Origin of the sequence: Myxococcus virescens (assembly GCF_900101905.1) — a bacterium.
Lineage (GTDB): Bacteria > Myxococcota > Myxococcia > Myxococcales > Myxococcaceae > Myxococcus > Myxococcus virescens.
This window is the reverse complement of sequence record NZ_FNAJ01000008.1, coordinates 219,646-276,934: the sequence shown is the minus strand read 5'-3', so window position 1 is coordinate 276,934 and position 57,289 is coordinate 219,646. Positions and strand designations below refer to the sequence as shown.

Annotated in this window: 47 protein-coding genes, 1 tRNA gene and 2 pseudogenes (3 of these 50 only partly in view); 22 read left to right on the top strand and 28 right to left on the bottom strand. The window is 68.1% G+C overall.

Annotated elements, in window-relative coordinates; genetic code table 11:
• Positions 1–56: pseudogene (locus tag BLU09_RS39925) on the top strand (hypothetical protein); its annotated part reaches 310 nt to the left of the window's first position; the annotation flags it as partial.
• A protein-coding gene (locus BLU09_RS39920; protein WP_306440806.1) for an arginase family protein crosses the window boundary here: on the top strand, positions 1–346 show its 3' portion. The gene continues 47 nt to the left of window position 1, outside the view; the window shows 346 of its 393 coding nt (coding positions 48–393); its start codon lies beyond the left edge, outside the window; it ends in the stop codon at positions 344–346. The pseudogene BLU09_RS39925 and the gene BLU09_RS39920, both read left to right, overlap by 103 nt.
• 17 nt (positions 347–363) lie before the next feature.
• Here BLU09_RS39920 and BLU09_RS23690 read toward each other — a convergent pair whose 3' ends face one another.
• The 5 genes from BLU09_RS23690 to BLU09_RS23670 form a co-directional block, all read right to left on the bottom strand.
• Positions 364–1,131, bottom strand: coding sequence for a glutathione S-transferase N-terminal domain-containing protein (locus tag BLU09_RS23690; RefSeq protein WP_090491775.1), 768 nt, complete (start codon positions 1,129–1,131; stop codon positions 364–366).
• Positions 1,131–1,868: an alpha/beta hydrolase gene (locus BLU09_RS23685; protein ID WP_090491774.1), complete on the bottom strand. Its 738-nt coding sequence runs from the start codon at positions 1,866–1,868 to the stop codon at positions 1,131–1,133. The genes BLU09_RS23690 and BLU09_RS23685 overlap by 1 nt, the downstream gene beginning before the upstream one ends.
• A gap of 34 nt (positions 1,869–1,902) precedes the next feature.
• The gene (locus BLU09_RS39485; RefSeq protein WP_244171975.1) at positions 1,903–2,034 is read right to left on the bottom strand and encodes a DUF1684 domain-containing protein; all 132 of its coding nucleotides are present in this window, start codon (positions 2,032–2,034) and stop codon (positions 1,903–1,905) included.
• A gap of 281 nt (positions 2,035–2,315) precedes the next feature.
• A complete protein-coding gene (locus BLU09_RS23675) occupies positions 2,316–2,891 on the bottom strand; it encodes a putative immunity protein (RefSeq protein ID WP_244171974.1) in 576 nt (191 codons plus the stop codon).
• Between the two features lie 163 nt (positions 2,892–3,054).
• Positions 3,055–4,026: an MYXO-CTERM-anchored inactivated metalloprotease gene (locus BLU09_RS23670; RefSeq protein WP_090491772.1), complete on the bottom strand. Its 972-nt coding sequence runs from the start codon at positions 4,024–4,026 to the stop codon at positions 3,055–3,057.
• 102 nt (positions 4,027–4,128) lie between these two features.
• On the opposite strand from BLU09_RS23670, the gene BLU09_RS39065 reads away from it, so the two are divergent.
• Positions 4,129–4,578 (top strand): hypothetical protein, encoded by a 450-nt coding sequence (locus BLU09_RS39065; protein WP_208610771.1) that lies wholly within the window; start codon positions 4,129–4,131, stop codon positions 4,576–4,578.
• Positions 4,579–4,673: 95 nt separating this feature from the next.
• Here the strand turns inward: BLU09_RS39065 and BLU09_RS23660 are convergent, their stop codons facing one another.
• On the bottom strand, positions 4,674–11,054 hold the full coding sequence (locus tag BLU09_RS23660) for an Ig-like domain-containing protein (RefSeq protein ID WP_143043185.1): 6,381 nt from the start codon (positions 11,052–11,054) through the stop codon (positions 4,674–4,676).
• 1,426 nt (positions 11,055–12,480) lie between these two features.
• Here BLU09_RS23660 and BLU09_RS23650 point away from each other — a divergent pair.
• The gene (locus BLU09_RS23650) at positions 12,481–14,013 is read left to right on the top strand and encodes a glycoside hydrolase family 43 protein (protein WP_090491768.1); all 1,533 of its coding nucleotides are present in this window, start codon (positions 12,481–12,483) and stop codon (positions 14,011–14,013) included.
• 549 nt (positions 14,014–14,562) lie between these two features.
• Positions 14,563–15,093, top strand: coding sequence for an RNA polymerase sigma factor (locus BLU09_RS23645; RefSeq protein WP_244171972.1), 531 nt, complete (start codon positions 14,563–14,565; stop codon positions 15,091–15,093).
• A 5-nt stretch (positions 15,094–15,098) separates the two neighbouring features.
• Here the strand turns inward: BLU09_RS23645 and BLU09_RS23640 are convergent, their stop codons facing one another.
• Positions 15,099–15,707 (bottom strand): DUF417 family protein, encoded by a 609-nt coding sequence (locus tag BLU09_RS23640; protein ID WP_090491766.1) that lies wholly within the window; start codon positions 15,705–15,707, stop codon positions 15,099–15,101.
• 262 nt (positions 15,708–15,969) lie between these two features.
• Here BLU09_RS23640 and BLU09_RS23635 point away from each other — a divergent pair, with 262 nt between their 5' ends.
• Positions 15,970–17,022 (top strand): ferritin-like domain-containing protein, encoded by a 1,053-nt coding sequence (locus BLU09_RS23635; RefSeq protein WP_244171971.1) that lies wholly within the window; start codon positions 15,970–15,972, stop codon positions 17,020–17,022.
• A 134-nt stretch (positions 17,023–17,156) separates the two neighbouring features.
• On the opposite strand, the gene BLU09_RS23630 is transcribed toward BLU09_RS23635, so the two are convergent.
• On the bottom strand, positions 17,157–17,768 hold the full coding sequence (locus BLU09_RS23630) for a hypothetical protein (protein WP_244171970.1): 612 nt from the start codon (positions 17,766–17,768) through the stop codon (positions 17,157–17,159).
• A gap of 529 nt (positions 17,769–18,297) precedes the next feature.
• Positions 18,298–18,948: a LysM peptidoglycan-binding domain-containing protein gene (locus tag BLU09_RS23625; protein ID WP_244171969.1), complete on the bottom strand. Its 651-nt coding sequence runs from the start codon at positions 18,946–18,948 to the stop codon at positions 18,298–18,300.
• A gap of 510 nt (positions 18,949–19,458) precedes the next feature.
• On the opposite strand from BLU09_RS23625, the gene BLU09_RS23620 reads away from it, so the two are divergent.
• Positions 19,459–20,133: a hypothetical protein gene (locus tag BLU09_RS23620; RefSeq protein WP_244171968.1), complete on the top strand. Its 675-nt coding sequence runs from the start codon at positions 19,459–19,461 to the stop codon at positions 20,131–20,133.
• Positions 20,134–20,486: 353 nt separating this feature from the next.
• Here BLU09_RS23620 and BLU09_RS23615 read toward each other — a convergent pair whose 3' ends face one another.
• A complete protein-coding gene (locus BLU09_RS23615; protein ID WP_186817917.1) occupies positions 20,487–21,077 on the bottom strand; it encodes a GrpB family protein in 591 nt (196 codons plus the stop codon).
• A 376-nt stretch (positions 21,078–21,453) separates the two neighbouring features.
• Positions 21,454–23,187 carry an FG-GAP-like repeat-containing protein gene (locus BLU09_RS23610; protein ID WP_090491761.1) on the bottom strand — a complete coding sequence of 578 codons (1,734 nt, stop codon included), beginning with the start codon at positions 23,185–23,187 and terminating at the stop codon, positions 21,454–21,456.
• Positions 23,188–23,447: 260 nt separating this feature from the next.
• Here BLU09_RS23610 and BLU09_RS40120 point away from each other — a divergent pair.
• Positions 23,448–23,543 (top strand): annotated as a pseudogene (locus tag BLU09_RS40120) (transposase); the annotation flags it as partial.
• A gap of 33 nt (positions 23,544–23,576) precedes the next feature.
• On the opposite strand, the gene BLU09_RS23605 reads toward BLU09_RS40120, so the two are convergent.
• The 3 genes from BLU09_RS23605 to BLU09_RS23595 form a co-directional block, all read right to left on the bottom strand.
• Positions 23,577–24,476 carry an RluA family pseudouridine synthase gene (locus BLU09_RS23605; protein WP_090491760.1) on the bottom strand — a complete coding sequence of 300 codons (900 nt, stop codon included), beginning with the start codon at positions 24,474–24,476 and terminating at the stop codon, positions 23,577–23,579.
• Positions 24,477–24,611: 135 nt separating this feature from the next.
• Entirely contained in the window at positions 24,612–25,520 is a 909-nt protein-coding gene (locus tag BLU09_RS23600; protein ID WP_090491759.1) for a CPBP family intramembrane glutamic endopeptidase, read from the bottom strand.
• A 217-nt stretch (positions 25,521–25,737) separates the two neighbouring features.
• Positions 25,738–27,009 (bottom strand): DEAD/DEAH box helicase, encoded by a 1,272-nt coding sequence (locus BLU09_RS23595; protein ID WP_090491758.1) that lies wholly within the window; start codon positions 27,007–27,009, stop codon positions 25,738–25,740.
• A gap of 168 nt (positions 27,010–27,177) precedes the next feature.
• Between BLU09_RS23595 and hflX the strand changes: the two genes are divergently transcribed.
• Complete coding sequence (gene hflX, locus BLU09_RS23590; RefSeq protein WP_090491757.1) at positions 27,178–28,608, top strand: GTPase HflX; 1,431 nt, start codon at positions 27,178–27,180, stop codon at positions 28,606–28,608.
• A 120-nt stretch (positions 28,609–28,728) separates the two neighbouring features.
• Here hflX and BLU09_RS23585 read toward each other — a convergent pair whose 3' ends face one another.
• On the bottom strand, positions 28,729–29,472 hold the full coding sequence (locus BLU09_RS23585) for a hypothetical protein (protein WP_244171967.1): 744 nt from the start codon (positions 29,470–29,472) through the stop codon (positions 28,729–28,731).
• A 909-nt stretch (positions 29,473–30,381) separates the two neighbouring features.
• Here BLU09_RS23585 and BLU09_RS23570 point away from each other — a divergent pair.
• From BLU09_RS23570 to BLU09_RS23545, 6 genes are all read left to right on the top strand, one after another.
• On the top strand, positions 30,382–31,083 hold the full coding sequence (locus BLU09_RS23570) for a succinate dehydrogenase cytochrome b subunit (RefSeq protein ID WP_090491755.1): 702 nt from the start codon (positions 30,382–30,384) through the stop codon (positions 31,081–31,083).
• 2 nt (positions 31,084–31,085) lie between these two features.
• On the top strand, positions 31,086–32,999 hold the full coding sequence (locus BLU09_RS23565; RefSeq protein ID WP_090491754.1) for a fumarate reductase/succinate dehydrogenase flavoprotein subunit: 1,914 nt from the start codon (positions 31,086–31,088) through the stop codon (positions 32,997–32,999).
• An 83-nt stretch (positions 33,000–33,082) separates the two neighbouring features.
• Entirely contained in the window at positions 33,083–33,556 is a 474-nt protein-coding gene (locus BLU09_RS23560; protein WP_090491753.1) for a carboxymuconolactone decarboxylase family protein, read from the top strand.
• Positions 33,557–33,634: 78 nt separating this feature from the next.
• The gene (locus tag BLU09_RS23555) at positions 33,635–34,447 is read left to right on the top strand and encodes a succinate dehydrogenase/fumarate reductase iron-sulfur subunit (protein ID WP_090491752.1); all 813 of its coding nucleotides are present in this window, start codon (positions 33,635–33,637) and stop codon (positions 34,445–34,447) included.
• Positions 34,444–34,803 (top strand): cupin domain-containing protein, encoded by a 360-nt coding sequence (locus tag BLU09_RS23550; RefSeq protein WP_244171965.1) that lies wholly within the window; start codon positions 34,444–34,446, stop codon positions 34,801–34,803. The genes BLU09_RS23555 and BLU09_RS23550 overlap by 4 nt, the downstream gene beginning before the upstream one ends.
• 18 nt (positions 34,804–34,821) lie before the next feature.
• A complete protein-coding gene (locus BLU09_RS23545) occupies positions 34,822–36,321 on the top strand; it encodes a DUF488 family protein (protein ID WP_090491750.1) in 1,500 nt (499 codons plus the stop codon).
• Here BLU09_RS23545 and BLU09_RS39060 read toward each other — a convergent pair.
• Entirely contained in the window at positions 36,244–36,771 is a 528-nt protein-coding gene (locus tag BLU09_RS39060; RefSeq protein ID WP_090491749.1) for a transposase, read from the bottom strand. The genes BLU09_RS23545 and BLU09_RS39060 overlap by 78 nt on opposite strands.
• Positions 36,772–36,998: 227 nt before the next feature.
• Between BLU09_RS39060 and BLU09_RS23535 the strand changes: the two genes are divergently transcribed.
• Together BLU09_RS23535 and BLU09_RS23530 are read left to right on the top strand one after the other, a co-directional pair.
• On the top strand, positions 36,999–38,447 hold the full coding sequence (locus BLU09_RS23535) for a hypothetical protein (RefSeq protein ID WP_244171964.1): 1,449 nt from the start codon (positions 36,999–37,001) through the stop codon (positions 38,445–38,447).
• A gap of 206 nt (positions 38,448–38,653) precedes the next feature.
• Positions 38,654–39,571 carry a M14 family metallopeptidase gene (locus BLU09_RS23530; RefSeq protein WP_090491747.1) on the top strand — a complete coding sequence of 306 codons (918 nt, stop codon included), beginning with the start codon at positions 38,654–38,656 and terminating at the stop codon, positions 39,569–39,571.
• A 154-nt stretch (positions 39,572–39,725) separates the two neighbouring features.
• Here BLU09_RS23530 and BLU09_RS23525 read toward each other — a convergent pair whose 3' ends face one another.
• Positions 39,726–40,883, bottom strand: a complete 1,158-nt coding sequence (locus BLU09_RS23525; protein ID WP_090491745.1) for an alpha/beta hydrolase — start codon at positions 40,881–40,883, stop codon at positions 39,726–39,728.
• A gap of 159 nt (positions 40,884–41,042) precedes the next feature.
• Here BLU09_RS23525 and BLU09_RS23520 point away from each other — a divergent pair, with 159 nt between their 5' ends.
• A complete protein-coding gene (locus BLU09_RS23520; protein ID WP_011555180.1) occupies positions 41,043–41,717 on the top strand; it encodes a response regulator transcription factor in 675 nt (224 codons plus the stop codon).
• A complete protein-coding gene (locus tag BLU09_RS23515; protein ID WP_090491743.1) occupies positions 41,714–43,186 on the top strand; it encodes a sensor histidine kinase in 1,473 nt (490 codons plus the stop codon). The genes BLU09_RS23520 and BLU09_RS23515 overlap by 4 nt, the downstream gene beginning before the upstream one ends.
• Positions 43,187–43,298: 112 nt before the next feature.
• Here BLU09_RS23515 and BLU09_RS23510 read toward each other — a convergent pair whose 3' ends face one another.
• From BLU09_RS23510 to rpsU, 9 genes are all read right to left on the bottom strand, one after another.
• Positions 43,299–43,925 (bottom strand): TetR/AcrR family transcriptional regulator, encoded by a 627-nt coding sequence (locus tag BLU09_RS23510; protein ID WP_090491742.1) that lies wholly within the window; start codon positions 43,923–43,925, stop codon positions 43,299–43,301.
• On the bottom strand, positions 43,922–44,239 hold the full coding sequence (locus BLU09_RS23505) for a DMT family transporter (RefSeq protein WP_090491741.1): 318 nt from the start codon (positions 44,237–44,239) through the stop codon (positions 43,922–43,924). Before BLU09_RS23505 ends, BLU09_RS23510 begins: the two co-directional genes overlap by 4 nt.
• A 23-nt stretch (positions 44,240–44,262) precedes the next feature.
• A complete protein-coding gene (locus BLU09_RS23500) occupies positions 44,263–45,003 on the bottom strand; it encodes a 3-oxoacyl-ACP reductase family protein (RefSeq protein WP_279627366.1) in 741 nt (246 codons plus the stop codon).
• Positions 45,004–45,570: 567 nt separating this feature from the next.
• A tRNA-Ile gene (locus BLU09_RS23495) sits at positions 45,571–45,643 on the bottom strand.
• Positions 45,644–45,722: 79 nt separating this feature from the next.
• Entirely contained in the window at positions 45,723–46,109 is a 387-nt protein-coding gene (locus tag BLU09_RS23490) for an MGMT family protein (RefSeq protein WP_090491739.1), read from the bottom strand.
• Positions 46,110–46,190: 81 nt separating this feature from the next.
• A complete protein-coding gene (gene rpoD, locus BLU09_RS23485; protein ID WP_011555174.1) occupies positions 46,191–48,317 on the bottom strand; it encodes an RNA polymerase sigma factor RpoD in 2,127 nt (708 codons plus the stop codon).
• Between the two features lie 92 nt (positions 48,318–48,409).
• Positions 48,410–50,230, bottom strand: a complete 1,821-nt coding sequence (gene dnaG, locus BLU09_RS23480; RefSeq protein ID WP_186817915.1) for a DNA primase — start codon at positions 50,228–50,230, stop codon at positions 48,410–48,412.
• 332 nt (positions 50,231–50,562) lie between these two features.
• The gene (locus BLU09_RS23475; protein ID WP_026114338.1) at positions 50,563–51,021 is read right to left on the bottom strand and encodes a GatB/YqeY domain-containing protein; all 459 of its coding nucleotides are present in this window, start codon (positions 51,019–51,021) and stop codon (positions 50,563–50,565) included.
• A gap of 104 nt (positions 51,022–51,125) precedes the next feature.
• Positions 51,126–51,320, bottom strand: a complete 195-nt coding sequence (rpsU, locus tag BLU09_RS23470) for a 30S ribosomal protein S21 (protein ID WP_002614080.1) — start codon at positions 51,318–51,320, stop codon at positions 51,126–51,128.
• Between the two features lie 111 nt (positions 51,321–51,431).
• Here rpsU and BLU09_RS23465 point away from each other — a divergent pair, with 111 nt between their 5' ends.
• Positions 51,432–53,045, top strand: coding sequence for a HEAT repeat domain-containing protein (locus BLU09_RS23465; protein ID WP_090491736.1), 1,614 nt, complete (start codon positions 51,432–51,434; stop codon positions 53,043–53,045).
• Positions 53,046–53,068: 23 nt separating this feature from the next.
• On the opposite strand, the gene BLU09_RS23460 is transcribed toward BLU09_RS23465, so the two are convergent.
• Together BLU09_RS23460 and BLU09_RS23455 are read right to left on the bottom strand one after the other, a co-directional pair.
• On the bottom strand, positions 53,069–53,980 hold the full coding sequence (locus BLU09_RS23460) for a GGDEF domain-containing protein (protein WP_026114337.1): 912 nt from the start codon (positions 53,978–53,980) through the stop codon (positions 53,069–53,071).
• Positions 53,981–54,040: 60 nt separating this feature from the next.
• A complete protein-coding gene (locus BLU09_RS23455; protein WP_090491821.1) occupies positions 54,041–55,102 on the bottom strand; it encodes an asparaginase in 1,062 nt (353 codons plus the stop codon).
• A gap of 72 nt (positions 55,103–55,174) precedes the next feature.
• On the opposite strand from BLU09_RS23455, the gene BLU09_RS23450 reads away from it, so the two are divergent.
• Together BLU09_RS23450 and BLU09_RS23445 are read left to right on the top strand one after the other, a co-directional pair.
• Complete coding sequence (locus BLU09_RS23450; RefSeq protein WP_090491735.1) at positions 55,175–56,161, top strand: DsbA family protein; 987 nt, start codon at positions 55,175–55,177, stop codon at positions 56,159–56,161.
• A gap of 7 nt (positions 56,162–56,168) precedes the next feature.
• Positions 56,169–57,289, top strand: the 5' portion of a protein-coding gene (locus BLU09_RS23445; RefSeq protein ID WP_186817914.1) for a DUF4388 domain-containing protein. The gene runs 217 nt beyond the window's last position; the window shows 1,121 of its 1,338 coding nt (coding positions 1–1,121); it begins with the start codon at positions 56,169–56,171; the stop codon falls past the right edge of the window.

Sequence of the window (57,289 nt, the reverse complement as noted above, 5' to 3'; positions counted from 1 at the left end):
AGACGGAGTACCCCTACCTCCTCGGCTACGCCGGCGAGGGCTTCACCCACAACTTTCCGCTGCCGCGCGGAACCACCTGGGCGCAGTACAGCGCCGCGCTCGACTCCGCGCTGGACGCCGTGCCCGCTTCGGCCCGGATGCGCTGGTGGTGTCGCTGGGCGTGGACACCCACGTGGGAGACCCCATCAGCACCTTCGCGCTCGAGCGCGAGCACTTCCCTCTCATGGGCCGGCGCCTCGCGCTGCTGCGGCTGCCGACGGTGTTCGTACAGGAGGGCGGCTACGCGGTGGAGGACCTCGGCCTCAACGTGGCCGGCGTGCTCGGGGGCTTCGACGCCGGACGCTGAAGGTGGGCGCAGGCACGCTACTCCCGGATTGGCTCGGCGGGCTGCTCGCTGCGCCGGTGCCGCGCGTAGAGCGCGTCGCGCCAGGCGACGATGTCCGGATAGCGCGTGCAAAGCTGCGGGTGGAAGCCCGCCGCGCGCGTGGCGGGGCCTACCGCGAGGTGCTCGCCGTCCACGGGTGACACGAACTGCAGCGTCACCGCCATCGCGAGGTCCGCGTAGGTGAGGCGGTTCGCGACGAGGTGGCGCTTGCCGCCCGCGAGCGCACGCTGTAGCGCCTCCAGCTCGAATACCAGCGTGGCCTCCGCCGCCGTGCTGTCCGGCATCCCGTACTTCCTGCGCAGGAACGCCATGGCGAAGTCCACCGCGGGCACCGAGAGCTGGCGCACGAAGCCAGGGAAGGCGGGTGGTTGCTGCTCCAGCTTCGCGGCGCGGTCGTTCGCGAGCCGGTCGAGGTAGCGCACCCGCGCCGCGCCGAGCGCGGCCTCGCTGCGGGCGTTCCAGGCGGCGATCTCCTCGGCGTGCTCGGCCGGAAAGAGCGTGGGCGCGCTGCCGTGCGCGTCCGCGTAGCGAGCGATGTGGAAGGAGTCGATGAGCGGACCCTCGGGCGTGAGCAGCATGGGCGTGCTCACGCGCCCCTTCAGTCGCCGCGCCCGCAGCCGCAGCGAGAGTTCACCGATGAGCGGGTAGTGCTCGCGGTACGCATACGCGAGGCGGTGGTGGTCCAGCGCCCAGCGGGCCTTTTCGGACCAGGGAGACGCAGCCTCGCCAATCAGGGTCCACGTCATCACTGCGCCTCCGTGCGCAGCTGCTGCTGCAGGAAGGTGCGCCAGTCTTCAATGAGCTGCGGTGAGAAGTCGTGGCCGAGGTCGGGGTAGACCTTCACATCGATGGCGACACCGGCTGCCTTCAGTGCGTCCACGCGCGCCGCGGTCTGCGGGGCAGTGGTAATGGGGTCGACTTCGCCCTGCAGCACCCACACGCGCCTCGTGGCCGGTGCATCGGGCGTGGGGTCCCCGAGCAAGCGTGAGCCCATGGGCACCGCGACATCCACCTGCTCCGGGTGGCGCAGCGCGAGCGCCCAGGCGAGGTCTCCGCCGTAGGAGAAGCCTGTCACGGCAACGCGGCGGATGCGGGGGTGGGCGGCGCGCAGCTCGCGGATGAGCTCTGCGAGCCGCGCGGCCATCTGCTCTACATCGGCGGTCTTCTCCTCGGTCGCCTTCTGCTCGTGGCCGGCGGCGAACCAGGTGAAGCCCTCCCTGCGCGGGTGTGGGCCGCGCGGCAGCACGATGCGGGTCGGGGTGCGCCAGTCCTCGAGCAGCGGTCTCCAGAACCCGGGTGTGGACCCGGAGTAGTGCAGCGCGACGAGCATCGCCTCGGGCTCGCCTGCTCCGACGGTGTAGGTCTCGTAGGTGAGCGCGGGGGCAGCAACCGGTGCCTCGCGGGGCACCTGGGGCGGGTGGGCACACGCGAGACAGAGCGCAGGCAACATCCGGAGCACGGCGAGGTGCAGGGGCTTCATCATCAGACCTCCGACAGCGGAAGGGGAGACGCGGCGCTCACTGACTCTGCGGGCGTTTCTCGCTTGCCTGCACGCGCAAGGGAAGCCGGTTCTGGCGTGGCGGCAGCGGGCACAGGCTGTAGGCGGAGAAGGTGCAAGTGGGGTTGTATGCCCGGTTGTAGTCCCGCACGACCTGGCCCCCACGGGCGTCTCGGCCTCGCGCACCGCGCCGTTGGTCTCGTTGCGGTGGGCCTCGTCGCCGCCTGCATCGCCGCGAGCCGGTGTTCGAGCCCGCCGCACCGTCAGCCGCTCGCGCGCCACCAACTTGCCCTGGAGGTGGAACACCTCGTCCAGGCGCACGGCCAGCGTCTGGTGGGGGCGCACGTTCTCACCGAGCCGTCCGGCCCCTCGGGCTTCCCGGCGACCACAATCCAGCCCGGCACCGCGAATGCGTGAAGCCTCGGGCCTGCGTCACCCGGTGAAGACGCCCCAGCAGATGTCGTTCCGCGTCCGCTGGTCTTCGAGGACCAGCTCACGGAGGGTGGCGGGGAGCCGTTCCCGCTGCCATCCGAGCTCCTGCAGACGGGCGCCTTCTGCGTTACCCACGGCGACCGACGCGGCGGCGGCCCGGATGGCGTACGCCGCCGCGCCCAAGTAGTGCGCTGCGACGTGGGCGACGGCCACCGCCTGGCCTGCCGCGAGAGCCGCGAACCTGGCCGGGTCAGGCAACCCACGAGCCGCGGCGTTGGCCACGAACGCGGTTTGGTGGGCGTCACGCATCCGCACTTCGCCCCTGATCCACGCCCGTCCCACGGCGATGGCGTCACGTGGGCGCGCGTCCTCAGGGCACGCGCTTTCGAAGAAGGGCAGGACGTGCTCCGCGCAGAGGGCAGCCCACTCCGCGAGCAGGTGGTGGTCCTCGTCGGTCAGGCTCCCGCCACGACGAATCGTGATCAACCTGGGGTCTCGCTCTTTCGGCAGGATCGGCATGGCCAGATTCTCGCCCAGCCTCCTGGTCGACGCGATGGGGTCGGCGATGGGCGGCACGACAGGGACCTCCTGTCGCGCCGTGCTCCCCCAGGCGGGCGAGGAGGCGAGGATGGCGCTTCAGGAGGCGCCGAGGAAGGACAGGACGCGTTGTAGGCCACCGTCCAGCCCTGCCCGAACCCATCCGTCATCTGGAGCGACAACCCCGAGCCCGTGTCCGTGTTCAGCCCCGTGAGCGTTGCCCAGTGCGTCGAGCTCCCAGCAGGAGTATGAGCGCTCCGAGGAGTGGCACCGAGGAGGTGGTGGTGCAGCCAGATTTGGACGGAGCGCCGCCATCGCCGTCAGGGGGGCTGGCACCAGCGTCCGGGACACCCCCGTCAGCCTCCGGCACGCCACCATCGCCGGACGGGACGCCGTCCCCTCCATCCGGGACGCCGCCATCCGTTGAGATGACGCACCCGGGGGTTGGCAGTCCTCGAGGGTAGGTCTCGCAGATGCCTTGGAGCGTGCCAGGGTCGATGATGCGCTTCTGCGTATCGCCCCATGGCAGGACGCGAGACATCGTGGAATCAGTGCGTGTCAGCAGGGCGAACCCCAGCCCCTCGCCGATGGAGCGTGTCACCAGGCTCTGGACATCTCCGATGACGCAGCCGGGCTCGATGACTCCCTCGTCGCAAGGGGGACCGTCCAGCGTCGTGAGCATGCCATTGCTGTTGTTGAGGCTGAGCTCGGTGCCGAGAATCTCACCGGTGGACATCCGGAAATAGCTCGTCTCCTCGACGACGTCCCTTGGCGCGAAGGGCCAACAGTCATACTTGTCGGGACAGGATTCATTCTGCCAGCAGGCATCGTCATCGGGGACGATGTCCGGGCAGTTCACCTGGCGGAAGGTCACCAGCATCTTCCCGTCGAGCGGTCGCGGTGCGGGATGGGGTACATCGTCGCCGGGTGTGAACACCAGGTCCGAGCAACTGGCCACGGCCTGGTTCCAGGTGTTGAACGCGGCGGTAACCGCGGCCCTTTCTTCAGCGGTCGGGTGGCCACCCGAGGTGGTCATCGCATAGGTCACGGTCCTGTCGCCGCGGCACAACTCCAGCCCTTCGTAGCGTGTACGTTCGTATGGCTGTGCCCGCGCGCTGGTCACACCGAAGAGGATGACGGAAGGAATGAGAAGAAAGGCTCTGGAAGGAGGCATGTCCGGATAATCATAGACGGTGCGGTTGACGTGCGGCGCGTTCCGGCCCCGGTCGCACAGATGTTCCGGTGGATGCTGAATGCGGCTTCCAGGTTAGCCGCCGTGGGCCGCGCGGTGGAGGTGGGGGCCTTCGACTTCACCGCGGATGGTGTCGCGTCCCTGCCGCTAGATGGCGTGATGCCGCCGACGCGCCGGACGGAGTTCCCGCTCGAGTGGCGCCTGCCGGCCTATACGGGCAGGGCCGTGGACGCGCACCCGCTCGCGACGCCGTCGATCTCCGCCTTCTACGCCATCCCCGACCCGTTCCACTCTCGGGAGGCACTGCCCAGGGCCCGCGCGGATGCGTTCAGCTCGCTCTTCACCACGCCGTGGTGCGGGCTCGGGGCCCGTGACGCAGGGCCCGTCGTCCCAGGCCCGCTACTTCACCTGCGCGATGCAGTGGCGGGCCTGGCACTTCTGGAACCCCACGTTCACCAGCGCGTGAACCACGAGGTGGTGCGCTCGCCCTTCGGCTTGGGGCTCTCCAGCGTCACCTGCGGCAGATGGGCATAGGCGGGGACTCGCACGTCTTGTACGCGTAGACGCGCTCGACGGCGCGGAGTTGGACCCAGGGCACTACGAGCGTGAGGTACCCAAAGAAGACCTGCCTACCGATAGGCTCCTCGCTTGCGGCGGGAGGCGCACAGGGCCATCACGAACAGCAGGGCCGCCGAGGAGGCTGCGCCGCCCTGGCTGGAGGCGCAGCCGCAGCCGCTGTCCGGCGGCAGGATGAGCGGGAGTTGCTTGTGGATGGTGAGGTCGAGAACGAGATCCGTACTGCCCTCGTCGTCATCCGTCACGCGGATGTGCACGGGAAAGTGGCCCCAAGTGCGGGCCTCGGTCGTCCACGTGTAGAGGCCCTCGGGCGTCACGGTGCCTGGGCCCTCGACGAGGTTCCAGGTCAGAGGGTCCCGTTCGCCCGCCGCGTCCGTGGCCTTCAACTGGAGCGACACTACGTCGCCACCGCGGAGCGTCTGGGCGGGCACTGGCTCGGGGATCGGGGGCCGGTTGGCCACCTGCACTTCGCGCACCTCCTGCGAGAAGGCGCCCGCGTCGTCTGTCACGGTGACCTTCACGGTGTAGAGGCCGTTGTCGGCGTACGTGTGAGTGGCCTCCGGCCCGGAGGCCGGCGCGCTTCCGTCGCCGAAGTCCCAGGTGAAGGTGAGGGTGTCCTGCTCGCCGCTATCGCTCGCCTGGACGTGGAAGGTGAGCGCCTCGCCCTCATCTGCGTGGGCAGGGGCCGCCACCGGCACCAGCACCGGAGCAGCGTTCCGCACTTCCATCACCCAGGACTGCTGCACGGTGTCGATGCCGTCCGTCACGGTGAGCACCGCTTCGTAGGTGCCTTCGTTGGTGTAGGCGTGGATGGGGCTGGCTTCCTCGGAGGTGGCGCCGTCGCCGAAGTCCCACGTGAAGGTGAGGGCGTCGCCATTGGCGTCCGCGGCGGAGGTCTGGAAGTGGAGCGCCTCGCCTTCGAAGGGGCGCTGCGTCTGGAGAGCGACGGCCACCACGGGCGCGCTGTTTCCCACGCGCAGCGTCACCGTGGCCGGTGCCGAGGTGGCGAGGCCGTCCGAGGTTGTGAAGGTGAAGGCCGTGGTGCCGCGGAAGCCCTCTGCCGGGGTGAAGGTCAGCTCGGGCAGGGTGCCGCCGAGCGTGCCGTGCTCGGGCGGTGTGTGGATGGCGAAGGTGAGCGTGTCGCCGTCCACGTCGGTGCCCGCGAGCGTCAGCGCGGTGAGGTTGGGCTCTACCTGCAGCATCTGGTCGAGTGCAATGGGGGCGTCATTCACCGGGCGTACGGTGAGGGACACGGTGGCCGTGGAAGTGGACTCTCCATCGGACACGGTGAATGTGAAACCATCGGCGCCATGGAAGTCCGCGGTCGGGAGGTACGTCACCTCCGGCGGCGTGCCGGTCAGGGTGCCGTGCTTGGGCTGGCTGGCCACCGTGAAGGTGAGTGTCTGTCCATCCGCGTCCGTGCCGGTCAGCGAGAGGGATACGGAGGTGTCCTCGTTCGTCTCGCACGACTGGGCCGCTGCCACGGGGACGTCGCTCGTCGGCCGCACCCTCAGCGACACCGTGGCCGGTTGCGAGGTGGCTCCCTCACTGTCGCGAATGACGAAGGTGAAGCCGTCCTCTCCGTGGAAGTCGGCTGCGGGCGTGTACGTCACCTCGGGAGGGGTGCCGCTCAGCGTGCCGTGCGCGGGCGGAATGGTGATGGTGAAGGTGAGCGTGTCCCCGTCCACATCCGAGCCACGCAGCACCAGGTCCAGCCCCGTGTCCTCGTCCACCGATGCGCTCTGCACGAGAGCCACCGGCGCGTCATTCACGGGTGAGACGGTGAGGGTCACCGTGGCCGGAGCGGACTCGGCGCCCGATTCATCCGAGACGGTGAACGTGAAGCCGTCCTCTCCGTGGAAGTCGGCTGCGGGCGTGTACCGTAGAGCTGGAGGTGTTCCCGTTAGCACACCGTGGAGCGGCTGCGTCCGCACGGTATAGCCGACCGCTTCGCGTTCTGCGTCCTGCCCCTCAAGCACGAAGTCCGTCCACCCGTCCTCATCCACTTGGACGATCTTCGCCTGAGCCACTGGAGTGTCGTTCACCGGCGTCACCGTCACCGATACCCGCGCGGACACGGAGCTGGTGCCCGCGGCGTCCGTCACCTGGAACGTGAAGCCGTCCTCCCCGTGGAAGTCCTCGTGAGGCGTGTACGTCACGTCCGGCGGCGTGCCGCTGAGCGTGCCGTGCTCCGGCAGCGTCGACACCGTGAAGGTGAGCGCATCCCCGTCTACGTCGGAGCCCGCGAGGGTGAGGAGGATCGCCACGTCCTCCTCCGTCTCCGCCGCCTGCGCCTGCGCGACGGGCGCGTCGTTGTCGGCCGTCACGGTGAGGTCCACGGTGGCGGGCGAGGAGGCCACGCCCGACGCATCCCTCACGATGAAGCTGAAGCTGTCACTCCCGTGGAAGTTCGCTGCGGGCGTGTACGTGACCTCCGGATGCGTGCCGCTCAGGGCGCCATGGGCGGGCCCGGTGACGATGGCGTACGTCAGCGCGTCGCCATCCGCGTCGCTCCCGGAGAGCGTGAGCGGCAGGACCGAGTCTTCGCGCAGCGTGGCCGACTGCGCATGGGCCACGGGGGCCACGTTGACGGCCCTTACGGAGAGACTCACCGTGGCGCTCTCCGAACTCCACTCCCCATCCCGCACCCGGAAGGTGAAGGTGTCCGGGCCACGGTAACCCGGGGCCGGCGTGTACCGCACGTTGGGCGCCGTGCCGCTCAGGGTGCCGTGTGCGGGAGCCCTGTCGATGTGGAAGGTGAGCGGGTCCCCGTCCACGTCCAAGCCTTCCAGCATGAGGTCCACGCTCGTGTCCTGGTCCAGCGAGGCGCTCTGCGCGAGCGCTAGGGGAACGTCATTCCAGGGCCGCACGGTGATGGACACCAGGATGGGGTCGGACGCGAGCCCCGAGGCATCCGTCACGATGAACGTGAAGCTGTCCGTGCCGTGGTAGTTCGGCGCGGGCGTGTACCGGAGGTTCGGGGGCGTCCCCGTCAGCGTGCCGTGCTCGGGCAGGGTCTGCACGCTGATGGTGATGGCCTCGCCATCCGGATCGACCCCCACAAGCGGCTGTAGGTCCACCGGCGTGTCCTCGTCTAGCTGGAGGGTGACCGGCACGCCGATGGGCGGGTCGTTCACCGGCGTTATCGTCAGCGACACGGTGACGACCGCGGAGCTCTCTCCCGAGGTATCCGTCGCGCGGTAGGTGAAGCTGTCGGCGCCGTTGAAATTGGGGAAGGGCGTGTACGTGAGAATGGGCATTGTTCCGGAGAGCAGGCCCTGTGACGGAGGCGTGACGGTGGTGAAGGTGACGGCATCACCGTCCGCATCCGTCGCCGCCAGGGGGACGGGGATGGGCACGTCCTCGGTGGTGGTCAGCGTCAGCGCCTCGGCCACCGGCGCACGGTTGAAGGTGACGGTCCGCGCCCGGATGCGCTCGGCTAGCGAGGTGGCTGCCGGGTCGGTGCGCTGGTACATCAGCAGGAATTGGGACGGCGCATGCGAGGCTGCGGCGGGCAGCACCTCGTTTTGCGGCGACGCGGCGATGGGGAAGGGGGCATCAAGGAGCGCCCCTGTGGCGCCGGACACCCGCGCGCCGTGGATGTCCTGGTTGCTGCTGGTGGTCTGCTCCTCCCAGGCGACGAAGTAGTTTGCTCCGTCCGAGGCCACGGTGGGATTGCGCTGGGCGGTGGACGTCGTGGCAATGGCCAACCCAGACGGCTCCATCACTGCGCCCGCGGCGGAGACGCGCGTGCCGTAGATGTCCTGCCCGGCGCTCCGCTCGTCGTGCCAGACGACGAGCCAGTCCCTCCCCGCGGAGGCCACCGCCGGTGCCGCCTGGCTGCCCGAGGCATTGCTGAGCACGAAGCCCCCCACCGCGCTCACCGTGCCTGTGCGGGACACGCGCGCGGCATAGATGTCGTAGCGGGTGGTGGAGCTATTCCGGTAGTCCGTCCAGGCAACTAGATAATCCGTGCCGTTGAAGGCGATGGCGGGGTCCGTCTGCCCTCCTGAGACGCTCGGGGTGAGGTTCGTTCCGTAGGTCGGTGTGATGGTGCCCGCCGCGGTCACCCTCGCGCCGAAGATGTCCCACGAGGCTGCGCCATTGAGCGCGTTCCGTTCGTCCTCCCAGACGACGTACCAGTCCGTGCCGTCGGAGGCCAACGCCGGCTTGCGTATGGCATAGGGAAGCATACTGATGCTCCAGCCCGTGCGGATTTCGCCCGCCCGGGACACGCGCACGCCATGGATGATTTCGTCGTCGTCGTCGCTGCGGTTGTCGTCCCAGGCCACCATCCAGTCCGTGCCGTTGGAGGCGACCGTCGGGTTGTCCTGCTCGCCCCTTACCGTGCACAGGGGCAGGCCCGACGGATCCAGGACCACGCCCTGGCTCGTCACCCGGACGCCGTAGATGTCCGACTCGCCCGCGCGGTTATCCCGCCAGACGACGAGGTAGTCGGTGCCGGTGCGAGCCACCGCGGGGGCGTACTGGTCATTGGGTGAGGTGCTCAGGAGGAGGCTGGTGGTGTCCCTGACCATGTCCTGTGTCGTCACGCGCGCGCCATGGACGTCGTAGCCGCCGGTGTGGGCCTCGTACCATACGACGAGCAGGTCCCCGCCGCTGGACGCCACAGACGGCAGGTACTCGGCCCGAGCCTCCGTAGACACCGCGACGGGGCCCCGGTAGGACGGCGTTCCGTCCCAGCCCACCCCCGTGCCGTAGATGTCCGGGTAGCTGGACCGGGCATCCTCCCAGACGACAAACCATCCGTACCCCCGGGCGGCGACGTCCGGGTAGCTCTGGCTCCCGCTGAGCGGCGCGAGGACCTGTCCATTGGGGGAGAGCACCGAGCCCGTGCCCGACACGACGGTGCCGTAGATGTCCCCTTCAAAGGAGGCGGCGCGCCGGTCCTCCCAGACGACGAGCCACGCGCCGCTGTTGGCGGCGACGGCGGGGTGCCGCTGGTCTCCGTCCATCGCCGAGATAGTCAAGGGTGTCGTGTCCCGCAGCGTGCCCGCCGAGGAGACGCGCGCGCCGCGGATGTTCAAGGCCTGCGTGCTGGTGGTTTCCTGCCAGACGACGAGATAGTCCACGCCGTTGAAGGCGACGTCCGGGGTGGTGGCCCAGCCCGTCGAGGAGCTGATGCGCACCGGGTTTGCCACCGGCTGCCCCGTGGTGGACAGCCGGGTGCCGTAGATGGCCGAAACCCAGTTGTGGCTCTCGCGCCAGACCACGAAGTACTCCGAGCCCGACGAGGCGACGACCGGCTCGGCCGGGGCGGTGGTCGTCGCGGCGATGAGGATGCCGGAGGGGTCCAGCACCTGTCCTCCGAGGCTCACCCTCGTGCCATGGATGCCCGAAGCGTACTCCCAGACGACGAACCACTCGTTCGCCCCCGCGGTGATGGACATGCCGGCGGAGGAACTCGCTGCACGGGGGAGGGTGAAGCCATTGACGTCCAGTACCTGACCCGAACTGGAGACGCGCGTGCCGGTGACCTGCATGGTCGTCGGTGCGTAGTCATGCCAGACGACGAGCCAGGACGAGCCATGGGCCGACACCGCCGGGGTCCGTTGGTCTCTGACCTGCGGGCCGATGACGGGCGTGTCCATGCCAAATTCGGGGGAGATGCGCGGGTTGAGCACCGCCGGGTAGGCGGATGCGTCCAGCACTCCGGCCGGGACGCGAAGTTGGATGTGGCCCTCGGAGAAGCGAGCCTCCACCGGGATGCGATGGCCGCGCCCATCCACCCAGGTGCCGTGCCCGTAGCGGAAGCCCAGGCCCGTGCGGGCGTCGGCGAAGTGAAGGCCCGTGTCGGTGGCGCCCTGGAACGTGAGGCCCTTCACTGGAACCTCCACGATGAGGTCGCCGGAGCCCGCGGGTGCGTGCTCGAAAGCCCAGGATTGCTCCACTCCGTCCTCGGCGTTGCGCAGGTGTTCGGTGACGTCGCCGCGCGTGAGGACGAGGTGGCCGTCCTGCTCGACGCGTCCCTGGGCGGGGGCGTCGCCGAGGGGCCGCGCTCCACGCTTCAGGCCGGGCGTGCCCAGGGTGAGGGGCGCGCCTGCGAGCGGTGCGACGGGAGCGCTTGCATTCGTCACCTCGCCGGGCCCGGGGGGCACGTCCTGCTTCCGGATGTGGTGATAGGGCGTGAGGGTGAGGCCCTCCGCGCCAGAACGGACCGTGTACGTGGAGTGGCCGCCGCTCCACGTACCGTTCTCCGGGCGCCAGGCGAAGTGCACCTGCCGGATGATGGCGCCCACGTCGAAAGGAGCACTCTCCGACTGTGGGGCGCGGGCCTCCGGGGCGGCGTCCGACGGGGTCGCCGTCGCGGCGGAAGTCGGCGCGTCGCGGGTGCAGGCCAGTGCAAGGGACAGCGCTAGCAGGCAGCCGATACGGAAGGACGCTGGGAGCGGAGACGGGGCGGGAGCGCGCATGAGGCTTCTCGGGGAGCGAAGGCAGGGTGGACCGCGGGTTTCCGGAAGCAACGGAGCCGCGCCGTCCAGACAGACGACAGTTGTGTCCCAAGGGCCGTGAGGACTCGCTGCACATCGCATGACTGTAGGGTCCAGGGGAAGGGGGCCTTCCCTGGCAAGACTGTCCAAAAACTCGTCTTCCCTGGATGCTCGGAAAGGCATACGTCCAGGGCGGGTCAGGTCCACCCCAATCCTAGACGTCCGTCCCCGCCTGCGTCAGGCTCGGGCGCGCGGCTCCAGCTCGATGGTGGCCGGCATCTGCTCGATGACGCTCCACCTGACATCAATTCACCTGCAAATGCTTGCGGACGGCGGGCGACTGGCTGGGGGCTTGCCCGCGACGAAGAAGGCGTAGTCGTCGGTGAAGCCTTGGGAGCGCAATTTCAGCCGTACCAGCAATGGATGAGGACCCAAGCCCCCCAGTGTGTCGATGTCTGAAATCAGCTCTCCTTCCTCTCCCGGCGGAAGCTTCCAGTCCGCCCCGCTGTCTGGACGACGATACTGCCTGGTGAGCATCTCAATCCCTCTGCCTCGGTAGGGATGACCATCGACCGTTAGGCAGTCCAGGAGTACCAGCGCGTCATCCGCTCTTCGAGCGGAGCCGCACTCTCATTGCGCACTCACCGTCGCAGGGGATAGGAGGGCGTGCTGCGAGTCGACAATCCGACCTCGCGCCGGGCACAGTGGGCCTCCTTCGAGCAGTCGCCCCAGGCGGCGAGCAGGGCTGCCTGACCTCGCAGTAGCGGGATGGGGGCCCGGGTTGGAAGCCGTGTCGACTTTCGCGCGGACGCGGGGATCCGCCCAGCCCAATAAAGCGGCCACTTCCCGGATGCGCGTCTCTTCCTTCGGGGCGTCGTTCATCAGGGGTGCGAAGTCGTTGTCCTCAAGCGTGGGAGGCCGAGAAGGGGTTCTCGTCAACGCCATCCACGTTGACGCAAGCACCGGCGTGGCTGCCTGCTCGAATCCACACCGATTCAACGTGTCGATACGAAGCTCGTCGCCAGTGTGGCCGTGTCCGCTGTGGGAGTTGGCGTGGCTGCGAGCGCAGGAAGGGAAGTACGCGGAAGCAGAGCCCTTGGCGAAGGTGGGGCGACGCTTCGCACCCGAGAATCCCCATGCGCTCGAGACCTCAGCCCTGGTGGCCTTCCACCAGGGCCATTGCCGGGAAGCGGTCGCGGACCCACAGCAAGCGGTGGCGAAGTTCCCCAAGGAATGGCCCGAGGAAGAGCGAGCGCGGTTCAAGCGGGCGCTGGAGGCGTATCAGCGTGGGTGCTCGTCCAAGGCGGCTCCGGCGGCCCCATTGAATGGATAGCGCGCCAGCCGTGCGTGTCCCGGTGCTCATGCGGGTGGAGGTTCAAGTGCTGTTGTCGCTGGTCGACTGAAGGACATTGGCCGGGGCGTAGAGGGCTTGCATTTCTTGTTTTGCATATATTTCGTGTTAGTTCGTGCCCCTCCATCTGGAGGTGGTTCCATGAGGAAGTTCCCTCGCATCCTGGCGCTCACAGTGGTGTGCGCCGTCTCTGCCTTTGCATCCGGCTGTGGCGACGAGCACATCGACACGCCGCTCGCGGAGGATGCCCCGGTAGGCACCGCCGGTGCGTCGCTCGCATGCAGCACGCGCATCACCTACGGCGAAAGGTGGATTCGCCCCTCGGGGCACACCGCGCAGTACGACATCGCGAGCGGTTTGGTGACGTGGGATGGCACCTGCATCAACGAGGGCAGCAACTCGTATGCGGTGCTCTCGAACGGCTGGCGGCCGTACTTCACCGGCAGCAACGCGTGTGTCATGGCGCTCGACACGGACTGTGCAGGGGCCACCGCGTGCTCGACGCGCGTCACCTATGCCGCGTCGTGGCTGCACCCGTCGGGACACCCCGCTCAGTACGACGACGTGAGCGGGCGCGTGTTCTGGGACCGGGCCTGCACGAACGAGGGCAGCAACTCGTACGCGCTGCTCTCCAACGGGTGGAGGCCGTACTTCAGTGGAACTGGCGCGTGCGGCATGTCCTTCCGCTACACGGGGTGCGGCGGCCTGTACCGGAACCCGGTGGTCCCCGTGGATTGCGCGGACCCAGGCGTCATCCATGATGGGACGCGGTACGTCGCCGCGTGCACGTCCGGCGGCGCGGCGAATGCGTTCCCCCTGCGCACGTCGAAGGACCTGGTGACGTGGACGAGCGCGGGCTCCATCTTCCCGTCGGCGTCGAAGCCCACCTGGGCGACGGGCGACTTCTGGGCGCCGGAAATCCACAAGGTGGGGACGCGCTACGTCGCTTACTTCACCGCGCGGCACTCGAACGGGAAGCTGTCCATCGGCGCGGCGACGTCGGCGAGCGCGCTCGGGCCCTTCACGGACATTGGCCGGCCGCTCGTGCATGACACAGCGATGGGGATGATTGACGCCACCTTCTTCACGAGCACCACCGGGGCGCCCTACCTGGTGTGGAAGGCGGACGGCAATGCGGTGGGGCGGCCGACGCCCATCTACGGGCAGGCGCTGTCCGCGGATGGCCTGTCGCTGGTGGGCTCGCGCCAGACGCTCATCAGCAACAACCTGTCGTGGGAGGGCGGCGTCGTCGAGGCGCCATGGGTCGTCGCTCGGGGCGGCTACTACTACCTCTTCTATAGCGGTAACGCGTACTACAACAGCACCTACGCCGTGGGCGTCGCGCGGGCGACGAGCCCGCTGGGCCCGTACACCAAGCTGGGCTCGCCGATTCTCAAGACGGGTGGTGGCTGGGTGGGGCCGGGACACAACTCCGTCGTCACCGGGCCGCGCGGTGACATGTACATGGTCTACCACGCGTGGAACAGCGCCCACACGGCGCGGGTGATGCTCGTGGATGCAATCACGTGGCCCAATGGCTGGCCCGCGGTTCCGTCCGCGCCGTCGGCGAGCTCACGGCCCATGCCGTAGCGGCTTCGCTGTGACGACTGCCTCCGCGCCGCGGCCTCATGCGCCACGGCGCGGAGGTGCGCGGCGGCGGGGGAGGGCGGTTTGCCCGCCGAAGGCAATCGACAGCTCCGCATGGCTCGAGGCGCCTCGCAGCGCCCGGAAGACGACTCCCTTCGGCCGGAGCATCCGGGCGGACATCGGCGTCATCGTGAACCAGAGTCTCTCTTCCACCACCCGAAGGGCCCACAGCTCGGCCGTCCCCTTCGGCGGCCCTCCTCGTTCCGCTGCTCCAGCCAGCCACCCTCAACAGGGTTGATATCCGTCCCATGCTCTCGACGAAGGTCACGTTGGCCGAACAATTGGCCACGTTCGCTCTCGGCGCGGTTGCGGTTGCGGTTGCTAGCGGCCTTGTCGACGCAGCCGCGGAAGTCGTCGCCATCAGGAAGTTGGGTGGAATGCGCATCGGCGCATCGGCTACGTTGCGCCCTTTCGACGTAACGAAAGGCGGGCAGGAAGCTTCGCGAGGCGGCGACGGTTGCTTGCCGGATCTGCCGCTGGAAGGAGCTGGAGATGGAGCGCAACGACGAGAAGGGGTTCTTTTCCTGGGTCACCAGCCTGGTGCGCGACCATCGCGGCGCGCTCGCGGCGGTGGCTCGAAACGAGGGCCTGCTCGCCGACGATGCGCTCGACGCCGTCCAGGACGCCTTCGCGACCTTCCTCGGCCTGCCCCACGCGCGGAAGCTCGCGTACGAGGAGGACGACAGCCGCAACCTCCTCGCGATCCTCGTGCGAAACCACTCGCGGAACAAGAGGCGGCGCCACGAACTCGCGCGGCCGCATCTCAGCGACAGTGAAGTGGTCGAGAGCCTGGCTGATGATCGGGAGAGCGTCGATTCGCTCATCGCGCATGCCGAGGCGCATGTGCTCGCCTTCCAATGCGTGGAGAAGCTCGCCGCGGTGCAGCGCCAGGTGGTGACGCTGCGCCTGCTCGAGGATCAGCCGGGTGTCCGTGTGGCGGATCTCCTTGGCACCACACCTGGCAACGTCGCCGTGCTCCTGCACCGCGCGAAGCGTGAACTCCGCGCGTGCATGGAGGAGTAGCGCTCTCAGGCGGCGGCGCGGTGGAGCCGCTCGGCCGGCTGCGGCTTGCGCTGCGCCAGCCAGACCCGCGCGGAATCGGCCATGGTGACGATGGCGGCGCCAATCATGATTGCATCCTTGACCACCAGCCGCCCGCGGCCGCTCAGCCACGGAAAGCCGTGGTGGGCGTCGCCGAGCGCCGGCACCCAGCTCTCAGGTGTCGTGACGAGAAAAGAGAGCGTCACTACCGACATGCCGATCACGAGGGCGCTGCCGATCGCGCCGAGCTCCGGGCGCCACCAATGGGCGGCGATGAGCAGGCCGAAGAGCACGATCACGCCGCCGAGCAGGTAGGAGAACCCATAGGTCCCGTTCGCCTCGTGCCACGCGCGGTTGGCGGGAACGAGCGCGCCTTCGGCATTCATATGCTGCCGGTATTCGGGGGCGTCGTACGCATAGACGAAGCTCATGACCGGGCTGTTGGCCACGAAGGGGACGATGCCGTCGGCTTCGTATTCGGCGACCTTGAGCGAGCCAATCCAGACGAGGACGACGATCAGGCCGACGCGAAGGACGTTCATTCCGATGCGGTCGGCACGGGCGGCGAGGCGGAGGAGCGACTCGATACGGGACAAGGATGGATCTCCTGCTGTGGGAAGCGCCCGAGCCCACGGTTTCGGACTCGAACGCTCGCGCTATGCAGTCATGAGGTTTCGTCCCGCCCGGGCATTACACGGCGCATGCGAAAGGCGAGCGCGGCTCCTTGTGGCGCGCGAGCTGCTCGAGCGGCGCGAGCACCTGCGGTGGGCGCCGCCTCCCGCGGAGGTGCCATGCCAGCGTCATGTTGAGCCCGCTTGGCTGCCGCTGCCGCGCGACCTGCGCAATCCGGGACACCCAGTGCATCAGGTTTCTGAGGCGGAGCTCGAGGCCCTCTCCTCCGAGGAGGGGTTTCGCTCCAGCTGCGAGCCGGATTGCTACGCGTACTACCTCGTGACGACGCGAGGGGATGCGGTGGAGGCCCACACCTCTCAAGAGGCGCTCCAGGCCTTCCTGGGCGACATCGACACCCCTCAGGAGGCGCTGCTCCAGGTCTTCGCGGGGCGCTACAACCTGAGCTGCACCGAGTTGGAGAAAGGCGCGGTGAAGGCCAACGCGGACGGGACCTTCAACGTCGTCGCCACGAAGGGGGTTGCATGTGGAGAGGGCTCCAAACTGACGCAGTACCTGCTGGAGGTGACACCCTCGGGCGAGGTGCACGTGAAGCAGACCCACATCCTGGAGCGGGGCACGAAGGGGTGCACCGTGGGGCGCAGGCCCGCGGGGCTCCGCTCGGATGGCTCGATTGCATGCGCGGATGAGCTGGGGCAGCACTTCGCGCTCATCGCCCACCTGGAGGAGGCCTCCATCACGGCCTTCTTGAGGCTGCGGGACGAGCTGGCGCTGCATGGCGCGGCGGTCGAGCTTCAGCAGGCGGCGCTGCGCAGCGCACTCGATGAGGTGGCTCATACGGAGGTGTGTGGACGACTGGCGCGTCGTCATGGCGCGACGCCTGCGCGCGCGGTGGTGGCGCAGCTCCCGCCCAGGCCGCTGCTCGAGGTGGCGCTGGACAACGCGGTGGAGGGCTGCGTGCGCGAGACATACGGCGCGTTGCTGGCTCACCATCAGGCCCTGCACGCGGAGGACGACGAGGTGCGCGAGGCGATGGTCCGTATCGCCGAGGACGAGACCCGGCACGCGGACCTGTCCTGGGCCATCGACCGTTGGGCGGTAGAACAACTGCCGTCCGCAGAGCAGGAGGCGGTGCGCGCGGCACGTCAGCGCGCGGTGGAGGCGCTGCGTGCGGAGGTCTCCGCGCCGACCGATGCGGCGCTCCTGCGGGCGCTGGGGCTGCCGGAACCGGAGGTCGCCGTCGCGATGGTGGACCTGCTCTCGCGCGAGCTCTGGAATTGAGACCCGGGCCTGCTCCTGATGAGGCCTCGGAGTCGAGGCTCGGGTATGGAGCAGGCCGATCCTTGAGGCGGGAGTCCTCGAACGAGGTTGCTCCCGCCCCAAACCTCATGTGGCCCGAGGTGCGAGGCGAGGCCTCACGGGAACGCAATGATCGTCGGTGGCGTGGTGCTGGTGAAGAAGTCCGGATATCTCGCGGTGTAGTGGCTCCCGCTGCCGCTCTCTCCCGAGATGACGCCGGTCTTCGAGCCCGAGACGGTCACCGTGGTGCCGTCCGCGGCAATCGCCACGTTCTCCGACACGATGTTGCCCATCCCCATGAAGACGCCCAAGCCGCTGCTCCGGATGACGGTCAGTGTGGCCGGGTCCACGTGGTGCACGCTGAGGGTGATGGGCGCGCTGCCGCTGAGGCTCGACTTCTTGGTATAGCTCGCGGCGATTCCCAGCGCGTTCCCCGCCACGGACCGCGTCGGCTCATAGACGACGGACGTGCCCAGGGTCACGCTGCCATAACCATACACACACGTCGGAATGGGCTGGCGGAAGAGCTTGACGTCATAGACAGTCGGCGTCACGTTTGGCTGCGGGTACGCGGAGATGCTGTAGATGCATCCGTCAAGCGACACGGATGACACCGCTGACTCCTGCTGCGCCAGTGCGTCGTCCTGCCCGGTCATCCCATCCTCTCCGCCGCAGGCAGGGAAGAGAACGGCGGCACAAAGATAGACAGCCATCTTGAAGAATCGCATCGTGCAATGACTCCTTGGCTCGCGGGGGAAGCGCGGGAAGGGTAACAGCAAAGCCATTCTCTTCGTGGGCAATCTGTACGCATCCACTGGTTCCTTGATGACCCCAGCGGTGGAGAGATGCCACTCAGCGAGCTGCGCCTGGGTCGCGTGGGCATCACCTCGAAGGCGATGTTCAATGACGCGTGCGCGGGAACCCGATGCCTCACACCCAGCGCGGAGGCCCTCTGGATGGAGGGTGTTTGGGGACTCGCCCGCATTCACAGCTCACCCCCGCGGCATGAAGCGTGGTGCCTTCCTCCGTCTGGCCTGGTGTAGCCTGACACCCCCCTCAAATGAGGTGGTGGGACGCGCGAACCCATGGCACTGCGGTTTCGGTTCAGCGACGGGCTCGAAGGCGAGGCGAGCCTCAAGCCCTGCCTCTTCGAATGGGACGCAGCGCGTCCCGCGTTTTCCCTCCGCTGGAAACGACGAAGCCCCCGACCCTCAACAGGGCCAGGGGCTTCATGGGATGCCATCTGCGCGGCAGGCACTATGCGATGGGCATGAAGACCTTGAAGCCCGTGCGCCCGCTGTTGGTCGTGTTGCGCTCGATGAAGTCGCTCGCGGACGAGTGACCATCACCCAGGGTGACGGCCGTGTGGCCGTAGATGCTGCCCAGGCGCGTGGAGGTGCTCTCCCAGGTGAGGACGAGGCCCGGAATCTTCAGCGCCTCCTCCAGCGACATGTTGACCTGCTTGAACTTGTCGCGCGGCAGGTTGTTGTCAATCTGGTTGCCGTTGCCCGACACGCCAATGCCCAGGGCGTTGCGGATGGCCCGGCTGACGCCCGTGGCGCACAGGCCCTGGCTGTTGTAGCCGCCCATGCCCATGGCCGCCGAGCGGGCCGCATCCGCCAGTCGACGCATCGCGGCAGACGCGTTGCTGGGCCCCGCGCCCGTCGGGCCGCCCACGTCCGCTCCACCGCTCACGCCACCCGAGGAACCTCCACCGCGAACGCCCTGAGGGCTGCCACCAGCGTCGAAGCTGTCGCGACCGGAGTGCCCGATGCGCAGCGTGTTCCCAGCGTAGATGAGGTCGGGGTTCGTGATGTTGTTGTCACGGGCCAGCTTCTCCACGGTGGTGCCGAAACGGGCCGCCAGGCCGGAGAGGGTATCGTTGGGACGGATGCGGTAGATGGACATGTAAGCTCCTGCCCTCATTCTCGCGGCTTCCCCGGCGGAGTTGCTTCACCCTTCCAAGATTCTTGGATTGTTTGGGGCGCCTCCAGGTTTCACCCAGAGCGACACTCGCGTCTCTCCATGTGTGGGCGTACCCGTGGCGTGCCAGGAGCCGGACATTCGGAGAAGGTCCCTGCCGAGTCCGCTCCCGTGGAGCGGTCATCGTGCCGCACGTCTACGACTGCCCCCGCTGCGCCTGATGCGGCGACTGGTCAGCGACGTCAATGACTGGAGCGACGGCTCTCTGGCGCGGAGCTCGGCCAACTGTACAGCACCGTGACGTTCATCCTGCCAGGACGCCGTGTGGTGCCGTCACGACTCCGTCACAGCCACCATGCTCTCATCGCATGGTGGCGAGGGCGGACGGTGGGGGAGCCTGCTCCGACGTACCCGCATTCCTTTCATGAAGGCCATCTCCCCCCCAGGGTGCGCGAAGCGAAGTCCTTCGTTTCCTCGTTGCGCGGAGGTATTGGGATGATGACTCGTCTGATGCGCGTCCTGGTCATGGGGCTGGTGTGGGTGCCGCTGCTGGCGCGAGGACAGGGGCTTTCCAAGGAGGAAGTCCGCGAGCCTCCCGTGGACATGGCGTCACAGTCCTCCACTGAGTCACCGTCCACAGCCTCGCCGACGCAGGGCTCCGGGGAGGCGCTGGATGATGACTACTCACTTGGAGGGCACCTGGTCGTTGGGACGCTCCTGGGCGGCGTTGGGCTCGTCACTGGCACGCTGGTGGGAGGATTGGTCGGTGCAGCGCTGGATAACAACTGTTCGCTGACGCGCTGCGGAGACTCATTTACGTTTGCCATTCCAATGAGCCTGGGGACCACGCTCGGAACGTCGCTGGCCATCTACCTCGCGGGGAACAAGTTCAACGGGAGGGGCAACTTCGGCCCCACCTTCCTGGGCGCCGCACTGGGAGCGGTTCCATTCGCCTTGCTCACGACCAGCCGCCACGATCGCGTGGCGAGGATTGGCACCGTCGGGATGCTGGTCACTCCTCTCATCGGTTCGTTCACGGGCTACTGGCTTGCGCGATCATCGAGCCCTTCGCACGGGACAGCGCGCGCTGAGCTGCCGGAAGCCCAGGCTGCTCCGGTGCTCGGCCTGACTCAAGGCGGTGCGCTCGTTGGGGTGATGGGACGCTTCTGAGCCTCCGCGATGCGGATGAGACGCAGTTCCTCTGCGGCGGTTGATGAGCGGCTTCATTTCCTTCGGCGTAGCGATGGGCGGGTGTCTGTGGATGCGCCCAGGGGGAAGGGCTGGGCGTCGACGGAAGCCCGGTTCGGCGGACGCAGCGGGAGCGGGAGCGCCACGTATGCGCACGGACGCTACGATGCCGGCGGGACGGGCTACATCTTCGCGGTGGAGCGCCGGGCACCTCTGGCGCTGGCACGCCGGCACGAGCAGGGCTTCCGGTCCGTCTCGCCGGGCCAGGATCATGGGGGGGCGGTTCAATCCGGCGGAGCCTGGCGAACACCACGACGACCGGTGCGCGCCGCGCCTCAGCGAATCCAGCCCGCCGCGCGAAAGATCCGCGCGTAGAGGTCGCGGATCACCGGCTCCTTTCGGCGGTTGTATTCCATCACATCGTCCAGGCCTTCGGCGGAGGTGTACTTGACCGCCGCGTAGCGCTGCCGGTCGTCGTCGTGCTCGCGCAGCCAGTCGCGGAACATGACGTGGCGAATCACCTCGGGGCAGTCCGGGCCGAACACATGCAGGTTCACGCGTGGCGCGGCGAGCCGCAGGCAGCGGTGCTGATGCCAGGACGGCTCGCGGATGATGAGGTCGTAGCCCAGGCTCTCGAGGGCAGGCACATAGTCGTCCTCACGCGTGGAGTCGGCGACGATGAGATCGATGTCGATGACGGGCTTGGCGGGAAGGCCCGGCACGGCAGTCGAGCCGACGTGCTCGACCTGCATGGCCGATGCGCCCATTACACCCTGGATGGCCACGGCTAGCTCCGCGTAGCGCGTCGGCCATCCGGCATCATAGGGAACGACTGCGACTTTCTCAGGAGCGGGTTTTCCTTTGACCCAGGGGTTCTCGTCTGGGTCGGCATCGTAATGACGCATGATGTCTTCGGGGCGTGGCATGCCGGGCATTCTCGTTCATGACGTGAACTCCGGCGACCGCGTCTACCCGCAGGCAACTGCCATCGTCCAACCAGGACGCCACGAACCGGATGCCCCTCACCTCCGCGCCAGGCCACGAAGCCAGCGGCGAAGCACGGAGCCGCGTCCTCGCGCCTGATGTCGAAGGATGGCTTCAACACCCCATGGGCGCGGGTGAGCGCCCTGCTCGAGGCCATGCGACGCCGACTCCATGGCGGAGTTGCTCGCCCACCGGCACCTCGCCCGGCCGCGGGAGCTGGACCAGGAGTCCGCGGGTGCGCACATGGGCTGAGGCCCGCTCCCGCGCATCCCCCGCTTCGGTGCCACCACCGAAGCGGGGGCCGTACCCGAGGACGCTTCAGGGCAGGCAGCTCGTCGTCAGCATCGTGAGGGAGGTGCTGCCTTCCTGGCTCACCATCAGCTCGAGCTTGTCACCGCCGCTGAAGTTCCCAGCCGCGAGCCCCAGCGGCGCGCCGTCCAGGACCACGTCTTGTCTCGCCGAGAGCGAACCATCGCCCATGCCGCGCAGGAAGCTGACCGTGTTCTTGGCCGTATTCGTCACGGCGACGTCCAACCAACCGTCCTGGTCGAAGTCCGCCACGGCCAGCTCACCCACCTCTCCCAGCACGTCGAAGTCCTTCGCGGCCTCGAACGTGCCGTCGCCGCGTCCCAGTCTCACGCTCACCGCGGGCTCGTTGAAGGAATCTCCCTTGCTGGTCACCAACAGGTCCGCCCTGCCATCGTTGTTGAAGTCCGCCGCGGCCACATGCCTGGGGGCGTTCTGGGCGGAATACCGGAACGCCGCGCGGAACGAGCCATCACCCGCGCCAAAGTAGACATAGAACTCGGAGACGAGCGAGGCGGGCATCACCACGTCCAGGTGACCGTCCCCATCGAAGTCCGCGGTGGTGACGGTGAGCGCGGCGAAGGACAGGGGGAAATCCAGCCGGGTGAGCGAGCCCATCCCGTTGCCTTTCATCCAGCTCAGCGTCGAGGACCCCGTCGCGAGGCTCGTATTGACGGTGAAGACATCCCGGTTCCCATCTCCATCGAAGTCCGCCGTCGTCATCGCCCAGGGGCCCGCGCCCGTGAGGGTGGTGCGTCCCGCCCCGAAGTCGCCATTCCCCAGGCCGGTTAGCACGCTCACCGACTGACTCCGGGTGTTGAGCACCACCAGGTCCAGCAGCGTGTCGCCGTCGAAGTCCCCCGTGAGGACGCTCTTCGGGTCCGCGCCCACCGCGAACTCCCCATGCCTGCGGAGGCTCCCATCCCCCTGCCCGAGAAAGGTGGCGACGGTCCTCTCGGCCATCCGCGTCCCGGCGAGGTCCAGCTTCCCGTCCTTGTCGAAGTCCCCCGCCACCAATCCCCGGAGCTCGGCCTCCACGGAGACCTGGGGGAGCTTCGTCAGTCCGACATTGTCACAGCGTGTCTTCGACAGTCGCGGCGCCGAGGGGGGCCCCATTCCCACTGCATTCACCGCCCGGACCACGACCTGGTACTCCGTATCCGGTCTCAGCCCCGTGAACTCCACGCGCGTGTCCATCGCGGACAGGGAGCGCTGGAACGTCCCCGAGAGGAGTTCGACGGAATAGGCGTGAACCGTCGCCCGTCCGTCCGAGGTCGGAGGCTCCCAGCTCACCTGCAGCGCCGTGTTGAGGGAGACGACATCGATGATTCGTGGGGCGCTCGGGAGGTCGTGAGTCGTCACGGCGACCGAAGCGCCTGACTCAGGACCCTCTCCAGCCGCGTTGGTGGCGCGAACCTGGAAGGTATAGCTCGTGCCGTCGGAGAGGCCGGACACCACCACCTGCGTGGCGCCTGTCGTCGTGGCGGTGGTGCCCCCGGAGCCCGTCACCGTGTACTTCACGATGGCGCCGCCGCCGTTCGAGGTGGGCGCCTGCCAACTCACCTGCGCGGACCGGATGCCTGGCGTGGCCTGGACGTCCCTTGGTGCCCCTGGAGTCGTCACCTCGGGCTCCGGCCTCGGCGGAGGGTCCTTGTCCCCACCCTCCGAGCTGGAACCGGAGCACGCCGCGAGGAGTCCCATCAACAGTGCGGCAATGAGGCCGCGCTCATGCACCTGAAGCATCATCCATCCCTGGTCAGTTGGCTCCGGCCGGCCATGCGTGGCCTGTAAAGGCAAACCACATGCCCCAGGCGGCGTGAGGCACAGCTCGGAAGTCCGCCCGCGTGGCGTGCAGCGCGTGACACAGGGACTGTGAAGGTCAAGGCACGACTGCCCATTCCCTGCACAAAGGCAAAAGCCCCTGCTCGTGCCACTGTGGTCTGCCCCCCGATTTTCGGACCCGTTGAAGCGTGAGAGAGTCCTCGCGGCCAGGAGGTCGGTTGGTCGTGAGGAAGAACAGGTTTACCGAGGAGCAGATGGTCCGCATCCTGCGGGAGGCGGAGGCGCCTGGGGCCAGCGTGGTGGATGTGGCCGGCGCGCACGCGTGGCCCGAGGGATGAGTCCGGGCGCGACCGTCAGGTGTCCTGGACGCGGAGCTCGAGTGGGGGTGGCGCCTGAAGCTGAACGTGCTCGCCCGAGCGCGGATGCAGGAAGGTGAGCGACTCCGCGTGCAGCAGATAGCCGCCGTCTCCGGGCAGGCCGGGGTGCTCCGCCAGCGGCAGGCCGCCCACGCCGAAGAGCGGGTCCCCTACGAGCGGGTGGCCGATGAAGGCGAGGTGGATGCGGATCTGCTCGGAGCGCCCCGTGTGGATGTCCACCTCGAAGAGGGTGTGCTCGGTGCGCCGCTCCAGCACCCGGGCCGTGCTGTGTGAGGGCTTTCCCCGCGCACTGGCACCATGGACTTCGCCCAGCCGCGGATGGGGTACCAACCCAATGGGCGCGCGGATGTCGTAGGCCTCCTGGGCGGCGAGTCCCTGGGAGAGTGCGCGGTAGCGCTTGTGCACGCGGCCCTCGCGCCAATCGCTCGCCAGGCGCGCGGCAGCGTCGCGGGTGCGGGTGAAGAGCACGAGGCCCGACGTCGCGCGTCCCAGGCGGTGCATGGGAACCGCCTCCGGCCATCGTGCCTGGACGAAGGAGAGCAGGGTGTTCTTCAGGAAGCCTCCCGAGGGCAGGGTCGGCAGTCCGCTCGGCTTCACCACGACGACCAACTCCGCGTCCTCGTACACGAGCTCGAAGGACTGCGGAGTGTCCGCCTCCTCCCATGGCGGGCGGTGCCAGCACAGCCACTGTCCCGGCCTCAGCGGCTCCGAGCCGTCGGCCGTGACGTCGTCGAGTCGCACCTCGCCCCGAGCGAAGCGTGCCCGCCACTCCTCCTCCGAGGAGTGACGATACTTGTCCGTTAGATGGGCGAGCGCGCTGCTGCCCGGTCGGCGCCCGAGCTTCTCGCGATACACATAGCCGTCGTTGAGCAGCACTCGCGTACCCTACACCGCGTGGGCTCGCGGTGGGAGGCACTCCGCCTCCCGTCGCCGTACTCCGCGTCTGACTTCCCTCCAACGAAGGGGGCACCACGGGGACTCACCCGGGATGACACCGGGGCCGGGCTACCGTCAAAGCGGTGGCAGCTTGTCCAGGAAGCCTGACTTCGACAGCCACATCACCAGCGCGAAGCTGATGGTGTTGAAGGCCGCGTGCGCGACAACCAGGGGCAGCAGGCGTCCCCGGAACCAGAAGACGAACCCGAACCATGCTCCCATCACGAAGGTCTGGAAGACGGCGAGCGTGCCTTCGTAGAAGTGGCCCACGGAGAACAGCACGGCCGCGACCAGCACCGCGGGCACCCAGCGGCCCAGCACCACGCGCAGGCGGGGCACGAGGAAGCCCCGGAAGACGAACTCCTCGAAGCCTGTCACCAGCACCATGATGGCCGCGAAGGCGGGCACGTCCAGGCCGGTGTCCATGAGCGCGGCGGCCAAGCCCTTGCGCGCCAGCATCTCCTTGTCGGCCAGCTTCAACGCCACGGCGACGGCCGCCATGGGCACCGACGCGGCGATGTGCACCGCGTAGGTGGCGACGAGCACCGGTACGCCGAGCAGCAGCTCCTTCGCCCAGCCCTCGCGCGCCAGCCCTACCTGCGCGGGCCCCTGGCCGTCGCGCCACACCAGCACCGCCACCAGCAGGATCATCCCCACTGCGCGGATGCACAGGGGCGCCATGGACAGGGAGAAGCCCTTCTCCTGCTCCGCCGCGGTGGCGACCCAGGCGCCCGCGCCCGTGCCGCCCAGCGCCACCAGGAGCCCCAGGACGCCCAGCCAGGCGCCCGCGCGCGTGGCCTCCCAGGGGCGCAGCAGGGCCAGTCCCCAGGCGAGCAGCGCGACCGCGAGCACGGCCAGGACGACCCGACCCGCGGGGCCCGCCGACGAGGGCCCGAGGACGGCGAGGAACACGAACGCCGCTTCTGACAGGGCCCGGCGCCGCGGCGGGGCGTTCTCCAGCAGCACGGCGACATCACGACGCACGGGGCGTTCCTCCTCCGGTCCAGGGCCACGGGACTGGGGCCTCGAGGGATTCCGGACAGGCTACCGGCTTCGCCCTCAGGTTTCTGATCCCTCCTCGGTTTTCCGTTCATGCGGCGCACGTGTTCAAAGGGGAGCACCCGGGGAGGGAAGGGTGGCGTCCTCATTGACGGCCGCGAAATCGCACGGGGCCTTGCTGGACACGCGGGAGCAGGAGCCGCTACGGCCCCTGCTTCGGAGGGCGAGTGGCGGCGGCAGCGGCGGCTTCGCGCAGCTTGTCCTTCTTGCTCTTGCGCCGCCCCTTCACGCCGCCGTTCGGATCCAGGGGCGGCGTGAGCGTCGAGACCTCTTCCGTCGGCTCGAAGCCCGGCACCTGCTCGCGTGGGAGGTCGAGCTGGTGGCGTTTCTCGATGAGTCGGAAGTGGGCTTCGGTGCCCGCGCTGACGAAGCTGATCGCCACGCCCTTGTCGCCCGCGCGCCCCGTGCGGCCGATGCGATGCACGTAGTCCGCGGTCGAGCGGGGCAGGTCGTAGTTCACGACCGCCGGCAACTGCGCGATGTCCAGGCCGCGAGCGGCGACGTCCGTGGCCACGAGCACGCGCACGCGCTTCGCCTTGAAGTCCGCGAGCGCCTGCGTGCGCGCGCCCTGGCTGAGTTCCCCATGCAATGACGTCGCGACGATGCCGGCCCGGTTCAGCTTCAGCGCGACATGGTCCGCCGCGTAGCGACTGGCCACGAACGTGAGCACATGGCTCCACGCATGTGTTTCCAACAGGTGCCGCAGCAGCATCGTGCGCCGGGGCACATCCACCAGGAGGGCCCGCTGGAGGATGAACTCCGTCGAGGGCAGCTCCCCCTCATCGACGTCGATGCGCGTGGGCTCGTGCAGCAACTGCTCCGCGAACTTCCGCACCGCAGGAGGGAAGGTGGCGGAGAACAACAGGTTCTGGCGGCGCGTGGGCAGCAGCGCCAGCAGGCTGTTGAGCTCATCGGCGAAGCCCAGCGAGAACAGCCGGTCGGCCTCGTCGAGCACCAGCGTCTCCACCTGGTCCAGCCGGAGCGCGTTCTGATGCACCAGGTCCAGCGCGCGGCCGGGCGTGGCCACGACGATGTCCGCGCCGCCCCGCAGCGCCAGCATCTGCGGGTTGGCGGAGACGCCACCGACCGCGATGCAGGTCTTCAGCGGCTTCTTCAGGTGTTGGCCGTACCGCTGGATGGAATCGACGATCTGCGCGGCGAGCTCCCGCGTGGGCACCAGGATGAAGGCCCGCACCGGTCGGACCGACCCTCCGGGACGCGCCCGCAGGGCTTCCAGGATGGGCAGCAGGAACGCGGCGGTCTTCCCCGAGCCCGTCTTCGCCGAAGCCCAGACGTCGCCACCTCGCAGGACCACGGGGATGGTCGCGCGCTGCACCGGCGTGGGTTCGTCGTATCCGAGTCCGGCCACGGCGCGGGTGAGCGCGTCCGACAGGCCGAGCGAAGCGAATGTCATGGGATGGAAGCCTTGGGTGGCGCGAGGATGCGGAAGCCTACCCTGCCCGGGAGGTCCGCCCCCGGTATTCCTGCCCCCTCCCCATCCAGGCAAGGTGTCGCCCGGACCCAGTGGGGGGCGGGGGGCGTGGACTCGCCCCGTCGCGGGACGGCCCGACGTGTTACGAGGATGCGCATGGCGATATCTACCCTCCCTGAACGTCTGCGTGCCGTCCTCGTCGGTGTCCAGCTTCCGGGCGTCTCGGACGAAGAGCACGCCGCGGACTTCGCGGAGCTGCGCCGGCTGGTGCACACGCTGGGGTATGACACGGTGGCGACCGTGTCCCAGAAGCGGGCGCGGCTGGCCACGGGCACGGTGCTCGGGACGGGCAAGCTCAAGGAGCTGGCGGCCCTCACCGGAGGCTCGGGCGTGATTACGTCCGGGGCGAGCGACCGGACGTCGAAGGCCCGCGAGAAGTGGGAGGCCGCCGCCAACACGGAGCTCGGTCCCGAGGGCGAGGCCGTCGAAGAGGACGCCGACGACGTGGAGCCGGGGGACGCGTTGCTGCCTCCGTCTTTGGAAGAAGACGACAAGGCGGGGCCCCGGCCTACCGTGGTGGTCGTGGACCACGAGCTGTCGCCCGGCCAGTTGCGCAACCTGGAGAAGGCCACGGGCGCGATGGTGCTGGACCGCGCGGGCGTGATTGTCGACATCTTCCACCGGCACGCGAAGAGCCACGAAGCACGGATGCAGGTGGAGATCGCCCGGCTCAACTACCTGGCCCCCCGGCTGCGCGAATCCACCGGAGGCCGCGAGCGGCAGCAGGGGCGTGGCGCGGGTGACTCGGCGCTGGAGCTGGACCGCCGCAAGATTCGCGACCGGCTGGCGGAGCTGCGCGAGGGACTGGCGGCCATCCAGAAGGACCAGGACCACCGCCGCTATGCGCGAAGGGACCTGCTGCGGGTGGCTTTGGTGGGCTACACGAACGCGGGCAAGTCTTCGCTGATGCGTGCGTTGACGGGCAGCACGGTGCTGGTCGCGGACCAGCTCTTCGCCACGCTCGACACCACGGTGCGCGCGATGCAGCCGGAGACCCGTCCGCGCATCCTGGTCTCTGACACGGTGGGCTTCATCCAGAAGCTGCCACATGATCTGGTCGCGTCCTTCCGCTCCACGCTGGACGAGGCCCTGGAAGCGTCACTGCTGCTCTACGTGGTGGATGCGTCGGACCCCACGTGGGCCGCGCAGCTGGAGGTCACCCGCACGGTGCTCCGGGATATCGGCGCGGACGCCGTACCGAGCAAGCTGCTCTTCAACAAGGCGGACCGGCTGGACGCGGCGGCGAAGGAAGCGCTGCTCGCAATGCACCCGGATGCCCTGATGCTCTCCGCGCACCTGCCGGACGACGTGGCGATGCTGCGCAAGAACATCATCGCCTTCTTCGAGTCCTCGATGGTGGAGGCGGACCTGGTGATTCCCTACTCCCGGCAGGGGCGCATCAGCGAGGTGTACGAGCACACCACGGTGGTGTCCCAGGCCTACGACGAGAGCGGCAGCCGGCTGCGCGTGCGGGGCCTTCCAGGGGCCATCGCGAAGCTCACCCAGGCGTTCCAGGAGTAGGCCTTCCCCGGCGCCACCCCAGCCAAGGGCGTCCACTCCGCCTGCCTCACGGGCTGGGAAACCGGAGGCCGCTGACGCCCGCGCTCCGGCACGGCACCGGAGGCGGGCTGTTCCAGCGGACTACTCGGCGCGGCAGACGGCCGGCGCGGAGAGGTTGGGGCGAATCATCTTGAACGGCTGAATCAGGTCCGGGACGCGGAGCAGCGCGTCACGGCAGCCCGCCTCGTCGTTGCCGGACATCTCCACCTTGAAGCTGCAGTCCTGCGCGCCCTCGCAGACCGTCTTGGCCAGCCGCGCATAGCAGTCTACGGCGCGGGCGCAGGTGCCCTCGCCCAGGTCCACCGACGCGGAGGAGGACGTCGTCGAGGCAGAAGCCGTGTTCGTGTTCGTCGACACCGACGCGCCAGCGGACAGGGCGTCCTGCGAGTTCTCGCCCGGGGCGTTCAGGTTGATGGTGACGTTCGTCTGCGCGGGCGCGTGGGTAGGGGCGGCGACGTAGCGCGGCTTGATGCGGTCCTGGGCGCAGAGGTACAGCTCTTCGCCCTTCTTGCGCACCGTGGCGAGCTTCGCCTCCAGTTCCTCCGGAGGAACCTGCTTGTCGTCCACGGAGACATGGAAGGTGTACGCGTCCATCCCATTGTAACGGAAGTACATCATGGAGGTCGCATCGTAGGTGACGGCGATGGCCGTGTTGTCCATGGACTGCGACTCGAGACCGCTCTCCAGGGCGCAGACGCCGATGGACGTCTTGGTCGTCGAGGCGTCATGCGAGTCGACGGGCAGCGTGTAGTACTTGTTGGCACCACAAGCCGCCAGAGAGAGACATAGAGACGTCAGGGACAGCCCCTGGATGAGCCGCTTCATGAGGTTTGCTCCTAGGAAGAGGAATGGGTCCGCGCTGGTGAAGTCCGGCGGAGTGGCGCATCGACGCGTGCACCGGTTGCTCATTCAATCCTGACACGAAAAGGCCCACCCTCGGAAGTCTCGGGACGGGCCTGTCGCGCGCGTTTCTCGAAGCCTGGGACTGTTTCTCCCCCAAGCAGGAGGTGTGGAGGCAGGTTTGAGGGGGCTGGCGAACGTGAAGGAGGCGGGAGGGGGCGAGCGATTCTGGAGCACCTGGGACTGCCCACGACGAGTGTAAGGCTGGCCCCGGCGCGAGGACCACCCCAGGCCGCGTGGTGTTGAGGCTCAAGCCATCGCCAACAAGCCCAGGCCCCTGCCGCGCCCCTCGTGGGAGGGCGGCCTGGACAGGCGTGTATCCCAAGGGGGCTGCTCGGCCTCTCCACCGGCCCGGCACACAGCACGGACGCCCCCGTCAGCTGCCCTCCTCGGCCCCTCTGCTTCTGCCCTCCACCCTCAACTGAGTCCCAATTCGTCTTGATGCGCGCCTGATGTACTGGGCGGATCCCCGCAGCGGCCGTTGGCGCACGTCCCACCTTCAAGGAAAGGCCGTGCATGCAACGCATGAAGCAGGGGACGCGGTGGGCATCGTCGCCTGAGCGCTCTCGCAGCGCTCGCGCGACCTCTTCTGTGACGTTCAAATCGCGCTCGATGAGGCGCTACGCCACACCTACGTCGCAGACTCGACATGGGCGTTGTGCACTCGCGGGACATCCGGGGCGTTGGGCTTGCAGTGAGTGGCCTGCGTGCCCAACTCACCTCTTTGCCAGGGGCGCGGACCAACGCCTGCGGAAGGTGCCGGATGATTGATGTTCGCCAGTCGCTGGAGCCGCCCGCGCGACACGGGCCGCCGAGCCTTGCGAAGGGGAGCGCATGCAGTCCATTGGTGAGTTCAATGAAGACCGCCCGCATGACGCCTCGCGACGCTTGCATCCGTGGCGGTCCACGGTCGGGCTGAAGGTGCTCATGGCAGCGACTGGCATCGTGCTGGTCGTGTTCCTCGTCTTCCACCTGCTCGGCAATCTCCTCGTTTACCGAGGGCGGGATGCCCTCAACGAATACTCCGCGTTTCTCGTTCGGGAGCCCCCGCTCCTGTGGGCCGCTCGCGCGGTGCTCCTGGCCTCCGCCGTCATCCACATCGGCGCGGCGGCGCTGCTCTGGAATCGTGACCGCTTCGCGCGCCCGGTGGCCTACCGCCGACTCAGGCCACGCTCCACGACCGTGCCCGCTCGGACGATGCGCCTCACGGGCGTCGTGCTCGCGGGGTTCATCGTCTTCCACATTCTCCATCTGACCACTGGGACCATCGCGCCGGTGCCGTTCGAGAAGCATGACGTCTACCACAACGTGGTGGAGGGCTTCCGCGTCCCCTGGGTGGTGGCCATCTATCTCGGCGCGCTGGCCATCGTCGGGATGCATGTCTGGCACGGTGCATGGGCCTCGCTGCGGAGCCTCGGGAGGTCGCGACCCTCGCCTCGGCCGAAACGGCGACCGGTTGCGTGGATCCTCGCCCTGGTGCTCTGGGGCGGCTTCAGCAGCATTCCGCTCGCGATCTGGCTCGGAGGTGGGCGCTAGCCATGGATCTCGGCGCGAGGATTCCGAGCGGGCCGCTCGAGCAAAAGTGGGAGCGCCGACTGCGCGAAGGACGCCTGGTCGGGCCGAGCAACCGGCGCAAGTACACACTGCTCGTGGTGGGCTCCGGGCTGGCGGGGGCTTCCGCCGCGGCGACGCTCGCCGAGCTTGGCTACCGTGTGCACTGCTTCTCCTTCCACGACTCGCCGAGGCGCGCGCACAGCATCGCCGCGCAGGGCGGCATCAATGCCGCGAAGAATTACCGCAACGACGGCGACAGCGTGTGGAGGCTGTTCTACGACACGCTGAAAGGCGGCGACTTCCGCTCCCGCGAGGCGAATGTCTACAGGCTTGCGCAGGTGAGCAACCGCATCATCGACCAATGCGTGGCCCAGGGAGTCCCTTTCGCCCGCGAATATGGAGGGCTCCTCGCCACCCGCTCCTTCGGGGGCGCGCTCGTCTCGCGCACCTTCTATGCGCGTGGACAGACCGGGCAGCAGCTCCTCCTCGGCGCCTACCAGGCGCTCGAGCGGCAAATCAGCGCGGGCCAGGTTCGCATGCATCCGAGGACCGAAATGCTCGATCTCGTCAGGGTCGACGGACGGGCGCGGGGAATCATCGCGCGCGACCTCCGGACGGGCGAGCTGGGGTCGTTCGCCGGCGATGCCGTGATCCTCGCAACAGGAGGCTACGGCAACATCTACCATCTCTCGACCAACGCGCGAGGCTCGAACGCGACCGCGATCTGGCGCGCGTACCGAAGGGGCGCCGGCTTCGCCAACCCTTGCTTCACGCAGATCCATCCGACCTGCATCCCGGTCAGCGGGCCCCATCAGTCGAAGCTCACCCTGATGAGCGAGTCCTTGCGCAATGACGGGCGTGTCTGGGTGCCGAAGCTCAAGGGGGACCCGCGGACACCGCGCGATATCCCGGAGAGCGAACGGGACTACTTCCTCGAGCGGCGGTACCCAACCTACGGCAACCTCGCGCCGCGTGACATCGCCTCGCGCGCGGCCAAGGAAATCTGTGACCAGGGCAGGGGCGTCGGCCCCGGCGGGCGCGGCGTGTATCTGGACCTCGGTGATGCCATTGAGCGTCTCGGGGCCGGTACCATTCGCGAACGCTACGGGAACGTCCTCGAGATGTATGAGCGCATCACGGGCGAGCACCCGTACCGGGCGCCGATGCGGATCTACCCCGCCGTCCACTACGCCATGGGTGGGCTCTGGGTGGACTACGACCTGCGCAGCACCCTGCCGGGCCTCTACGTGATCGGCGAGGCGAACTTCTCCGACCACGGCGCGAACCGCCTCGGCGCGAGCGCCCTCATGCAGGGGCTCGCCGACGGCTACTTCATCGTCCCGAACACCATCGCTGACGAGCTGGCGCGTTTCGGGCCAGGGCCGGTCGACCTTGACCATCCCGCGTTTCGAGACGCCGAGCACAACGTGCAGCTCAAGCTCGAGCGCCTGCTCGCCTCGCGAGGCACGCGAACCGTCGAGGACCACTTCCGCGCGCTGGGTAGCCTCCTCTGGGAACAATGCGGCATGGCGCGCAGCGAGCGCGGGCTGTCCTCCGCGCTCGAGAGCATCCAGGCGCTTCAGGGCGAGTTCGAGCGAGATCTCCGGCTGCCGGACACCGGCATCGAGCTGAACGACTCGCTCGAGCGAGCAGGGCGGCTCGCCGATTACTACGAGCTCGCGGAGCTGATGTGCCGCGACGCGCTCGAGCGGCGCGAATCGTGTGGAGCGCACTTCCGCGAGGAGTTTCAAACGGCGGAAGGTGAGGCGCGCCGAGATGACGAGCACTTCTGCCATGTGTCGGTATGGGAATACCGCGGCAAGGATCGACCTCCCGCGCTCCACAAGGAGCCACTCTTCTTCGAGTCGGTCGCGGCCGAGACCAGGAGCTACAAATGAGCACGAACCGAAAGGTGGTCCGGACCTGGGTGCGCAGCCGCCCGCGTACGCTCTGCCACCGTTACCGATAGGAGACCTTCGGCATGGAACAGCGACTCGATTTCCTCCAGAAATCATCCAACGCCTATCAGGCGATGCTCGGCCTGGAACGCTTCGTCCGCAACTGTGGGCTCGAGCACCCCCTGCTCGATCTGGTCAAGACTCGTGCGTCGCAGCTCAACGGCTGCGCCTATTGCATCGACATGCACACGAAGGATGCCCGTGTCGCCGGGGAAACCGAGCAGCGGCTCTACGCGCTGTCGGCCTGGCGCGAGACACCGTTCTACACCGAACGCGAGCGCGCCGCGCTCGAATGGACGGAAGCTCTGACGCTCATCTCGCAGAACGATGTCACGGATGAGCTGTACGACCGCGTGCGCCAACACTTCAGCGAAGAAGCGCTCGTCAGCCTCACGATGGCGGTCATCACCATCAATGGCTGGAACCGGATCGCCATCCCGTTCCGCTCCGTGCCCGGCAGCTACCAACCGCCGGCCCGCGCGGCGGCGCATCCGTGATGGGCAATCTGCTGAACATCCGCGCGACGAGTACCTCCATCCCGAGGCGCTCGTGGGCGAAGGGGGAGGGAGAACAGCGTGCGCTTCGTTCTGCAGATCTGGAGACAGGAGAGGCCGCAATCCCAGGGCGCCTTCCGCCGCTACGAGGTCTCTGACATCACCGCCGACATGTCCTTTCTCGAGATGCTCGATGTCCTGAACGAGCAACTCGCCGCCAAAGGCGAGGCCCCGGTCGCGTTCGAGAGCGACTGTCGCGAGGGCATCTGCGGGACGTGCGGGGTGACGATCAATGGCGCGGCGCATGGTCCCCTCGGCGGCGCGGCGGTGTGTCAGCTCCACATGCGCCGCTTTCCGGACGGCGCGCTGCTCGTGATCGAGCCCTGGCGCGCGCGGGCATTTCCTGTGCTCAAGGATCTCATCGTCGATCGCAGCGCGCTCGACCGCATCATCGGTGCTGGCGGGTTCATCTCGGTGCCAACGGGGGCCGCGCCCGAGGCGAGCACGCGGGCCATCTCGAAACAGCACGCTGACGGGGCGATGGACGCCGCGGCTTGCATCGGCTGTGGGGCCTGCGTCGCCGCCTGCCCGAACGCCTCGGCCGCGCTCTTCACCGGCGCGAAGGTCTCTCACCTGGCGCTCCTGCCTCAGGGGCGGCCGGAGCGGGAGCGGCGGGTGCTCTCCATGGTCGCGCGCATGGATGAGGAGGGCTTTGGCAACTGCACCTGGCACGGCGAGTGCCAGGCGGCGTGCCCGAAGTCGATCAGCATCGATGCCATCGCGCTCATGAACCATGAATGGCTCCGGGCATCGCTCGCATCCCAACGCGAAGTGTGGCGCGAGCCTGAGGCGGACGCCCAGAGGCAAGACCCAGAAAGAGGAGGAACGGCATGACCCAACCGACACATCTCGGGGGCGGGACCACGTTCGACCTGGCGGCAATCGAGCGTGAAATGCGGCGAGAAGACGTTTACCTGCGGGAGGGCCACACGGCGCGGACTCTGGTGCGCGAGCCCGACCTGCGCATCGTCCTCATCGCAATGAAGGCCGGCGCACGGATGGCGGAGCATCGCGCCAGCGAAACCGTCTCGGTCCACGCGCTCTCCGGGCACGTGCGGCTGCGCCTGCCCGAAAAGACGGTGGAGCTGCCGTTCGGGCGGTTGCTCGTCCTCGAGAAAGGCCTGCGCCATGACGTGGAGGCGATCGAGGAGAGCGCGTTCCTGCTCACGCTCGGATGGAAGAGCCCATGAGAGAGGGGTAGAAAGTCGATGCGCGGGGCAAAGAGCTGGCAAGGCCTCCAACTCTATACCGTCGGCCACTCGACGCGAACGCTCGACGAGCTCATCGCGCTCCTTCGACCGTTCGGCGTCTCCACCGTGGCTGACATCAGGACCATCCCGCGCTCGCGCCACAATCCGCAATTCGAACGCGAGGCGCTTCGCTCCGCGCTTCGCCGGCATCACCTCCGTTACGTCCATCTCCCCGCGCTCGGAGGGCTGCGGCACGCGCGCGGTGACTCACCGAACGCGGGGTGGCGCAATGCGAGCTTCCGCGGGTACGCGGACTACATGCTGACGGGCGAGTTCGAGTCTGGGCTGGCCGAGCTGCGTGAGCTGGTCGTGGAAGGCACGGTCGCGTTGATGTGCGCCGAAGCCGTGCCATGGCGTTGCCATCGCTCCCTGGTCGCAGACGCCCTGACAGTTCGCGGTGCGCAGGTCGAGCACATCACCAGCCGAACCCGGTCGACGCCGCACCGGATGACCGACTTCGCTCATGTCGATGGCACGCGGCTCACGTATCCGGCGGGCCTCGGCTCATCCCTTGATACGCGCGCGCCGTTTCACCTCGAGGCGACCGTGCGCGTGCTGCAGCGGCGGCCGACGAACCTCGTCGACGTCTGGGAGGACGGACGGTACCTGCGAGCGCTCACGGTCTCCGATGGCCTCGTGCTGGTCGAGGTCTCGAATCAGGGGACGATGGACGCGCCGCAGGTCCGGTTCCGCGTGCTCGCTGGGGATGACTCGCGCGGCGCGCATGCCGAGATCGCTCGGGTGTTGCGGCGGGGGCTCGGACTCGATGTGGATCCGGAGCCGCTCGATCGGCTGCTCCAAGCCGAGCGCAAGCTCGGCCCCATTGCGCGCGCGCTGCGCGGTATGCGGCCGCCACGGTTCCCCAGCCTCTTCGAGACGTTCGCGAACGTCATCCCGTTCCAGCAGGTCAGCCTGGACGCCGGGGTCGCAGTCGTTCGCCGTTTGGTAGCGCGCTTCGGCCGGTCCTTGCCGCATGAGGGGCAAGAACGGTACGCATTTCCGACTGCTGCTGCGATCGCCGAGGCGCGGCTCGATGCGATTCGCTCCTGTGGCTTGAGCGCGAGGAAGGCCGAGGCGCTCCGCGCGGCGGCCGCCGCCATTCAAGCGGGCGATGTGACAGAGGCCATGCTCTCGCAAATGAGCAGCGCCGAGGCGATGCGGATGCTCACTGGGCTTCGCGGTATTGGACCCTGGAGCGCGGCCTTGGTTCTCCTGCGCGGCTTCGGCCGGCTGGACGTGTTCCCGGAGGGCGATGTCGGGGTCATTCGCGGGCTCTCGGGATTGATGGATGTCGAGCCGGGACCTGCTCTCGAGCGCCTGATCCGCCGCTTCGGCGAGCTGCGTGGATATTTGTATTTCTGCTCGCTCGGTAGCGCGCTCTTAGCCCGAGGCCTCATTCATGCCGCCGACGCTGGGCCACGGCGAAGCCTTATGAGCGCGCTGGAGGCGCACGATTGACAGTGCCTGACAAATGTCAGGGCCGAGGCGGCGAAAGCGCATGAGGCAACAACCGAGGACGAGGAATCCGAAGTGGACGTCGTCCCTGCGTTCGTAGCGGCCTCGAAGGCGGCGAAGCGGGTTCTTCCAAGCCAGTGTGCGCTCCACCACCCACCGGTAGCGCCCAAGCCGTTCCTTGGACTCGACGCCTGGACGTGCGATTCGATGGGCGATGCCGCGGAGGCGGAGCCCCCGCCGGTTCTTCCGGGAGGCGTAGGCCTTGTCGCCAAGCGGCTTTCTGGGCCGGTGTCGCCGCTGGCCCGAAGGCATCCTCACCGCAGCCACGGAGTCGACCAGCGGGAAGAGTTCGTGCGTGCCGTGTACGTTGGCAGCCGTCACCGACTCGGTGAGCGGCAGGCCTTGGGGCTCGGCTTCTTCTTGGGACGCGGTGGCGGCAGCCAGGGGCCACACGCCGCCAGAAGGCGTCCGGGACGCGTTCGCGAACCATGCCTCTCAACATTAAAAAGAGTCATGTCTCCGGATGATTCAGTGAGTCAAGTCAGGAGTTCGACTGGCGATGTGCGCCGCATGAACGGACTGGCGCCTTCTCGACACACCGGGATGCCTTTAGTACGCGTGTCCGGGTGCGTTCGTCGAATCTCTCTACTCCCCGTTTCCACCTGCCCTGGTGGCCCCTGGTGCTCATCGCTTCAGGGGCGTGGCTGCTGCGCATCGCGGGCTTCTTCCACCGGGGAGGCGCTTTCGGGCATCCCGTGGACTACGACGAGGGCGTCTACTTCAGTGCCGCCGCACTTCTCGCCCACGGTGTGTTGCCCTACCGTGACTACTTCTTCGTCCACCCTCCTGGGATTGCCATGTTGCTGGCGCCAGTGGCCGCGCTCGCACGTGGCTTCGACGCAGCGCTGGCATTCGCAGTGGTCCGTTGGCTCGTCCCCGGGATTGGGGCACTGAGCACGCTCCTGTGCGGACGCATTGCTCAGGAGCAATGGGGCGTCAGGGCAGGCGTCGTGGCCGCGCTCGCCTATGCCGTCTTCCCAGAAGCGGCCGCCACCGAGCGCGGGCCCTTCCTGGAGCCACTGCTCAACCTCACCTGTCTTGGCATGGCATGGGTTTGGCTGCGGCATGGGGTTGATGCCTCACGGTGGAAGGGGGATCTGCTGGCCGGAGCCCTTCTTGCCACCGCGTGCGCCATCAAGCTGACAGCCGGCGCCTGGGTCATCGCCGCGGTGTGGGCTCGCGGCATGGAGGGCCAGGGACGGCGTGCCCTACGAGTCGTGCTTGTCGCGGCAGCCGTGGGGCTGGTCTGGCTGGGCCCCTTCTTCGCGCTCGCCCCCGCCGCGATGCTCGATGGCCTTCTTCGGTTCCAGTTGCTCCGCCCACCCGATGGCGAGTCAGATGTCTGGCGCCGACTTCTCATGGTCCTGGGAGACGGGCGCATGGGCTTCTCCGTCCTCTGTGTATGGGGCTTGGTCGTGGCCCTGGCCCGAACGCGTCGAAGGGAGGCCGTCGCCGAGCGACTCTTCGCGGCCGCCTGGGCTCTAACGGTCGTGACCTTCTTGTCGTCGAAGAGCTATTGGGCCCAGTACAACGCCCACCTTGCGCCTACGATGGCGGTCCTCGCGGGGTTGGGGGCCTCCGTGGTGTTGAGTTGGGCGGACACGCGCACGCGCACGCAAGCCGCGCTCGTCACCGCCACGGTGATGCTCATCGCACTCTCTCCGTTGCCGGCGGCCATCCGCTCTGCGAATCAGCGAGACCGTTTCCTGCTCACGCTCGGGAGCTCACTCCGGGCCTCCGTCCCCCCGGATTCAGCCCTTTGCACCTTCGAACCGGCTTGGGCAATCGCCGCCGGTCGGCTTCCCGGAATCCCAGAGGGGACTCCCATCCTCGTCGACCCCTATGGCCTCATGCTGAATGATGCACTGGGCGCCCCCGGGCGCTTCGCTCACGCAGGAGCCGCTTTCGAGGATGAGCGCTCGCAGCGGACCATGCTCCCCATGCTTGCGCGCTGTGACATCCTGGTCCTCGAGGGACGTGGCGAATGGCAGCTGTCCTCCGCCAGCGAGCGCTGGGTCCATGAGCACTTCGTGCGAGAAGGGCTCTTCTGGCGGCGTGCTTCTGAGTGAAGTCTCCCGGATTCCCCAAGCCGGAAGGAAGCTGGAGGGGCGAGCGACTCTCGAGCACCGGGACTGCCCACTGCGGGTGCAAGGCTGCCCCTGGCGCGAGGGCCACCCAGGGCCGCGCGGTGTTGAGAGTCCCTATCCGTCTCATGCCTGATGTCACACACGAGAAGCCCGGGTTGCGGCCCGCAACCCGATCTAGAATCGCCGATATGAGCACTGCACCGTACCCTATTGGTTCCCCCGGAAGCCCCTGGGGTGAGGCGGAAGTCACGGCCTGGCGGTCCCACCAGACCCGCAAGCGCAGCTACGCGGCCGACGTGCTGAGCGCGATAGAGCGCCTGCGCGCGCGCTTCGACGTGGTGCAGTACGGTCTGCTGGACTACCCGCCGGACACGTACCCGCTGTTCGCGCTCGCGAGCCGCGACTGGCGCGATGGGTTGCCGGTGGCGCTGGTCACGGGTGGGGTACACGGCTACGAGACGAGCGGCGTTCACGGCGCGCTGCAGTTCGTCGAGCGGCATGCGGCTGACTACGTGGGCCGCTTCAACCTGCTCGTCGTCCCGTGCGTCAGCCCGTGGGCCTACGAGCGGATCCACCGCTGGAACATGAATGCCATCGACCCGAACCGCTCCTTCCGCGAGCCCAGCCCCGCGGAGGAGTCGGCGGCCCTCATGCGGTTGGTCGCCCCGCTGCGCGACCGCGTGCTCGTGCACGTGGACCTGCACGAGACCACCGACTCGGACGAGGCGGAGTTCCGCCCCGCTTTGGCCGCGCGCGACGGCAAGCCCTTCGAGCCCGGCCACACCCCCGACGGATTCTACGTCGTGGGCGACACCGAGAACCCGCGGCTCGACTTCCAGCAGGCGGTCATCGCCGCGGTCGCGAAGGTCACCCACATCGCCCCGCCAGACGCCGACGGCAAGATCATTGGCTCTCCCGTCGTCGCCCCGGGCGTCATCCACTACGCACTCCGCCAGCTCGGACTGTGCGCTGGCATCACGCTCGCCCGCTACGTGACGACCACCGAGGTCTACCCCGACAGCCCGCGCGCGACGCCCGCGCAGTGCTGCGACGCGCAGGTGGCGGCGGTCACGGCGGCGCTCGATTACGCGTTGGCGCATCCGTAGGGGAGGTGCCAATCCAATCTCGACGTCGAGCGCACGCCACGCTCGACCTCGTGGCCGTCACGGCTCACGTGGGCGAGCCGACGCAGGCGGCGCCGATGGCAGCGGCGCAGGGCCCGCTGGAGTGGGAGTAGGGCTTCAGGGTGGCGTGTCGTGCCTATCGCGCCCCGGTGGCCGCGTCCCGGGGGGCAGGCTTCGGTGCATCGCCTGCCGCCTCGGCGATGGGCCGGGCGTACCTGACCAGCGACAGCAGCATCTTGCCCGGCTCTTCGTTCATGATCTCGTGAGCCGAGTTTTCGAACCAGACCAGGTGCTTGATGGGTGCGTGAAGGCGCTCGAACCATTCGGCCGCGACGCTTGCCGACACGTTGTAGTCGTGCCGGCCATTGAAGAGGAGCATCGGGCACTCGAGCCGGGTCACGTTGCTGAAGTCGGCCCGCAACACGGCGGGGAACAGCTTCTCCTCGGAGAGCTCGTTGGCGGTCCACACCGAGGCCAGCTCGGCATCCGTGTACTCCGGAGAGAGTGCGAAGCCCTCCGCTTCGGCCTGGCCACCCGTCCGCCCGTGCACCTGGCCACCATAGAAGCCGAGCCACTTGCGCTGGATCGCGACGACGGGCAGCTCGAGCGCAGCGCCATGCGCCGCGTAGGGCGCAATCGATTGCAGCTCCCTGATCGCCTCCTCGTTTCCGGCTGCGCGTGCCCTGTCCATGGCAAAGCGCCATCCGCGCCGTTCGCTCTCCAGAACATCGGTCGCCTGTCCCATTCCGATATACGCGTGCAGCCATTCCGGGTGACGTTGCGCTACGGACAGGCCGAGGTAGCTGCCCCATGAATGTCCGAGCAGGAAGATCTTCTCCTTGCCGAGCTCCTTGCGTGCCCAGCGAATCATCTCCTCGGTATCGGCGATCAACCGCTCCGCCGTCATGGTCGCCGCGACCGCGGAGGGGTCATTCGCCAGGTAGGTTTTTCCAGCACCGCGCTGATCCCACTGGATGACGGTGAAGTACTCCTCCCACCCCCGCTGGAAGTACCAGCTCGTCGGCATCGACACGAAGCCGGGACCTCCGTGGAGCATCAGCAACACGGGATTCGCCCGGTCGACGCCGCGGATCGAGACCCATTGGTCGATCCCGCCGATGCGGACCTTCTCCAGCCGCTCCACACCCGTGGGGGTCACGATCCGGCGCAGGTTGGCGACGATGGCGGTCGCTTCGCGCCGGCTGCCGGGTCCAGCCTGCTCCCTGGCCGTAGGGGTGCCCGCACAGCTCGCCAGGAGGATGGCCAGGCAGCAATTACGGAAGAGGTTCGTCATCTCGGTCCCAGGACAGTACGCAGGTGCTCGCATAGGGGGCATCGCCCACCTCCTTCCATTCTCTTCTGGCAGCGCAGGCTTGCACGAGCCTGACAGTCGCTGATTGTCGCGGCGCCTTCGCCCTGGGAGGAGTAGCGTCCGCCGACACGGAGGGGACTCATGCGTGCGCTCCTTGTCGAGGATGAGCCGGAACTCGCGCGGCTGGTGGCAAATGAAGCGACGTCCCAGGGCTTCTCGGTCGACGCCGTGGCTTCGGTCACCGAGGCCCGTAGCGCGATCCACCTGGGCGCCTACGCGATCGTGCTTCTGGACCGCCGCCTGCCCGATGGCGACGGCCTGTGCCTGATTCCCGAGCTCCGTGCCATGCAGCCGGAGGCGGGCGTGCTGGTGATCAGCGCGATGGGAGATGTCCCCGAGAGAGTCGCAGGCCTGGATGCGGGTGCGGATGACTACATGGGAAAGCCTTTCCATGCAGACGAGCTGCGGGCGCGCATCCGCTCGGTGCTGCGACGGCCTGCACAGGCGCGACAGCTGCAGCCGGTACGCTGCGGCGCCATCGAGTACGACCTCGGCTCCAGGCAGATGACGGTGCAGGGAAGGCCGCTGCTGCTTCGCCGGCGCGAGGCCTCGCTGCTGGCCGCCCTGATGCGCCGCGCGCGGCGGGTCGTCCAGCGCGACACCCTCATCAAGGAGGTCTACGGGTTCGACGAGGAGCCCAGTGCCAACACCCTGGAAGCACACATCTCCAGGCTGCGACGGCGGCTCGAGGATTGTGGTGCGGGTGTGGTGCTGCACCCGGTTCGGGGCGTCGGCTATCTTATCGACGAGCCATGAAGCGTCTCACGGACTCCCTGGCGCCGCGCCTGATCGTGGCCGTCCTCGCAACGCAGCTCATCGTCATCACCGGGCTGATGCTGTTCTGGATGGTGTTCTCCCACTCCGTCTCGCACGACGATCTGTCCGCCGCGACCTCCCAACGTCGCGTGGCCGAGTCGATCACGCTGGACCCGGCAGGCGCCCCTCGCATCGAGCCCTCGAGCGCTCTGCGCGCCTATCAGGCACAACGTCCGCAGCTGGCCTACGCCGTGTACCTGGACGGCCGCCTGGTGCCCGGATCATCGCAGCAGCTTGCCCACGCGATCTCTCCACGCGGCTGGGCCGCACCTGGCGCGAACCTCGAACCGGCGCCCGCCCTGACCGACCTGTACCGGCACTTCCCCGATCTGCGGTGCGTGCAGCTGCTCGGTGAGTGCGGAGACCCGGTGATCGCCCTCGGAGAGGGCCAGCGCGCGAACGTCTCGATGTTCCCGGTCCCCGGCATCGGGACTGCGGTCGTCGTGACGAGTGGCAATCGCCTCGGACTGGATGACCTGCCAACCGCGTTGCGGACGCTGATTCCGCGCGTGATGAAGCTGTTTGGTTCGGCCGTCCTCGCCACCGTCCTCGTGCTGCCACTGATGCTGCGTCGCGCGCTACAACCCCTCACGAGGGCCGCCAACGCCGCATCCGGCATCGGCCTCGAGACGCTGGACCAGCGGCTGTCGCCCGATGGCGTGCCCAAGGAGATCCAGCCCTTCGTCACGGCCATCAATCAGCTGCTGGAAAGGCTCAAGCGCGGCGTCTCCCGCCAGCAACTGTTCGTCGCCAATGCCGCGCACGAGTTGCGCACCCCTGTGGCGATTCTCTGCGCCCGGCTCGACTCCCTGGGCGACAGCCCCGCCACGCGCGACCTGCGGCGTGATGCGACGCGGCTGGGGCTGATGGTCGACCAGCTGCTCGCGGCTTTCCGCATGCAGGGACAGACCCCGGCGGATTGGAGAGCGCTGGATCTCGTCCAGCAGCTGCGTGATCTAATCGGCGACATGGCGCCGCTGGCGCTGCGGAGCGGACGAGCCATCGCCCTGGAAGCCGCATCGCCCTCCGAGATGGTGCTGGGACAGGCCGATGGCCTTCGGTCGGCGTTGGCCAACCTGCTCGACAATGCGCTGCGCGCCGAGCCCGCTGGCGGGACGGTGATCGTCAGGATGGAAGCCAGCACGTCCAGCGTCACGGTCGACGTCGTCGATCACGGCCCCGGCGTCGAGGCGTCCGACCGAGAGAACATCTTCGAGCCCTTTTGGCGCCGGGAAGGTCAGTGGAGTGGAACCGGGTTGGGTCTGGCCATCGCCCGCCGCATCTCGGAAGGCCACGGCGGTAGCCTGCAGCACCTGCCCACAGAAGGCGGCGGCGCGACATTCCGGATGCGGGTGCGAAGAGCTCCCGCAGGAAGAAGCATCGACCCGTCAGCGTGTTGCAAGGATTGAGGCGCGTACTGGCTGGAGTTGCCCCCGTCAAAGCGGACAGCTCAGGGTTGAGAGTTCGCAGTGCGGAACTCGCTGAGCTTCGTTGGGTCAAAGAAGCGTGAGATGTATTCGCTCATGTCGGCCAAGCGAGCATCGCGGCATCGATGATGGCGGCGAGCTTCTTCGCGGAGGCGCCATCGCGAGACTGTATCGACAAGCCCTCCAGCACCGTGGTGTAGAACGCGGCGAGCTTCCCCACCTCGGCGGATGCAGGGAGGTCTCCATCGAGAATGCCTCGCTCGAGTCGCTGCTTCAGCGCACGCTCGCCCCTGAGGCGATTCTCCGCGAGGAAGGTCCTGACCCGCTCGTTCTCCGGCGAGCCCAGGAGCGAAGACAGGACGATCATGCACCCCCGAGGTTTGTCGCTGGCGGTGTAGGCCCGCGCATTGGCGCGCAGCATCTCCTCCACCGCCGCGCGTGCGGACGGAGCATCCTCCAGGCTGCGGGTGGTGTGAATGCCTTCGAGCCGGTCGTAGAGCTCAACGGCTTCGCGGAAGAGCTCTTCCTTGCAGCCGAAGATGGAATAGAGGCTGGGCTTGTTGACGCCCATCGCATCGACCAGATCCTGGATGGACGTGCCCTCGTAGCCGCGCGCCCAAAACACCCGCATCGCCTCCACGAGTGCCTCGTCGCGGTCGAACCCGCGGGGGCGGCCCATCACAGCGGAGGGCTTCTTCGTCTTCACCTTGCGCGGAGTCATCGTTCGATTGCCCGCAGGCCAGCGACGCCGATACCGATCATCACCAGGAAGAAGATACGTGGTGCCGAGACCTGTTCGCCGAGAAATAGCATGCCGAACACCGCGACGCCGCACATGCCCATCCCCACCCAGACAGCGTAGGCCGTTCCGACGGGCAGTTGCTTCAAGGCGAGCGACAGCAGCACCAGGCTGACCATGGCGAGGCCAATGCCGATGACGCTGGGCCAGAACCGGGTCAGGCCGTCGGCTCGCTTGAGCGCGAGCGCCCAGGCGATCTCCAGACACCCGGCCAATATCAACACAGTCCATGCCATGAACGCCTCTTGCTGTCGCGGCTTCAAGCCGAAAAGCCACCATCGACCGCGATGGAGGTGCCTGTGATGAATCGCCCGCTGGCACCCGCCAGGTGCCCGACGGTGGCGGCGATGTCCTCGGGCTGCGCGTAGTGCTTAAGGGACATGAGCGCCAACTCGGCCGCGACGGCGGGCCCGGTCGCCGGATTCATGTCGGTATCCGTCGACCCGGGGTCGATCACGTTCACGGTGATGCCGCGCTCGCCGACTTCCCGTGCCAGGCCCTTCGTCAGGCCGATCAAGGCGGACTTGCTCATCGAGTAGAGCGTGACTCCGCCATAGGGCACGCGCTGCGCGAAGCAGGAACCAATCGAAATGATGCGGCCACCCTGCGGCATGTGCGCGAGCGCGGCTTGAGACGCGACGAACACGCCTCGAACGTGGATTGCCAGTGTCCTGTCGAGTTCCTCGAGTGTGACCTTTTCGAACGGTCCGGAAGGGAAGATGCCGGCGTTGTTGACCAAGATGTCCAGGCGGCCCAACTCGGACGCCGCGCGGTCGACTGCGCCACGGACGGCGTCGGGGTCTCCGTTGTCCGCCTGGATGGCCACTGCCCGTCGGCCGAGTGTCTTGAGTTCACCGACCAGCGTGGCCGCTTTGTCGCCAGAGTTCGCATAGGTGAAGGCGACGTCCGCCCCCCCCTTTGCCAGATGCCGAACGATGGCGGCGCCGATGCCACGCGTGCCACCTGTCACCAACGCCGCCTTGCCACTGAACGCCATCATGTCCACCCTCTACTTTGAAACCGGTCGTTTAAAATGTCTACGCAGCGAGGGAGTCTCCGTCAAGACTTTCTTAATGACCGGTTCATATGTCCCCAGTAGGGCCCTTTGCGGGAAAGAGCCCGCGCTCTCTCCGCCAAGGTGAGTGAGCCAGTTCCCTCAAGCAGGTGAGGAGGAGGCGAGCGAGGGGCTTGAGGCAGCGTAGCCAACCTGTCCACCGAAGCGGGTGATGTTCACCTTCGGCCCCGCCTGGGTGCGTTGACGCTCCCCGAGGTGAACCGCAGCCCGCCTTGATGGGGCGTTCTCCGCCGCAGCCGCCGAGCTCTCGCCCAAGTCGATCAACAACCTGTGCGGCTTCGCACAGTGCCTCTTCTCCAAGGCCATCCAGCGCGGGCTCTGGAAAGGTGACAACCCTGCGGCTGCCGTCCGCCCGGCGCAAGGTGCCCAAGCGCGCCCCGTCCTATCTCAATGCCAAGGGAGGGCGCCGGTGGTGCGGAACACCGCGGATGCCGCTCAATGGACAGACGCACTTGAAGAGATTGCCAAGGAATTGAGCGGCATTGAGGGAAGTGGGCCCTCCTGGATTCGAACCAGGGACCAATCGGTTATGAGCCGACAGCTCTAACCGCTGAGCTAAGGGCCCTCATGCGCCAACCAACCGCGTGACGGATTGCATATCGCCGGGTGCGCAGTCCTGGCAAGGGGCGTCGTTTTACCCGGCTTCAGCGCTTCCGCTTCGTTGCCAGTCCAGGGGCCGGCGCCTCGCGGGGCACCTTCACGCGGAAGGTGTCCCCACGCTGCGTCACCTCCACGCCTTCGGCCCGCAGGCGCCCTGCCTGCTCTTGGGCCACCTGGGGCGCCAGCGTCCCGTCCGAGCGGGTGACGCGCCACCAGGGCAGCGGCAGCTCGGGCTGCTGGGGCAGGGTGGCCATCTCCCGGCCCACGCCTCGTGCCGCGCCCGGACGGCCCGCGTAGAGCGCCACCTGGGCATAGGAGCGCACCTGCCCGCGCGGAATGGCCCGGACCGCCTGCCACACCGCCTTGGAGAAGGGGAGGGGAGCCTTCTTCACTTCGGCCTTCGGTGTCTTCGTCTTCGCTCGGAGCGCCACGGCCCCGGACTCTAGAAACACGAAGGCCCCCGGTCCACGAATGGAGCGGGGGCCTACTTTTCAGCTCAGCTCAAGCCCGGCTCAGCTCTCCACGAAGGAGCGCAGGCGCTTGGAGCGGCTCGGGTGGCGCAGCTTGCGCAGCGCCTTGGCCTCAATCTGACGGATGCGCTCGCGCGTCACCTCGAAGTCCTGGCCCACCTCTTCCAGCGTGTGGTCGGACTTCTCGCCGATGCCGAAGCGCATGCGGAGCACCTTCTCCTCGCGCGGCGTCAGCGTGGCGAGCACCTTCCGGGTCTGCTCCGCCAGGTTCATGTTGATGACCGCGTCGGCCGGCGACACGAGGCTCTTGTCCTCGATGAAGTCGCCCAGATGGCTGTCCTCTTCCTCGCCAATCGGCGTCTCGAGGGAGATGGGCTCCTTGGCGATCTTCAGGACCTTGCGGACCTTGTCGAGCGGCAGCTCCATCTTCTCCGCGATCTCCTCCGGCGTCGGCTCGCGGCCAATCTCCTGCACCAGGTAGCGGCTGGTGCGGATGAGCTTGTTGATGGTCTCGATCATGTGCACCGGGATGCGGATGGTGCGGGCCTGGTCCGCGATGGCGCGGGTGATGGCCTGACGAATCCACCAGGTGGCGTAGGTCGAGAACTTGTAGCCGCGCTTGTACTCGAACTTGTCCACGGCCTTCATCAGGCCGATGTTGCCCTCCTGGATGAGGTCCAGGAACTGCAGGCCGCGGTTCGTGTACTTCTTCGCGATGGACACCACGAGGCGCAGGTTGGCCTCCACCAGCTCGCTCTTGGCGCGCTCGGCGCGGCGCTCACCCAGACGGATGGCGTCGTAGTTGCGGCGCAGCGACTCGACGGGGAGGTTGGCCTCCTCCTCGACCTTCTTGATCTTCCGCACCGCCGTGCGCACGTCGCGGTCCAGGACCTCCAACTGCTCCGGCGTGAGGTTGAGCTGCTTCTGCAGCTTCTTGCCGATGTTGGGGTTCTCCCGCGACTCCTTCAGCTGCGGGCGCAGCTCCTTCATGGAGCAGTCGTAGCGGCGCTCCAAATCCCGCAGCTCGTCCTCGGCCTTGTCGACGCGCTCGATGAGGGCCTTGAGGTTGATGACGATGCGGTCCACCTGCTTCTTGTTGAGCCGCATCTCCTCCAGGACCTCCATCATCTTGGTCCGGAGGTCCTTGATCTCCTGCTTCACTTCCTTCTTGCGGACCTCGGTCAGCTTCTTCTTGGAGGACAGCTCCTCCTCCAAGACGTCGCAGTCCTGGGCGAACTTGCGGAAGCGCTCGATCTGCTTGCAGATCTGCTCAATCTTGTTGAGCTCGCTCTGCGCCAGCTGCGCCGGAGCGTCACCCTCGCCGACCTCCTCGGGCGCCTCTTCGGCACCTTCGGACTGCGTCTCCTCCGGCGCGTCCTTGATGACGTCGCGCACGCGCAGCTTGGCCGTCTTCAGCTTGTTGCCGATGTCGAGTATCTCCTCGACGGCCACCTTGCACGCCAGCAGCGCGCGGAGGACTTCCTTCTCACCGTCCTCGATGCGCTTGGCGATTTCGACCTCGCCCTCGCGGGTGAGCAGGCTGACGCTGCCCATCTTGCGCAGGTACAGGCGCACCGGGTCGTTCGACTTGCCGCCCGGCTCGTCGTCCTCGTCCTTCTCGTCCTCGTCGGCGTCTTCCTTCTCTTCCTCGACGGTGACGGTGGGCTTGATTTCGTTGTTCTGAGCGGCCTTCTGCGCGTCGACAATCTCGATGTCGTTGTCGCCGAACATGCTCATCACGTCGTCGATCTGATCGGACGACACGATGTCGGCGGGGAGCGCGTCATTGACCTCGTCGTACGTGAGGAAGCCCTTCTCACGGCCCGCGGCGAGCAGGTCCTTGACCTCCTTGCGCTCGGCGACCGGATCCTCCTCGATGTCGTCCTCGACGGCGTCGGGGTCGACCTGGACGGCGGCGGCGGCCTCTTCCGCGGCCTCCTCCGGGTCCACGTCATCGCCCATGGCCGGCGCCACGCCCTTCTTCTTCTTCTTGAGCTTCTCCGTCGCCTCGGCGACGACGTCCCTCGCGACGAGTTCTTCCTTCTCCTCGGCGCCCGTCTTGGCCCCCTTCGCCGCGGCACCGTCCGGAGCCTTCTTCTTGCGGATCACCGGATCCACTTTCTTCTTGGTCGGCTTCACGGACGCCTTCGAGGGCTTCTGCGTCGGCATTCGGGTACTTCTCCTTGAGCAAATTCAGGGGCTTGAGGCCTGGGCGAGCCGGCCGATCTACCGCAAAGTCAGGGTTTCTTACAAACGCGAACTCAAACCGGTTGCATGGGCGCCTTTGTTCCCGAGGAGGCAGGCTTGAGCTCCTCCAGGACACGCTTCTTGAGCGCCAACAGTTCCACGCGCTCCGCCAGGAGCTGGCGCGTCTCCTCTGTCAGGTCGAACGCCCCCGGCGTCTGCTCCGTCGCCCGCTTTATATAAACGAGCCGCTCGTCGATGCGCCGCACCATGATTTCCCTGCAGATGGAGAGGAACGCCGCCTCCAGGGGAACCGGTTCCGAGGGGAGCTGCCGCAGCGCGCTTTCAATGCCGCGCTTCACGGCTTCCGAGGATTCAAAGAGCGCATCGTTTGCGCCGTGTCCCGACGTCGCATGCGCCAGCGCCATGCGCAGGCCCATGTGGGACAGCTCGTCACACACGCGGAAGGTGTCCCGCGCCATCAACCGTGGCTCTTTCAACACCGCGCCCACGTAGAAGCACTCCAGCGCGGGGGGCGGTTTCTCCAGGGGCGGGGCGGGACGGTTGGGGCTCGAAGGAGGTGCGTCCCCGCTGGCGGGCTTGGGTAGGGGCACCTTGCTGCGCAGGGCCGCCTCCACGTCCGCAGGCCGCCAGCCGAAGTGCTCGGCCACCGCGCTGAAGAGGGTGGCGCGCACCAGGCCCACGGGGACCTGTCCCACCACCGGCTTGAGCCGCTCGAGCGCTGCCATCTTCTCCTCGAAGCTCGCGGCCTTGCCCTCCGGGAGGAGCGAGGCGAACAGGTGGCTGGTGAGCGGGTGGGCGCCTTCCAGCAGCCGTTCCACGCCTTCCTGGCCCTCTCGACGCGCGAAGGTGTCTGGATCATCCCCTTGCGGCAGCAGGGCAACTCGCGCGGTCGCCCCCGCGGCGAGCAGGGGACCGGAAAGCCGTTCGACAGCGGCAAGGCCGGCCGAGTCTCCGTCCAACAGCAGGATCAGCTCGCGGGCCTCGGCGCGTTTCAGCACCTGCATGTGTCCGGCGGTGAGGTTGGTGGAGCACAGCGCCACCGCGTGCCGCACGCCCACCTGGTGCAGGCCAATGGCGTCGAAGTAGCCCTCTACCAGCACGGCGGCCTTGCGCTTGCGAATCTCGTCGCGGGACTGGTCCATGCCGAAGAGCGTCTCGCTCTTGTTGTAGAGCCGGGACTCGCGCGAGTTGAGGTACTTGGGCCCTTCGTCCGCGCCAATCAGACGGCCACCGAAGGCGATGGGGCGGCCCTCCGGCGCGCGGATGGGCACCATCACTCGGCTGCGGAAGAAGTCGTAGTAGCCGTCACCGCTGTTGCGCTTGAGGACCAGGCCGGCCTTCGCCGCCCACTCCAGCATGCCCAGCTTCTGGAAGCGCTCCGTCAGTGAGGCCCATTCGAGGGGCGCCCAGCCCAGGCCGAACGCCATGGCCGTCTCTTCGGAGACGCCGCGGCTGGCGATGTAGGCGCGGGCGGAGCGGCCTTCGTCCTGCTGCCACAGCATGGCGCGGAAGTGCTCGGCGGCCTGGTCCGTGGCCTCCTTGATTTGCTGCCGCTCCCGCATGCTGGGGTCCTGCTCGGCTTCCAGGTCCACGCCCAGCTCGCGCGCCAGGTCCCGCACCGCGTCCAGGAACGTCTTGCCCAGGTAGCGCTGGACGAAGGACACCGCGTCACCGCTCGCGCGGCAGCCATGGCAGAAATAGAAGCGCTTCTCCGGCACCACGTAGAACGAGGGGGTCTTCTCCTGATGGAAGGGACAGCAGGCCTTCCATTCACGCCCGGCCTTCTTCAGGTCGACATGCCGGGAGATGAGCCCGACGAGGTCCACCCGTTCGAGGACCTCCTGGATCTTGTGCTCCGGAATCACGACTCCCACCCCCTGGCCCACCCCTGGGCGGGCCCAGCCCCTGCATCCTGCCTGACAGGGCTGACGTCGCCTGCCCACCGGCCGACCTGGCGGATCATCCCCATGGGGGCTGAAGCCGGAGCGCTCGCGAGGGCAGGGAGTGGTTGCGGCATGGGGTGGACTCCTGAGGCCCCTGCACGCGACTTCCGCTGGGGGGAGCGGGGGACACGGCGGGACTGACCCAGGCACTTAATGACGAGGGGCCGAGGGAGCAAGTTTCCGCATCCCTGTCCAGCCCTTCAATGCAAAGGCGCCGCCGGTTTCCCGACAGCGCCAGCGCTGACCTCAGAACGGTGGAAGGCTCAAGAGAGCTTCGCGAGCTCCGACTTCACGGCCTCGGAGATGGCTCGGCCTTCCGCCTTGCCGTGAATCTTGGCGTTCAGGTTCTTCATCACCGCGCCCATGTCCTTGGGACCCTTGGCGCCCGTCTCGGCGATGGCGGCACGGACCTCGGCGGCCAGCTCGTCGGCGGTCAGCTGCTTGGGCAGGTAGTTCTGAAGGATGCTGATTTCAGCCTCTTCCTTCTCCGCCAGCTCCGGGCGGCCACCCGTCTTGAACTGCTCCACGGAATCACGGCGCTGCTTGATGAGGCCGGCGATGATGGTGAGGACTCCCGCGTCATCCAGTGCGGACGCGCCGGGCTCCACTTCCTTGTACTTCACCGCGCTCTTGAGCATCCGCAGCACGCTGAGCGTCAGCTCGTTCTTGGACCGCATCGCGTCCTTCAGGTCCGCGTCGATCCGCTCCTTCAGGGTGGCCATGGTCGCAGCTCCGGAGGGTAAGACGTTGTTCAGGGGGACTTCGACGGCGGGAGCCAGGGCACCTGACATCGGTGGCGCCCCGGCTCCACGCGCGAGGCACGCGCCTAGAACGACTTGCGGGCCTTCTTCACAGCGCGCTTCTTGGCGGCGAGGGCCTTCTTCTTCCGCTTCACGGAAGGCTTCTCGTAGTGCTCGCGCTTACGGATCTCGGAAAGGATTCCAGCCTTCTCGGTGGCCTTCTTGAAGCGCTTGAGGGCGCTCTCGATGGACTCTCCTTCCTTCACTCGGATACCGGGCATGCAGTCACCTCCTTCCGCCGTACGTAGATGTGGGTGTAGATCAAAAGGGGCAGCGGGTATGACCCACTGAGAGGGAAAACGCAAGGACGCTGGACGAAAAGGCTAAGCCGGATGGACTACACTGTCCGCCTCGTGAGCCCAGCCCTCCTCCTGGTGGTACTCCTGACGACCGGCCAGCAGCAGGGAGGGACGCCCACCCGTGAGTGCTGGATGTCCTGCCAGCGGCACGTGACGGATCCGGCCCTGCGCGCTCGGACCTGCGGTAGCTGCCTGCCGGGTGGCCGCGTGGATTCCTGGGTGCAGGGCCTGGCGGGGCAGCGGCCCATTCCCCGGGCGCCGCTCGTCTCCGCGATGAAGGACCCGGATTGGCGGGTGAGGTGGGCGGCAGTGCGCGCGGATGCCAGACGTCAGGGCGTCACGGATCGCCGGGCCCTGGCGGATTGGGTCATGGAGGCGCCGGTGTCGTCCAACCTGACGGCGTGTCTGACGGCGGCGCGCGCCGCGGCGGAGGCCGGGGCTTCCTCCGCGAAGTTCCTGCGAGATGCCGGACCTCGCGGCGCCAACGCCGCGGCCCGCGTGTGGGGGCGGCGGGAGGCCATTCGCGAGGCGCTGGAGCTGGAGCTGTACGCGGAGGACCTGGCGGTTCGGGGCTCGGCGCTGGCCCACCTGGCCGCGTTCCTGAGCCGCAAGCCCGCACGCGTCCTGCTGGACGCCATGGCGACGCGGCCGGAGAGCGTGGATGCGGTCAGCGCCAGCGCGCTCAAGGTGGTGGCCGGGCGCAGCCGGTCGTCGGTGGGACGGATGCTGCTGGATGAGGCGAAGCCCGCGGAGGAGGCGCGCATCAACCGGCTCTTCGCTGTGTATTCGAAGGAGCTGGAGGGCATGCAGCCGGAGCTGACCGTGGCGGATCCACTTCAGCGCCGACGCGCGGTGGAGTCGTTGCGAGTGTATGGGCCGCTGGCGATGCGGGAGCTGGAGCGGGCGCTCGGTGATTCCGACCGGTGGGTGCGCCGGGATGCGGCGCGAGCGCTGGCCGAGGCGGAAGGCGTCCCGCTGCGCACGGCGGCGGAGCGGCGCATCGAGTCGAGTGACGCGATGCAGGCTCGGCCGTGGCTGGAGGCCATGGCGAGGGAGAAGGGGTGTGCGGCGTTCTTCCTGGGGACGGCTCGGGACAAGGCGCTGGCCGCGTCCGTCCGAGGGGCCGCGCTGGCACAGCTGGCGGACTGTGGCGAGGGGGCTCGGGACCGGGTGTCCTCGGTGGAGCCGTTTCTCGCGGATGAGCAGCCGCTGTTGCGGGCAGGGGCCGTGCGGGCCTTGAGCGGTTTGACGACGCGGCAGCCAGGAGTGTCGGAGGCCACCTCGCGTGCGCTGGGGGACGGGGCTCCCGAGGTGGTGAGCGCCGCACTGGAGTTGCTGGCGCTTCAACGGCAGACGTCCCGCGGCGATGAGGCCGCGCTGCTGCTGGAGTCGGACCATGTGGTGGTGCGCACCGCCGCCGCCGAGGCACTGGAGCAGATTGGCCGCGCGTCCCATGTGAAGGCGCTGGCCGGGTGTCTGCGGGAGGACGCGGAGGCCGCTGTGCGGGTGGCCGCGGCAACGGCCCTGGGCCGGATTGGTGGAGCGCAGGCGGCGGCCGCGCTATCGGACGCAGCGGCGCGCGACCCGGATTCCCATGTGAAGCACGTATCGCGCGAGGCGCTCCGGCGACTGGGCTTCGGCCAGTAGGCGCGGGGGGCCGCGCCCGAAACTCAGAGCCCGCTGATGGCCTTCGCGTCCACGCGGTTCCGGCCCGCGCGCTTGGCCCGGTACAGGTACTTGTCCGCCGCGGCGATGAGGTCCTCGGGCTGGGAGAAGTCCGAGTCCAGCAGCGTGGCCACGCCCAGGCTGATGGTCACCTTGATGGGCGTGCCACTGAAGACGAAGTCGGCCTTGTCCACGGCGTACCGGCAGCGCTCCGCGCACGCCAGGGCCTGGTCCTCGGCGGACTCGCGCAGCATCAGCGCGAACTCCTCGCCGCCGTAGCGCGCGAGCAGGTCCTCGGTGCGCACCGTGTCGCTCACCCGCTGGGCGATGCGCGTCAGCACGTAGTCACCGGCCGGGTGGCCATACGCGTCGTTGATCTTCTTGAAGTGGTCCACGTCGAAGAGGACCAGCGACAGCGGCACCCGGTGGCGCAGGCAGTAGCTGAACTCCTTGCGCACCGTCTCCAGGAAGTACTTCTTGTTGTAGACGCGGGTGAGGCCGTCACGCGTGGCGGACTCATAGATGCTGCGTTGGTACTGCTCCTCCAGCGCGTCCTGGATGGAGAACTTGAGGACGGTGTTGGAGCCGATCTGGATCTTGTCGCCGTCGTAGAGCGGGGCGGCGTTGACCTTCAGGCCGTTGAGGTACGTCCCGTTCGTGCTGGCCAGGTCCACCAGTTGGAACCGGCCGTCTCCCAGCGCCACCACCTTGGCGTGCTTGCGGGAGATGCCGTCATCCTCGACCTGGAACTGCGCCTCGGAGCTGCGCCCCAGGACGACCTCGGAGCGGTCCAGCTTGAACATCCGCCCGATGCCCGCCGCGGACTTGGCGCTGATGACGATCAGATACGCGCTCTGCTGCTGGGCACTGCCCAGCAGGTCCGAAATCGAATGGACGGAAGTTTTCTCCTCGGACATCGCGGCACCCATCTTACGGGCCGCCTTTTCGCGGCGGCAAGCATACTGCCCGACTCTCCACTACTCTCCTCGGGGCCGCCGAGTGGCGGGGGGGCCGGCGGGGGCCTCCGGGGCGACTGTCGGCCTTCCGACGGTCAATTCTCCGGCCACCGGGCTCTGGATGTAGCGCGCCAGGGCCCCGGACGCGCCGGAGTGATAGGCCAACCCCTGCATCAGCTTCACCAGTGCCGCCGACGGCGTCATGTCCGCGCCGCCCATCGCCCCGGCCTCCAGTGCCGCCGCCCCGGACTCATACAAGGAAAGGTCCACGCCGTTCCGGTGCGCCTGGCTCACCACCACCACCGGGACGCCTCGCTCGCGCGCCTGGAGGAAGAGGGGCGTCAGCGAGCGCCCCAGCTCCGGGTCGATGGGGAAGTTACCTGCCCCGTAGGCCTCCAGCACCAGTCCCCGGACGTGCGGTAGCAGCTGGAGCGGCAGCGCGGGGTCCAGCCCCGGGTACACCTTGAGGAGGAAGACCTTGGCGTCCAACCGCTCATAGAGGCGGAAGGCCCCGCGGGACTTGAGGCCCGGCTCGAAGGTGGTGTCCACACCCAGGGTGCCCAGCACGGGGAAGTTGGGGCTGTCGAAAGCGTCGTACTCGGACACCTTCACCTTGCGCGCCCGGTTGCCCCGGTACAGGCGCGAGTCGAAGCAGATGGTGACCTCGCGGGGCCCGTGCAGCGCGGACAGCACCGCGTCGATGAGGTTGAGCCGCGCGTCCGAGCGAATCTTGCCCAACGGCCGCTGCGAACCCGTCAACACCACGGGGCAGGGCGGGTTGCGCAACATGAAGGAGAGGGCGCTCGCGGTGTATGCGAGCGTGTCCGTGCCATGGGTCACCACGGCCCCGTCGAAGTGGGGCAGGCGCGCGTGGAGGTGCGCGGCCATCCGGCTCCAGAGCTCCGGCTGCATCTCCGAGCTGTCCAGGTTGCTGAACAGCTCCAGCTCGATGTCGGCCAGCTCGAACAGCTCCGGCACGCGGGCCTTGAGTGTCTTGAAGAAGGCCGCGGGCTTCAGGGCGGACGGGCGCCCCCCGGCCATTCCGAGCGTACCCCCGGTATGCAGCAGCAGGACTCTGGGCATGATGAACAGGCGCTTCCCTGCCAAGGCTGGCGTTGCTTTACAAGCCCCGCGCGCGTCGCTAAGACCCGCCGCGTGCTCCTTTTCTGCTGGAAGCGTGTCGTTCCCCTGCTGGCCGTCGCGGTCCTGACGGCCCCAGGGTGCAAGAATCCCGAGAGCGCGGCCCCGACGGGTGGGCAGTCGGCGTCGCCCGCCCCGCAGGCTCCTGCCGCTCCGGCCCCGGCCGAGCCCGCCACCGCGCCCGTGGACCCGGCCGCGGCCGTGTCGGGCATCCCGGGCATGGACTTCTCCTCGCTGTCGCCCACGGCGAAGCGGGAGTTGGGCACGGTCTTCAATGACGAGTTCTGCTACTGCGGCTGCCCCCACACGCTGGGCACCTGTCTGAAGTCGCACACTCCCTGCAAGCACGCCCGGCGCATGGCGCAGCTGGCCGCGCGCAGGGTGTCCGAGGGCAGCCCGGCCACCGAGGTCATCCTCTCCCTGTCGACGTACTACTCCGCCTTCCGCGACCCGCGGGCGCAGTTCAAGGTGGATGACCGGATGTGCATGGGCCCGGCCGGCGCGCCGGTGACGGTGGTGGAGTTCTCCGACTTCGAGTGCCCGTATTGCGCCAAGGCCCGCCCGGTGCTGGAGGCCTTCGCCAAGAAGCACGCGCAGCAGGTGCGCTTCTGCTACCTGCCGTTCCCCCTGTCCATGCACGCCAACGCGAAGCCGGCGGCGCAGGCTGCGCTGTGGGCGAGGGACCAGGGCAAGTTCTGGCAGATGCACGACGCCCTCTTCGAGCACCAGTCCAACCTCAAGCCAGATGCGATTGCCGCCCTGGCGACGTCGCTGGGCCTGGATGGCGCAAAGCTGGCGGCGCTGCTGAAGACGGACGCGTATAAGGAAGAGCTGGACGGCTACCGCAGCCAGGGCCGCGCGGCGGGCATCAGCGGCACGCCCTCCGTGTACTTCAACGGACGTGCGCTGGACCTGTCCTTCGTGGAGGCGGAGATGCTGTCGCACAGCCTGGAAGACGAGCTGGAGTGGTCCGCCAACAAGAACGCCTGGGCGGCTGACTGACGCCGCCATGACACCCCGCTTCCGCATCGACGCGTCGGCGCAGCTCGTCCCCGAGGACCGGCATGTGCCTTCACCGCTGGCGGGGCGCTCGGGAACGTACGCGCTGATGGCGACGGCGCCCGACCTGCTGGTGTTCTCCCGCACGCCCGCGGAGGGCGGCTCCATCCCAGTGCCGCGCGTGGTGCTGGCGGGGGACGCGGGCGGCTTCCCGCTGTCGGACCTCATCGCCTTCCTCAGCCAGTCGCGCTGGAGCGGCGTGGTGCGCGTCCACTCGCCGGGCGGAGAGCGCTCCGTCACCCTGCGCGAGGGTGAGGTGCGCGGCGCCTCCTCCGACGACCCGGCCGACCGGCTGGGCGAGGTGCTGGTGCGGATGGGCTACGTGGAGCGCGCCCAGGTGGAGGCGGCGCTGCGTGAGCAACCGCCCTCCAAGGTGGGGCGCTCGCTGGTGGAGAAGGGGCTGCTCAAGTCGCACGACCTCTTCAAGTGCGTCACCCACCAGGTGAGCGAAATCTTCCACGCCATCGTCCTGTGCCGGGAGGGGACCTTCTTCCTCATCGACCAGCCGGTGGAGGACAAGTCCGGTCACATCATCCAGCTGTCCACGCAGAGCCTGCTGATGGACAGCATCCGGAAGATTGACGAGATGGCGCACTTCCGGAAGCGCATCCCCCACGGCCGGCTGTACGTGACGCGCAAGCGCGCCTCGGACGGCAAGCTGGAGGAGGACGAGGACCGGGTGCTGGGCCTGCTCGACGGCCGGCGCACGATTCTGGAGCTGGGGCACGCAGCGCGCCTGTCGGAATTCGACGTCACCAAGGTGGTCTTCCGCCTGCTGGAGGGCGGCTTCGCCTCGGTGACGGACAAGCCGCTGATGGTTCCTGGCCCGGGCGTCCCGACGCCGATTCCCCAGCCGTCCGAGCGCACGGCGCAGGCCCCGGCCCGCGCGCCCGCGCGCCCGGTGGTGACGGTGGATCCGCGCCCGGTGGCCCGCGTCTTCAACTTCATCTTCCGGGAGATTCGCGACGAGGTGGCCAAGCAGGGCATGGATCGCGAGTTCATCGCCGCGGCCAACGCCGCCCTCTCCGGTCAGGGCCTGTCGTCGTCGCCGGTGCTGGAAGGGCTGGCCTT

Excerpts from the sequence above, each read along its gene's own strand:
- BLU09_RS23690 (WP_090491775.1), bottom strand. The coding sequence starts at position 1,131 with ATGACGTGGACCCTGATTGGCGAGGCTGCGTCTCCCTGGTCCGAAAAG.
- BLU09_RS23685 (WP_090491774.1), bottom strand. The coding sequence starts at position 1,868 with ATGATGAAGCCCCTGCACCTCGCCGTGCTCCGGATGTTGCCTGCGCTC.
- BLU09_RS23670 (WP_090491772.1), bottom strand. The coding sequence starts at position 4,026 with ATGCCTCCTTCCAGAGCCTTTCTTCTCATTCCTTCCGTCATCCTCTTC.
- BLU09_RS23660 (WP_143043185.1), bottom strand. The coding sequence starts at position 11,054 with ATGCGCGCTCCCGCCCCGTCTCCGCTCCCAGCGTCCTTCCGTATCGGC.
- BLU09_RS23645 (WP_244171972.1), top strand. The coding sequence starts at position 14,563 with ATGGAGCGCAACGACGAGAAGGGGTTCTTTTCCTGGGTCACCAGCCTG.
- BLU09_RS23630 (WP_244171970.1), bottom strand. The coding sequence starts at position 17,768 with ATGCGATTCTTCAAGATGGCTGTCTATCTTTGTGCCGCCGTTCTCTTC.
- BLU09_RS23625 (WP_244171969.1), bottom strand. The coding sequence starts at position 18,948 with ATGTCCATCTACCGCATCCGTCCCAACGATACCCTCTCCGGCCTGGCG.
- BLU09_RS23620 (WP_244171968.1), top strand. The coding sequence starts at position 19,459 with ATGATGACTCGTCTGATGCGCGTCCTGGTCATGGGGCTGGTGTGGGTG.
- BLU09_RS23615 (WP_186817917.1), bottom strand. The coding sequence starts at position 21,077 with ATGCCACGCCCCGAAGACATCATGCGTCATTACGATGCCGACCCAGAC.
- BLU09_RS23610 (WP_090491761.1), bottom strand. The coding sequence starts at position 23,187 with ATGATGCTTCAGGTGCATGAGCGCGGCCTCATTGCCGCACTGTTGATG.
- BLU09_RS23595 (WP_090491758.1), bottom strand. The coding sequence starts at position 27,009 with ATGACATTCGCTTCGCTCGGCCTGTCGGACGCGCTCACCCGCGCCGTG.
- hflX (WP_090491757.1), top strand. The coding sequence starts at position 27,178 with ATGCGCATGGCGATATCTACCCTCCCTGAACGTCTGCGTGCCGTCCTC.
- BLU09_RS23585 (WP_244171967.1), bottom strand. The coding sequence starts at position 29,472 with ATGAAGCGGCTCATCCAGGGGCTGTCCCTGACGTCTCTATGTCTCTCT.
- BLU09_RS23570 (WP_090491755.1), top strand. The coding sequence starts at position 30,382 with ATGCAGTCCATTGGTGAGTTCAATGAAGACCGCCCGCATGACGCCTCG.
- BLU09_RS23565 (WP_090491754.1), top strand. The coding sequence starts at position 31,086 with ATGGATCTCGGCGCGAGGATTCCGAGCGGGCCGCTCGAGCAAAAGTGG.
- BLU09_RS23560 (WP_090491753.1), top strand. The coding sequence starts at position 33,083 with ATGGAACAGCGACTCGATTTCCTCCAGAAATCATCCAACGCCTATCAG.
- BLU09_RS23550 (WP_244171965.1), top strand. The coding sequence starts at position 34,444 with ATGACCCAACCGACACATCTCGGGGGCGGGACCACGTTCGACCTGGCG.
- BLU09_RS23545 (WP_090491750.1), top strand. The coding sequence starts at position 34,822 with ATGCGCGGGGCAAAGAGCTGGCAAGGCCTCCAACTCTATACCGTCGGC.
- BLU09_RS23530 (WP_090491747.1), top strand. The coding sequence starts at position 38,654 with ATGAGCACTGCACCGTACCCTATTGGTTCCCCCGGAAGCCCCTGGGGT.
- BLU09_RS23525 (WP_090491745.1), bottom strand. The coding sequence starts at position 40,883 with ATGACGAACCTCTTCCGTAATTGCTGCCTGGCCATCCTCCTGGCGAGC.
- BLU09_RS23520 (WP_011555180.1), top strand. The coding sequence starts at position 41,043 with ATGCGTGCGCTCCTTGTCGAGGATGAGCCGGAACTCGCGCGGCTGGTG.
- BLU09_RS23515 (WP_090491743.1), top strand. The coding sequence starts at position 41,714 with ATGAAGCGTCTCACGGACTCCCTGGCGCCGCGCCTGATCGTGGCCGTC.
- BLU09_RS23510 (WP_090491742.1), bottom strand. The coding sequence starts at position 43,925 with ATGACTCCGCGCAAGGTGAAGACGAAGAAGCCCTCCGCTGTGATGGGC.
- BLU09_RS23505 (WP_090491741.1), bottom strand. The coding sequence starts at position 44,239 with ATGGCATGGACTGTGTTGATATTGGCCGGGTGTCTGGAGATCGCCTGG.
- BLU09_RS23500 (WP_279627366.1), bottom strand. The coding sequence starts at position 45,003 with ATGATGGCGTTCAGTGGCAAGGCGGCGTTGGTGACAGGTGGCACGCGT.
- rpoD (WP_011555174.1), bottom strand. The coding sequence starts at position 48,317 with ATGCCGACGCAGAAGCCCTCGAAGGCGTCCGTGAAGCCGACCAAGAAG.
- BLU09_RS23475 (WP_026114338.1), bottom strand. The coding sequence starts at position 51,021 with ATGGCCACCCTGAAGGAGCGGATCGACGCGGACCTGAAGGACGCGATG.
- rpsU (WP_002614080.1), bottom strand. The coding sequence starts at position 51,320 with ATGCCCGGTATCCGAGTGAAGGAAGGAGAGTCCATCGAGAGCGCCCTC.
- BLU09_RS23465 (WP_090491736.1), top strand. The coding sequence starts at position 51,432 with ATGGACTACACTGTCCGCCTCGTGAGCCCAGCCCTCCTCCTGGTGGTA.
- BLU09_RS23460 (WP_026114337.1), bottom strand. The coding sequence starts at position 53,980 with ATGTCCGAGGAGAAAACTTCCGTCCATTCGATTTCGGACCTGCTGGGC.
- BLU09_RS23455 (WP_090491821.1), bottom strand. The coding sequence starts at position 55,102 with ATGCCCAGAGTCCTGCTGCTGCATACCGGGGGTACGCTCGGAATGGCC.